The 55,759-nt window shown below is 63.1% G+C and carries 55 protein-coding genes and 1 pseudogene (1 of these 56 cut by a window edge); 16 read left to right on the top strand and 40 right to left on the bottom strand.

The window, feature by feature from the left end; genetic code table 11:
- Both ACR2J1_RS05480 and cckA read right to left on the bottom strand, forming a co-directional pair.
- Nucleotides 1-390: the start of a sulfotransferase family protein gene (locus ACR2J1_RS05480; RefSeq protein WP_434018327.1), read on the bottom strand. 879 nt of this gene lie to the left of the window's left edge; 390 of the gene's 1,269 nt are visible here — the first part of the coding sequence; it begins with the start codon at nucleotides 388-390; its stop codon lies off the left edge, out of view.
- A gap of 97 nt (nucleotides 391-487) precedes the next feature.
- Nucleotides 488-3,028, bottom strand: coding sequence for a cell cycle histidine kinase CckA (gene cckA, locus ACR2J1_RS05475; RefSeq protein ID WP_434018326.1), 2,541 nt, complete (start codon nucleotides 3,026-3,028; stop codon nucleotides 488-490).
- A gap of 185 nt (nucleotides 3,029-3,213) precedes the next feature.
- Between cckA and ACR2J1_RS05470 the strand changes: the two genes are divergently transcribed.
- The 3 genes and pseudogenes from ACR2J1_RS05470 to ACR2J1_RS05460 all read left to right on the top strand — a co-directional run bounded on the left by ACR2J1_RS05470 (nucleotide 3,214) and on the right by ACR2J1_RS05460 (nucleotide 4,681).
- A complete protein-coding gene (locus ACR2J1_RS05470) occupies nucleotides 3,214-3,567 on the top strand; it encodes a flagellar biosynthetic protein FliO (protein WP_434018325.1) in 354 nt (117 codons plus the stop codon).
- Nucleotides 3,568-3,846: 279 nt separating this feature from the next.
- Nucleotides 3,847-4,314: pseudogene (locus ACR2J1_RS05465) on the top strand (M15 family metallopeptidase); the annotation flags it as partial.
- A 151-nt stretch (nucleotides 4,315-4,465) separates the two neighbouring features.
- Complete coding sequence (locus tag ACR2J1_RS05460; RefSeq protein WP_434018324.1) at nucleotides 4,466-4,681, top strand: M15 family metallopeptidase; 216 nt, start codon at nucleotides 4,466-4,468, stop codon at nucleotides 4,679-4,681.
- Here the strand turns inward: ACR2J1_RS05460 and dksA are convergent, their stop codons facing one another.
- The gene (gene dksA / locus ACR2J1_RS05455; protein ID WP_434018323.1) at nucleotides 4,682-5,104 is read right to left on the bottom strand and encodes an RNA polymerase-binding protein DksA; all 423 of its coding nucleotides are present in this window, start codon (nucleotides 5,102-5,104) and stop codon (nucleotides 4,682-4,684) included.
- Nucleotides 5,105-5,397: 293 nt separating this feature from the next.
- On the opposite strand from dksA, the gene ACR2J1_RS05450 reads away from it, so the two are divergent.
- On the top strand, nucleotides 5,398-6,888 hold the full coding sequence (locus ACR2J1_RS05450) for a YcjX family protein (RefSeq protein WP_434018322.1): 1,491 nt from the start codon (nucleotides 5,398-5,400) through the stop codon (nucleotides 6,886-6,888).
- Nucleotides 6,885-7,865 (top strand): YcjF family protein, encoded by a 981-nt coding sequence (locus ACR2J1_RS05445; RefSeq protein WP_434018321.1) that lies wholly within the window; start codon nucleotides 6,885-6,887, stop codon nucleotides 7,863-7,865. The genes ACR2J1_RS05450 and ACR2J1_RS05445 overlap by 4 nt, the downstream gene beginning before the upstream one ends.
- Before the next feature lie 12 nt (nucleotides 7,866-7,877).
- Here ACR2J1_RS05445 and ACR2J1_RS05440 read toward each other — a convergent pair whose 3' ends face one another.
- The gene (locus ACR2J1_RS05440) at nucleotides 7,878-8,720 is read right to left on the bottom strand and encodes a hypothetical protein (RefSeq protein WP_434018320.1); all 843 of its coding nucleotides are present in this window, start codon (nucleotides 8,718-8,720) and stop codon (nucleotides 7,878-7,880) included.
- Between the two features lie 95 nt (nucleotides 8,721-8,815).
- Nucleotides 8,816-9,328, bottom strand: a complete 513-nt coding sequence (locus tag ACR2J1_RS05435; RefSeq protein ID WP_434018319.1) for a cupin domain-containing protein — start codon at nucleotides 9,326-9,328, stop codon at nucleotides 8,816-8,818.
- Between the two features lie 651 nt (nucleotides 9,329-9,979).
- Here ACR2J1_RS05435 and ACR2J1_RS05430 point away from each other — a divergent pair.
- Complete coding sequence (locus ACR2J1_RS05430) at nucleotides 9,980-10,453, top strand: hypothetical protein (RefSeq protein ID WP_434018318.1); 474 nt, start codon at nucleotides 9,980-9,982, stop codon at nucleotides 10,451-10,453.
- On the opposite strand, the gene ACR2J1_RS05425 is transcribed toward ACR2J1_RS05430, so the two are convergent.
- Nucleotides 10,454-11,386: an anti-sigma factor family protein gene (locus tag ACR2J1_RS05425; RefSeq protein WP_434018317.1), complete on the bottom strand. Its 933-nt coding sequence runs from the start codon at nucleotides 11,384-11,386 to the stop codon at nucleotides 10,454-10,456.
- Nucleotides 11,370-11,942, bottom strand: coding sequence for a sigma factor-like helix-turn-helix DNA-binding protein (locus ACR2J1_RS05420; protein WP_434018316.1), 573 nt, complete (start codon nucleotides 11,940-11,942; stop codon nucleotides 11,370-11,372). The genes ACR2J1_RS05425 and ACR2J1_RS05420 overlap by 17 nt, the downstream gene beginning before the upstream one ends.
- A 200-nt stretch (nucleotides 11,943-12,142) precedes the next feature.
- Between ACR2J1_RS05420 and ACR2J1_RS05415 the strand changes: the two genes are divergently transcribed.
- Nucleotides 12,143-13,192: a hypothetical protein gene (locus tag ACR2J1_RS05415; protein WP_434018315.1), complete on the top strand. Its 1,050-nt coding sequence runs from the start codon at nucleotides 12,143-12,145 to the stop codon at nucleotides 13,190-13,192.
- Nucleotides 13,193-13,201: 9 nt separating this feature from the next.
- Here ACR2J1_RS05415 and ACR2J1_RS05410 read toward each other — a convergent pair whose 3' ends face one another.
- The 3 genes from ACR2J1_RS05410 to ACR2J1_RS05400 form a co-directional block, all read right to left on the bottom strand.
- The gene (locus ACR2J1_RS05410; protein WP_434018314.1) at nucleotides 13,202-14,230 is read right to left on the bottom strand and encodes an NAD(P)/FAD-dependent oxidoreductase; all 1,029 of its coding nucleotides are present in this window, start codon (nucleotides 14,228-14,230) and stop codon (nucleotides 13,202-13,204) included.
- Nucleotides 14,231-14,238: 8 nt separating this feature from the next.
- Nucleotides 14,239-14,559, bottom strand: a complete 321-nt coding sequence (locus ACR2J1_RS05405) for a 2Fe-2S iron-sulfur cluster-binding protein (protein WP_434018313.1) — start codon at nucleotides 14,557-14,559, stop codon at nucleotides 14,239-14,241.
- Nucleotides 14,560-14,722: 163 nt separating this feature from the next.
- Entirely contained in the window at nucleotides 14,723-15,082 is a 360-nt protein-coding gene (locus ACR2J1_RS05400) for an Hpt domain-containing protein (RefSeq protein WP_434018312.1), read from the bottom strand.
- Nucleotides 15,083-15,507: 425 nt separating this feature from the next.
- Between ACR2J1_RS05400 and ACR2J1_RS05395 the strand changes: the two genes are divergently transcribed.
- The gene (locus ACR2J1_RS05395) at nucleotides 15,508-19,077 is read left to right on the top strand and encodes a hypothetical protein (protein ID WP_434018311.1); all 3,570 of its coding nucleotides are present in this window, start codon (nucleotides 15,508-15,510) and stop codon (nucleotides 19,075-19,077) included.
- 110 nt (nucleotides 19,078-19,187) lie between these two features.
- On the opposite strand, the gene ACR2J1_RS05390 is transcribed toward ACR2J1_RS05395, so the two are convergent.
- Genes ACR2J1_RS05390 through ACR2J1_RS05375 form a run of 4 tightly spaced genes read right to left on the bottom strand, consistent with a single transcriptional unit; the run spans nucleotide 19,188 to nucleotide 22,671 of the window.
- Nucleotides 19,188-19,775 (bottom strand): ABC-type transport auxiliary lipoprotein family protein, encoded by a 588-nt coding sequence (locus ACR2J1_RS05390; RefSeq protein WP_434018310.1) that lies wholly within the window; start codon nucleotides 19,773-19,775, stop codon nucleotides 19,188-19,190.
- A 53-nt stretch (nucleotides 19,776-19,828) separates the two neighbouring features.
- Nucleotides 19,829-20,665: an MlaD family protein gene (locus ACR2J1_RS05385; protein WP_434018309.1), complete on the bottom strand. Its 837-nt coding sequence runs from the start codon at nucleotides 20,663-20,665 to the stop codon at nucleotides 19,829-19,831.
- A gap of 12 nt (nucleotides 20,666-20,677) precedes the next feature.
- Entirely contained in the window at nucleotides 20,678-21,496 is an 819-nt protein-coding gene (locus ACR2J1_RS05380) for an ABC transporter ATP-binding protein (RefSeq protein WP_434018308.1), read from the bottom strand.
- Entirely contained in the window at nucleotides 21,493-22,671 is a 1,179-nt protein-coding gene (locus ACR2J1_RS05375; protein ID WP_434018307.1) for an ABC transporter permease, read from the bottom strand. The genes ACR2J1_RS05380 and ACR2J1_RS05375 overlap by 4 nt, the downstream gene beginning before the upstream one ends.
- Before the next feature lie 117 nt (nucleotides 22,672-22,788).
- On the opposite strand from ACR2J1_RS05375, the gene dgcA reads away from it, so the two are divergent.
- A complete protein-coding gene (dgcA, locus tag ACR2J1_RS05370) occupies nucleotides 22,789-23,784 on the top strand; it encodes an N-acetyl-D-Glu racemase DgcA (RefSeq protein ID WP_434018306.1) in 996 nt (331 codons plus the stop codon).
- 9 nt (nucleotides 23,785-23,793) lie between these two features.
- On the opposite strand, the gene ACR2J1_RS05365 is transcribed toward dgcA, so the two are convergent.
- The 4 genes from ACR2J1_RS05365 to ACR2J1_RS05350 form a co-directional block, all read right to left on the bottom strand.
- Entirely contained in the window at nucleotides 23,794-24,132 is a 339-nt protein-coding gene (locus tag ACR2J1_RS05365; protein ID WP_434018305.1) for a DUF302 domain-containing protein, read from the bottom strand.
- 16 nt (nucleotides 24,133-24,148) lie between these two features.
- Nucleotides 24,149-24,304 carry a Spy/CpxP family protein refolding chaperone gene (locus ACR2J1_RS05360; RefSeq protein ID WP_434018304.1) on the bottom strand — a complete coding sequence of 52 codons (156 nt, stop codon included), beginning with the start codon at nucleotides 24,302-24,304 and terminating at the stop codon, nucleotides 24,149-24,151.
- Nucleotides 24,305-24,327: 23 nt separating this feature from the next.
- A complete protein-coding gene (locus tag ACR2J1_RS05355; RefSeq protein WP_434018303.1) occupies nucleotides 24,328-24,657 on the bottom strand; it encodes a Spy/CpxP family protein refolding chaperone in 330 nt (109 codons plus the stop codon).
- A gap of 315 nt (nucleotides 24,658-24,972) precedes the next feature.
- Nucleotides 24,973-26,202, bottom strand: coding sequence for an MFS transporter (locus ACR2J1_RS05350; RefSeq protein ID WP_434018302.1), 1,230 nt, complete (start codon nucleotides 26,200-26,202; stop codon nucleotides 24,973-24,975).
- Between the two features lie 71 nt (nucleotides 26,203-26,273).
- On the opposite strand from ACR2J1_RS05350, the gene ACR2J1_RS05345 reads away from it, so the two are divergent.
- Entirely contained in the window at nucleotides 26,274-27,227 is a 954-nt protein-coding gene (locus ACR2J1_RS05345; RefSeq protein ID WP_434018301.1) for a hypothetical protein, read from the top strand.
- 136 nt (nucleotides 27,228-27,363) lie between these two features.
- On the opposite strand, the gene ACR2J1_RS05340 is transcribed toward ACR2J1_RS05345, so the two are convergent.
- A complete protein-coding gene (locus ACR2J1_RS05340) occupies nucleotides 27,364-28,446 on the bottom strand; it encodes a glycosyltransferase family 4 protein (RefSeq protein ID WP_434018300.1) in 1,083 nt (360 codons plus the stop codon).
- Nucleotides 28,446-29,252 (bottom strand): UDP-2,3-diacylglucosamine diphosphatase, encoded by an 807-nt coding sequence (locus ACR2J1_RS05335; RefSeq protein WP_434018299.1) that lies wholly within the window; start codon nucleotides 29,250-29,252, stop codon nucleotides 28,446-28,448. The genes ACR2J1_RS05340 and ACR2J1_RS05335 overlap by 1 nt, the downstream gene beginning before the upstream one ends.
- Before the next feature lie 99 nt (nucleotides 29,253-29,351).
- Here ACR2J1_RS05335 and ACR2J1_RS05330 point away from each other — a divergent pair, with 99 nt between their 5' ends.
- Nucleotides 29,352-30,218 (top strand): fructosamine kinase family protein, encoded by an 867-nt coding sequence (locus ACR2J1_RS05330; RefSeq protein WP_434018298.1) that lies wholly within the window; start codon nucleotides 29,352-29,354, stop codon nucleotides 30,216-30,218.
- A gap of 592 nt (nucleotides 30,219-30,810) precedes the next feature.
- On the opposite strand, the gene ACR2J1_RS05325 is transcribed toward ACR2J1_RS05330, so the two are convergent.
- On the bottom strand, nucleotides 30,811-31,323 hold the full coding sequence (locus tag ACR2J1_RS05325; protein ID WP_434018297.1) for a hypothetical protein: 513 nt from the start codon (nucleotides 31,321-31,323) through the stop codon (nucleotides 30,811-30,813).
- A gap of 127 nt (nucleotides 31,324-31,450) precedes the next feature.
- Here ACR2J1_RS05325 and ACR2J1_RS05320 point away from each other — a divergent pair, with 127 nt between their 5' ends.
- Nucleotides 31,451-32,338, top strand: coding sequence for a fumarylacetoacetate hydrolase family protein (locus ACR2J1_RS05320; RefSeq protein ID WP_434018296.1), 888 nt, complete (start codon nucleotides 31,451-31,453; stop codon nucleotides 32,336-32,338).
- On the opposite strand, the gene thiD is transcribed toward ACR2J1_RS05320, so the two are convergent.
- The 16 genes from thiD to ACR2J1_RS05240 all read right to left on the bottom strand — a co-directional run bounded on the left by thiD (nucleotide 32,311) and on the right by ACR2J1_RS05240 (nucleotide 49,148).
- On the bottom strand, nucleotides 32,311-33,120 hold the full coding sequence (thiD, locus tag ACR2J1_RS05315; RefSeq protein WP_434018295.1) for a bifunctional hydroxymethylpyrimidine kinase/phosphomethylpyrimidine kinase: 810 nt from the start codon (nucleotides 33,118-33,120) through the stop codon (nucleotides 32,311-32,313). The genes ACR2J1_RS05320 and thiD overlap by 28 nt on opposite strands.
- A 44-nt stretch (nucleotides 33,121-33,164) precedes the next feature.
- Complete coding sequence (locus ACR2J1_RS05310) at nucleotides 33,165-33,899, bottom strand: cytochrome c biogenesis CcdA family protein (RefSeq protein ID WP_434018294.1); 735 nt, start codon at nucleotides 33,897-33,899, stop codon at nucleotides 33,165-33,167.
- Between the two features lie 84 nt (nucleotides 33,900-33,983).
- On the bottom strand, nucleotides 33,984-34,682 hold the full coding sequence (locus ACR2J1_RS05305) for an HAD-IA family hydrolase (RefSeq protein WP_434018293.1): 699 nt from the start codon (nucleotides 34,680-34,682) through the stop codon (nucleotides 33,984-33,986).
- 2 nt (nucleotides 34,683-34,684) lie between these two features.
- Nucleotides 34,685-35,362, bottom strand: a complete 678-nt coding sequence (gene rpe, locus ACR2J1_RS05300) for a ribulose-phosphate 3-epimerase (protein ID WP_434018292.1) — start codon at nucleotides 35,360-35,362, stop codon at nucleotides 34,685-34,687.
- Nucleotides 35,359-36,297, bottom strand: a complete 939-nt coding sequence (gene cbbX, locus ACR2J1_RS05295) for a CbbX protein (protein WP_434018291.1) — start codon at nucleotides 36,295-36,297, stop codon at nucleotides 35,359-35,361. The genes rpe and cbbX overlap by 4 nt, the downstream gene beginning before the upstream one ends.
- Nucleotides 36,298-36,465: 168 nt before the next feature.
- Complete coding sequence (locus ACR2J1_RS05290) at nucleotides 36,466-36,900, bottom strand: ribulose bisphosphate carboxylase small subunit (protein ID WP_434018290.1); 435 nt, start codon at nucleotides 36,898-36,900, stop codon at nucleotides 36,466-36,468.
- Nucleotides 36,901-36,912: 12 nt separating this feature from the next.
- On the bottom strand, nucleotides 36,913-38,406 hold the full coding sequence (locus ACR2J1_RS05285; protein ID WP_434018289.1) for a form I ribulose bisphosphate carboxylase large subunit: 1,494 nt from the start codon (nucleotides 38,404-38,406) through the stop codon (nucleotides 36,913-36,915).
- 46 nt (nucleotides 38,407-38,452) lie between these two features.
- Complete coding sequence (locus ACR2J1_RS05280; RefSeq protein ID WP_434018363.1) at nucleotides 38,453-39,709, bottom strand: phosphoglycerate kinase; 1,257 nt, start codon at nucleotides 39,707-39,709, stop codon at nucleotides 38,453-38,455.
- Between the two features lie 38 nt (nucleotides 39,710-39,747).
- Entirely contained in the window at nucleotides 39,748-40,758 is a 1,011-nt protein-coding gene (gene gap, locus ACR2J1_RS05275; RefSeq protein ID WP_434018288.1) for a type I glyceraldehyde-3-phosphate dehydrogenase, read from the bottom strand.
- Between the two features lie 6 nt (nucleotides 40,759-40,764).
- Nucleotides 40,765-42,789, bottom strand: a complete 2,025-nt coding sequence (gene tkt, locus ACR2J1_RS05270) for a transketolase (protein ID WP_434018287.1) — start codon at nucleotides 42,787-42,789, stop codon at nucleotides 40,765-40,767.
- Nucleotides 42,790-42,814: 25 nt separating this feature from the next.
- Nucleotides 42,815-43,744: a phosphoribulokinase gene (locus tag ACR2J1_RS05265; protein WP_434018286.1), complete on the bottom strand. Its 930-nt coding sequence runs from the start codon at nucleotides 43,742-43,744 to the stop codon at nucleotides 42,815-42,817.
- A gap of 28 nt (nucleotides 43,745-43,772) precedes the next feature.
- Entirely contained in the window at nucleotides 43,773-44,768 is a 996-nt protein-coding gene (glpX, locus tag ACR2J1_RS05260) for a class II fructose-bisphosphatase (RefSeq protein ID WP_434018285.1), read from the bottom strand.
- A gap of 134 nt (nucleotides 44,769-44,902) precedes the next feature.
- Nucleotides 44,903-45,817, bottom strand: a complete 915-nt coding sequence (locus ACR2J1_RS05255) for an ABC transporter permease (protein WP_434018284.1) — start codon at nucleotides 45,815-45,817, stop codon at nucleotides 44,903-44,905.
- On the bottom strand, nucleotides 45,814-46,806 hold the full coding sequence (locus ACR2J1_RS05250; protein ID WP_434018283.1) for an ABC transporter permease: 993 nt from the start codon (nucleotides 46,804-46,806) through the stop codon (nucleotides 45,814-45,816). Before ACR2J1_RS05250 ends, ACR2J1_RS05255 begins: the two co-directional genes overlap by 4 nt.
- Before the next feature lie 41 nt (nucleotides 46,807-46,847).
- Nucleotides 46,848-47,414, bottom strand: a complete 567-nt coding sequence (locus ACR2J1_RS05245) for a hypothetical protein (RefSeq protein ID WP_434018282.1) — start codon at nucleotides 47,412-47,414, stop codon at nucleotides 46,848-46,850.
- A 162-nt stretch (nucleotides 47,415-47,576) separates the two neighbouring features.
- Nucleotides 47,577-49,148: an ABC transporter substrate-binding protein gene (locus ACR2J1_RS05240; RefSeq protein ID WP_434018281.1), complete on the bottom strand. Its 1,572-nt coding sequence runs from the start codon at nucleotides 49,146-49,148 to the stop codon at nucleotides 47,577-47,579.
- A gap of 184 nt (nucleotides 49,149-49,332) precedes the next feature.
- On the opposite strand from ACR2J1_RS05240, the gene bioD reads away from it, so the two are divergent.
- Together bioD and bioA are read left to right on the top strand one after the other, a co-directional pair.
- Nucleotides 49,333-49,989, top strand: coding sequence for a dethiobiotin synthase (gene bioD, locus ACR2J1_RS05235; RefSeq protein WP_434018280.1), 657 nt, complete (start codon nucleotides 49,333-49,335; stop codon nucleotides 49,987-49,989).
- Nucleotides 49,986-51,323, top strand: a complete 1,338-nt coding sequence (gene bioA / locus ACR2J1_RS05230) for an adenosylmethionine--8-amino-7-oxononanoate transaminase (protein ID WP_434018279.1) — start codon at nucleotides 49,986-49,988, stop codon at nucleotides 51,321-51,323. The genes bioD and bioA overlap by 4 nt, the downstream gene beginning before the upstream one ends.
- Here bioA and ACR2J1_RS05225 read toward each other — a convergent pair.
- The 3 genes from ACR2J1_RS05225 to ACR2J1_RS05215 are packed head-to-tail and all read right to left on the bottom strand — an operon-like array spanning nucleotide 51,281 to nucleotide 53,843.
- Entirely contained in the window at nucleotides 51,281-52,039 is a 759-nt protein-coding gene (locus ACR2J1_RS05225; protein WP_434018278.1) for a methyltransferase domain-containing protein, read from the bottom strand. The genes bioA and ACR2J1_RS05225 overlap by 43 nt on opposite strands.
- Entirely contained in the window at nucleotides 52,026-52,649 is a 624-nt protein-coding gene (locus ACR2J1_RS05220; RefSeq protein WP_434018277.1) for an alpha/beta fold hydrolase, read from the bottom strand. The genes ACR2J1_RS05225 and ACR2J1_RS05220 overlap by 14 nt, the downstream gene beginning before the upstream one ends.
- Nucleotides 52,650-52,652: 3 nt before the next feature.
- Complete coding sequence (locus ACR2J1_RS05215; protein ID WP_434018276.1) at nucleotides 52,653-53,843, bottom strand: aminotransferase class I/II-fold pyridoxal phosphate-dependent enzyme; 1,191 nt, start codon at nucleotides 53,841-53,843, stop codon at nucleotides 52,653-52,655.
- Between the two features lie 100 nt (nucleotides 53,844-53,943).
- Here ACR2J1_RS05215 and bioB point away from each other — a divergent pair, with 100 nt between their 5' ends.
- A complete protein-coding gene (bioB, locus tag ACR2J1_RS05210) occupies nucleotides 53,944-54,945 on the top strand; it encodes a biotin synthase BioB (RefSeq protein ID WP_434018362.1) in 1,002 nt (333 codons plus the stop codon).
- A 45-nt stretch (nucleotides 54,946-54,990) separates the two neighbouring features.
- Nucleotides 54,991-55,759: D-amino-acid transaminase (locus tag ACR2J1_RS05205; RefSeq protein ID WP_434018275.1), on the top strand; the 769-nt coding region annotated here is incomplete at its 3' end.

The raw sequence follows: 55,759 nt of genomic DNA, 5'->3' as shown, positions 1-55,759 counted from the left end.
CGTGGGAAAGGCGAGGTTCGGGTCCTCCGAGAAAAGGTCGTGCAGCAGCGTGGTACCGGTGCGCCAATGCCCGATGACGAAGACCGGCGGCGTGTCGAGCGGAAGCGCCTCGGCCCGCCTCCGATACTTCAGCTCGGAGATCCAGTAGAGCGGCGTATTCCACGGCACCCACAGGAACAGCGCCAAGGTGTCGGGAATGCAGTTCAGCGTGAAGCTGAAGCGCCCTCGCCAGAAGAGTCGCATTAGTGCGCCGAAGCGCATCCCGAACCAGACATAAAGCAGCCGCCCGCCATAGCGCTCGATCGTCAGCGCCGGCATCTTGGGCTTTTTGCGCTTTCTGCGAGGGGGCTGGCCCTCCTCGTCGAGGGGCAGGACTTCGTAATCCGGCACGCGCGCGCTCCGTTAGCGAGGATCGGACAAGACCACGCCTCTAGACGCGATCAAATGGAAAGGGAAGCCCTCCGAACCTGCGACACGTGTTGCCGCGTCAGCCCTCCAGGGCCGCCTTCACCGCGGCGGCCAGCTGCTTGAGATCGAAGGGCTTCTGCAAAAACATGAAGTCCTCTTTCTCGGTCAGATTGCGGCGAAAGGCATCTTCGGCGTAACCCGAGATGAAGATGATCTTGAGATCCGGGCGTTGCTGCCGAAGCTCCTTCAACAGTGTCGGCCCATCCATCTCCGGCATCACCACGTCGCTCACGACGAGATCAACCTCGCCCTTGTGGCTGTTAAAGACCTCGAGCGCCTCAGCGCCGGTGGTTGCTTCAAGCACGTGGTAGCCGCGCTGACCCAGCGCGCGCGCCGCGAAACTCCGCACCGCGTCCTCGTCCTCGACGAGGAGAACCGTGCCATGCCCAGTTAGGTCTCGCGGCTTCTCGCGCCGTTCGGGCTTCGGCGCTTCAACCTCAGCCTCGGTTTCGATGTGGCGCGGCAGGTAAACCCGCAAGGTGGTGCCCTTGCCAATCTCGCTATCGGCAAAGATGAAGCCGCCGGTCTGCTTGACGATGCCGTAAACGGTGGAGAGACCGAGTCCGGTGCCGCGTCCGATCTCCTTGGTAGAGAAGAACGGCTCGAACATTTTCTGCATGACTTCCTGGTCCATGCCGGTGCCAGTATCCGCTACCTCGATCAGCACATAGTCGGCCGCCACAAGGTGCTGCACGCCAAGCTCGCGCGAGTCCGCCTCGGTGATATTGGCCGTGCGGATGCGAAGCTTGCCACCGCCCGGCATGGCGTCGCGCGCATTGACCGCGAGGTTCACGATAACCTGCTCGAACTGATGCAGATCGGCCCTGACAGGCCAGAGCTCGCGACCTTGATCGAGACTGAGCTCGACATTCTCGCCGAGCAGACGGCCGAGCAGGATGGAAAGCTCCGAGATCACATCGTCGAGATGCAGGACCTGCGGCCGCAAAGTCTGCTGCCGCGAGAAGGCAAGCAGCTGGCGAACGAGCCCCGCGGCGCGGTTCGCGTTTTGCTTGATATTCATAATGTCCTGGAACGCGGGGTCGGTCGGTCGATGATTTTGCAGCAGGAAGTCGGAGAAGCCGATGATCGCGGTCAGCATGTTGTTGAAATCGTGGGCGATTCCACCTGCCAGCTGGCCGACGGCCTGCATTTTCTGGCTCTGCGCAATCTGCATCTCGAGCGCGCGCTGCTCGGTGGTCTCGATCACATAGGCGATCACCGTTTCACGTTCGCCTTCGGCCTGCTCGATGGGGCTCAGATAGACGGTGCCGCTCCGCTCCTTATCGCGCGCGAAAGAAATTTCGACAGGATCGATGAGCCCCTGTCCCGCGAGCGCGGCGCCGAGCGCCTTGCGCAGCGCCGGATGATCCTCGTCGTTGAACAAGCTTTCAAGCTTGACGCCCCGCGATTCATCGCCGGCGCTTCCGAAGAGCCGTGCAAACGCCGCGTTGCTCGCACTGACAAGGCCCTCGCGATCGACGGCGGCGATGGCGATCGGCGCGGAGTGAAACAGGCGTGCAAAGCGAAGCTCGGCAGAGCCGGCTTCATCGGCCTCTCCCGGGGAGCGGTTGAGAACGAGCGCATGCGCGAGACCCGCCTCGCCCGTGCCGGGCGGTAGACGATGCAGGATGCGCACCGGAAGGCTCATACCGTCAGCCTTGAAGAGATCGATGTCGAAGCGACGCGTAGCCCCCTGCACGGAACCACGGCCGGCGCGGGCGACGAGCGCCGCGCCGTCTTCGGACATGATCTGGCTGAGCTTCAACGGCGTGTTGGCGAGCTCGGAAAGATCGCGCCCGAGCCATTCCGCGAGTGTTGCATTCAGATATTCGACATTGCCTTCGCTATCGGTGGTGAAGAAGCCTGCGGGCGCGTTGTCGAGATAGGCGATGGCAGCCTGGACCTTGGCGAAGCTTGCTTCCTGCCGGGCTTGATCCTGCGTCACCTCGTCGACCTGCCAAACCACAAGAGCGCCCTTGCGACCGGCGCGTGGGTCCGAGGGCATCGGCTGCACCGAAATGCGAAACCAACGCGGAATCACCTCTTTGTCGAGGGTGTCGCCTTCGGGAGGCAGCCGAAATTCTTCCTTCAGCGAACGGCCCTGTTGCGCCGCGCGCGAGAGGCGGAAGATCACCTCAGCAAGATGCGGATTGCCGGCAAAGGCGCGATCCGGCGGCGGAACCGTCGCAGAGTCATCGAGGCCCAGAAGGCTGCGATAGGCTTCGTTGGCGTAGAGCACCCGCCCCGCGCCGTCGGCGATGAGGGCGCCTTGGGGCAGATTGTCGATGAACGCCTTAGCGACGTCATTGCGCGCCTGGCGCTGACCGAAATGAAGAATGCCTACGGCTCCCGCAAAGAGGCAGAACACGCCTATCACCGCGAGGCCGGCAAGAATCGCGAGGACGAAAGGCTCGGCGATCTCCCGTGATACCATGGCAAGCCCAACTGCTGCCGCGGCCAGCGCGAGAGCAAGCAGCACCACGAGGCTGACGCTCCCGTCACGCTCGGTATGGTCCGCGGCGGGTTGCGCATAGCGCATTGGAGCGTCGATATCGGTCATGCGATCAAATTATCCGATTCGGATTTCTTAAGCCGGACATTGTCAGGTCCAAGGCGTCAAGCCAGGATTTCCAAAGGTTCCGTCAGCATTTGGCGGACGTGGCGCGCTACTCTCAAGCCGCGCAGCCTTGTCCTGTATGGGCACGCGTGGTTAATGAGCCTTTAGGGCAGTTGCGGAAAGCGGCCATGAACTTCGACACGATCGTTCTTGCCATTGCGGCCGTGCTCTTCGTGAGCGCGCTGATTGCCCTCACCGTCTGGGCGTTCAAGGCGTTTTTCGGTGGGAGCGGGACCGGCTCGGGATTCTTGCGAGCGCGGGAGCGCCGCCTTGCTCTGGTCGAGACCGCCACGGTCGACAGCCGGCGAAAACTCATGCTGATCCGCCGCGACGACGTCGAGCACCTCATCATGACCGGGGGCCCGGTCGACGTTCTGATCGAGACGGGAATCAAGGCGCACGCCCATCTCGAGCCGCCGCTCGAGGACGTCATTATTGCGCGCAACGATACGCGGCCCGCGCCAGATTTCGGAAAAAGCTGAATATTTTTCGTTCTCTGCCCTGCTTTGCGATTGACAGTGACGAAAATGACACGTCGGTTTTGCTTGTGATGGGCGCCGAGTTGAGGTAAACAGAGTCTGTACTTACGGTGGCCACGCGTTGTAGTGGCAGGCGGATGAAGTGACGCCGGTAATTTTCAACCGCTCGTGTCGTAAGGTTTCCGGCAGTTCCCTGCTAATGGTCCGACACCGACTGGTCCTGCCAGTCATGTCAGTCCCCCAAACCTCTCCACTCCCCGCCCTCCAGCGGGGAGTTTTTTTATGGAATGGGTGACGGCTCGCGCACGCCCCCCGGACGTCCTCCATGTTGCGTCTTCTACCTTCCATCATGCGCGTTGCCGTCGTCGCGCTCTGCATCTTGTCGTCGCGCTCTGCATCTTAATGGCGGCGGCCTCCGCGCAGGCCGAGGGGATGCCGGCGGACTTCGTTTATCTCCGTGATGTCGATCCCACGATCCAGCAGGACATGCGCTATGCGGGCGCGAATAATTTCACCGGCCAGAGGGTGCCGGGCTATGTCGCGCCGGAATGCGTGCTGGTGCGGCGAGCCGCCGAGGCGCTGAAGGCGGTTCAGGCGGATCTCCACCCCAAGGGTCTCTCCCTGAGGGTTTACGACTGCTATCGACCGGCGCGATCCGTGGCGGCATTCTTGGCGTGGGCGAAGCGGCAGGATGACGCACAGGCAAAGGCGTACTATTATCCGCGGCTCGACAAGACGGCGCTATTTCCCAACTACATTGCCACGCGGTCCGGACATTCGCGCGGCGCCACGGTCGATGTGACCCTCGTCCCCCTCAACACACCGATGCAGACGCCCGCGAGCGAAACACAGGCGCCCTGCACCGCCCCGCAATCGACGCTCGCCCGACGGCAGCCTTGCCATGGGCACAAGCTTCGACTGCTTCGACGTGAAGGCCAATACCGCCGCGTCAGGCCTAAGCGACGAAGAGGATGGCAACCGCGTGACCTTGAGCGCTTCTATGCGATCTCAGGGCTTCCAAAACTATCCGTTGGAACGGTGGCACTACACGCTTGTGCCGGAGCCCTATCCCGACTCGATCTTCGACTTTCCGATCGAGAAGCGGACGCCGCGATGACTATTCGTCGCGGTAGACGCGCTCGCGGCGCTCATGCCGCTCCTGCGCTTCGACGCTCAATGTTGCGATCGGCCGCGCGTCGAGGCGCTTCAAGCTGATGGGTTCGCCTGTTTCCTCGCAATAGCCGTAGGTGCCATCATCGATGCGCTCGAGCGCAGCATCGATCTTGGCGATCAGCTTGCGCTGACGGTCTCGCGCACGAAGCTCCAGCGCGCGCTCGCTCTCGGAGCTCGCCCTGTCTGCGATATCGGCATGTTGCACCGACTCGTCCTGAAGATGCTGGAGCGTCTCTTTCGTCGAGCGCAAAATCTCGTCGCGCCACGCCAGAAGCTTACGCCGGAAATAGGCGCGCTGCAGATCGCTCATGAAGGGTTCGTCCTCGGTCGGACGATAATCCTCGGGGAGCTTTTTCTTGGTTCGCATGAAAGCCACTTCCATACGCAATCCATCTTGTTGGGCCGGATCGCCCGCCACCCGGTTCGCGCACGGTTAGCGACGACCCCCAGCCGGGCTGCCCCGTATTTACGAAAGCGAGTCGACAAGTCAAGACAACAGACTCCCTTGACAACGGTGCGAAGCACGGACAGCCCGGCCGTTGCAGATCCGTCATATTTATTTGTGAGCGCGGCAATCCATGCGATGGGAGGATCTGCTTGAAAAAGAGGCAGCGGATACCCTCTCTTTTGCCAATTTGGGCGGGGGCGCTATGAGCCCTTTTGAGCCGGATCGAGGAAGGACGCGTCGAAAGCTTGCCTAATTCCAGCATCACCCGCGCCGTCGCGGCCGCCGCGGCGAACCTCCGACATTACGCCGCGGATCTCGGCACGCCAACGATCCGGCTCGGCGTTACCGGACTCGCCCGTTCGGGCAAGACGGTATTCATCACGGCGCTGGTGCATAATCTCATCTCAGGAGGGCGCCTTCCGTTCTTTGATGCCGCGGCCGAGGGCCGCCTCCTGCGCGCTTATCTCGAGCCGCAGCCCGACGAGGCGATTCCCCGTTTCGAATATGAGCGCCACCTTGCCGATCTCACCGGCGACCCGCCCCGCTGGCCGGAGAGCACGCGCCGCATCAGTCAGCTGAGGCTCGCTCTTGAATATCAGACCACCAAGTTCTGGAAGCGACAGCTTGGTCGCACTCGATTGCATATCGATATCGTGGACTATCCCGGGGAATGGCTGCTCGATCTGCCGCTGCTCAATCTCGACTACGCGCAATGGTCGCGCGCCGCGCTCGACGAGAGCCGCAAGAGCGGGCGGAAAGACATCGCGAAGACATGGCATCAAGCCTTGGCCGGCGTGGATCCCGCGGCGCCGGCTGACGAGGTGCAGGCAGAAACGCTATCGCATTTGTTCAAAGCCTATCTGCGCGAGACGCGCGCCGACCAATACGCGCTTTCAACTCTTCCGCCGGGCCGTTTTCTGATGCCCGGCGACCTCGAAGGCTCGCCCGCCCTTACCTTCGCGCCGCTCGACGCCAAAGGGGCGGATAGCTTTCCCCGTGGCTCGATGTGGGCACTGATGGCGCGGCGCTACGAGGCCTATAAGACCCACGTGGTGCGTCCGTTCTTTCACGATCATTTTGCGAGGCTTGACCGGCAAATCGTGCTCATCGACGTCCTTGCCGCGCTCAACGGCGGGTCGGCTGCGGTTGCCGATCTCGAGCGCGCCATGACCGAGATTCTCGAATGCTTCCGCACCGGTGCCAACACGTTGTGGTCCAGTCTGCTGTGGCCGCGCATCGACCGCATTGTTCTTGCCGCGACGAAGGCCGACCATCTGCATCAGCAAAGCCATGACCGGCTCGAGGCCATTCTCGCGCGCCTCACCGGCAGGGCGATGGCGCGGGCCGAATATGCGGGCGCGGAGGTGAAGGTGCTCGCGCTTGCCACTATCCGCGCGACGCGCGAAGGCGTGGCAAAGCGGAATGGAGACGTCCTCCCGTGCATTGTCGGCTACCCCCTGCCCGGCGAGACGATCGGCAGGCGCCACTTCAATGGCGACGAAGCCTTCGCCATCTTTCCCGGCGACCTTCCGAAAGACCCCGACCTTGCGCTCAAGGGGCTTGCCGCGCAGCAAGACGACGTGCGGTTCGTGCGGTTCCGTCCCCCCGACCCCGTCAAGCTGCCCTCGGGTGGCTTCGCGCCCTTCCCAAACATACGGCTTGATCGCGCTATTCAGGCGCTGATCGGAGATCGCCTCACATGACCAAAGGCCAACCCCGCAAACCGACCGCGTTTCGCGTCGAAGAGGTTGAGATCTTTACGCCTCCGGCGCCGCAGCCGCCGTTGGAGGGGCTCCCCATGCCCGCGCCGCGCGTGCGCGGGGTTCCCGATCTTCGCCGGGGGCTTCGCTGGGGCAGTATTCTCCTCACGGCTCTTGGCGGGCTCGTCAGCCTTATCGCCTCGCTCTGGCTCTACGACTGGGTGCTGGCGCTGCTGGCGCGGGACGACTGGATCGGCTTTGTCGCCGTCACCCTGCTCGGCATCGTCATCCTCGCGCTTATCATGCTCATCCTGCGCGAGGCCGCCGGGCTTGCTCGCCTCGGGCGGCTCGGCCGCATTCGCCATGAGGCCGACAGCGCCGCGCGTCAGAACGACAAGGCTCTCGCCATTGATGTCGCCGATCGGCTCAAGCGGCTTTATGCCGGGCGCAAGGATCTCGCCTGGGGCCTCTTACGGTTGTCGGAGCACGAACACGACATCATGGATTCCGCGGAGCTGCTGCGGCTCTGCGAACGGACCCTAATCGCACCGCTCGATCCTCTCGCGCGCGGCATCGTCGCGGCGTCAGCCAAGCGCGTCTCGGTCGTGACCGCGGTGAGCCCCGACGCGATCATCGACATGCTGTTCGTGGCAACGGAGAATTTGCGGATGCTGCGCAGGCTCGCCACGCTCTACGGCGCGCGGGCTGGGACCCTGTCGCTCCTCAAACTCGCACGCATGGTGCTGACGCATATCGTGCTGACAGGCGGCATCGCGCTCGGCGACGACGTCATCCAACAGGTGATCGGGCATGGGCTCACGGCGCGATTATCAGCGCGTCTCGGCGAAGGCATCTTCAATGGCGCCCTGACCGCGCGGATCGGTATCGCCGCCATCGATGTCTGCCGTCCGCTGCCTTATGTGGAGCAGCCCCGGCCGCGCTTTCGGGAGCTCGTGGCAGAAGTCGCAGGCATGCGCTGAGCCGAGTTCCGGTCAGCCCGGTAGCTTGCAGCCGTCAATATCGACCTCTTGCGAACGGCCATCGTCGAACATCAGCGTCAGCGTGATTTTGTCCGCGCAGCTCAGGCCTCCAAAACCGACCCGGAACCCGGTCTGGCGCTCTCTTGATTGCTGTACGCGCGGTTGCACGGCGCCAGCTTCGACATCGTAAGCGACAGCGATGAGCCGCTGCTTGATGGCGTCGGGAGGCTCGACCCAAAGCTCGAAGTGGAACATCGGCCTCGCGCGGTTTGCGCCTTTGAATTGAGTGGATTTGGCCTTCACCCATCCTCCGGCGGCCGACGCTGAAAGGTCGAAGGCGGGTTCGCTCGCGGCACCGGGTGCGGGCACGGACGGACCGAAACGCGACGGCGGCGGCGCTCCGGGCACGAGCGACGCTTCACGCGGGTACGGCACAGGCTCGATCGCATCCCAAGGCAGCGTCTCGGGCGACGCGGTGCCGCCGATGAAGGCTGTGGTTGGAGCCGGGCGCCGATTGCTACCCTCAGATGTCTTTGCGGCTTGCGACGCGACGAGCGCGGTCGGATCGAGTGTGTCGACGTCGAGCTTCGCTGACGGGAGTGCAGCTTCGATGGGAATGGGCTTTGTTGCCGGCACGACCTCAGCGGGTGCCGCATCTTCACCCGGTCCCTTGGCCATGACGGTCTCGCCGCCGCTGCTACGCGCTACGATGCGCGGACCTGTCGTCTCGCCGAGCTGCAGAAGGAAAAGGCCGGGAATGCCGAGAGCGTTCACGCTCAGCACAAGCGTCGCTTCGAATGCCAAGAAGTATGCGAGCAAGACCATGCCGATCGTGCGGCTATTCAAGGCATGCATGACATTTGCCGGTAACAGGAGTGGACCGCGGAATCACGCGCAACCCTCTGCACGGCCGCCGTAAGCATAACAAGCCGCAGCGGCCAGGGAAACGCCTAGTCGTCGCGCCAGCATACAACAAGAGGCCCGCGCGAGCCGAGGACGGGATCAGACTGCGGCAATGGAACCCAGGGGATACTGTCGAGAGCCTTGGCGCGATCGGACTCTGTGTCGCGGCAAAGATCCCAGTACTGACCGAAGGGATAGGCACCGACCACGACGAGGTTCCTACTGATCAAGCAGCAATGGCCAACGCCTGCGGGAATCATCACAACGTCACCGGCGCGAAGCTCACAAACGAGGCCGTGAGGACCTCCAAATTGCACATTGGCGCGGCCTGCCGCGATGCCAATCACCTCATGGGCGGTCGAATGGTAGTGCTGGAAGTCGTAGATGCCGTTCACCCAGTTGCCTACCCATCCATGCGCCTTGAACAGGTCGTCGAACGCGCGTTCCGGCGCAGCGGCAAGCCCGTTGCGGCCGAACACCTGACGGTAGACGACAAGCGGCAGTTTCGGATTGTTCGGGATGAGACCATCGTCGGCGAGAAGATGCGTTTCGACACTCACCGGCGCGCCCTTCTCGGGAGGGACGTCTCCTCCCGCTTTACGTTCCGCTGAGTCGACCATGACCGAAGAACGTCGTTCGCACGGCTCCGTTCCGATGACCGGTGGATAATGGGGATAACCTCTCCACCCTGCATGCGCCGTTCTGCGCGTCATGTATGGTTGAAGCGTGAGGGGACTGGTTGCAGAGTGTGCCTGCGGAGAGATCCAAAAGCACATGAAGCAGACAGAAAGCTCATAGGGCTAGGCAAGCCCGAGGTCATTCACTGCCATGGGTGGCTCAAGGTGGAGGAGTAGGCGGGCGCTAAGTGTCACGGTCTGTCGGCTTTGCCGCAATACCGTGGGGCGAGGTTGACAGGATACCTGGCACCGCAAATTCCTCTGCTGTCCCGCGGTTCCGGCCCGGCCAAGGTTGGGGACCACGCCGCAGCAACGCGACGCTAAACAAGGGCTAGGGCCGGATCACGCCGTCGCTTCGTGAGCAATCATGGGGCTGACCACGTGATTAGAGACCGAAAGGTCTCGCGGCGCCGACCGATCGCTCCGAACGGGCGTGAGGCTCGACATCGCACAGGGAGGCGGGGCCCCAAAGCTCCGCCTTTCTTGCGTTTTGCGCTTATCTCCCCTGCTCTCCCCTTTAGTCGTTGGCGGTCGATGGATAAGATCCCCGCCATCATGCTCGAAACAACAACAAGAATGGCAGTCGCGGCGAGCGTCATCACGGCAGGGTTCGCGCTTACGCTTGTCGGAGGCTGCGGCACGATCGGGTCGTCCAGAAATAAAGAGGGCGCCGCGACCGATATCGAGGCGCGGACGGTCAAGCCGGACGATCCACTTGCGCGTCCAATTCAAGTGGCATGGACGTCGGCGCGGGCGAGCTATTGCGGCTTTATCTTCGATCCCGGGCAACTCCGAGCAAACTACCTCGCGTCAGAGTCGCGAGCCGGAACGCCGCCGGCCCAGATGCAGAAGATCGAGCGTGCTTACGATTATACGCGCCAGTCGGTCATCGACACGATCAAAGACAATCTCAGTTATTGCAACAAAGAGCGCACGGCGGCGATCAGAGCAGACCTGACCCGTTACCTCGCCGGCGACTATGCCCCCCATGCGAAGGTCGCGCGTTAATTACCGTATCGGTGAAGGCACATTCGGGTTCCACCGCGACAGTGCTTTCGTCGGGCGTGGCGAGTGCGGGAGAGGACCAATGCGCGCCTTGTCCGTTGCGACAGGGACAAACGGCGGCAGCGATGGCGCCGGCGGCAACGGTTCGTGCCTGATCTTCTCGGTCAGGCGCAGGAGCATGTCGTCGTCTTGTTCGCCGGCGAGGAGATAGCTGACTCCCGCCTCCGACCACCCGACAGCGCCAATATTTCCTTCGCGCTGGAAGACAGGGAGGCCCTCGACCTGCCCACGCCTTGCATAGAGCGCGAGCGGAGCGCCTTCCTTCGGAAGATAGAGCATAAGCCCAAGCGGCTCGTTGCCATCCCGCAAGAGCTGGGCGCGCACGAAGCGGAAACCTTGCGGCTGTAGATCCGGAAATTTCAATGTCGGCGCTATGGCGCTTGCGAACTGCAACGTGACGAGGTCGCGATTGGCTTGGCTCTCCGGACTCACTTCCAGGCTTGCCCGGCTCGCAAACGCTTGGGCTCTCGCCGCTTCGCGACGCCACGGCGCCGCAAGAGCCGTCTGTTGCGTGGGGCTACCGGATTTGAACATGGGGAATTCCGGCATGGCCAGCGGCCAGCCATAGCCGGCAACGATAAGGCCGAGCGCTATGGCGATCCCCGTCCCGGCCAGCGCAAATTTTAGGAAGCCGCGCTGGCGCGGTGCCGGCTCTCGGGCCATAGGCGGGCCCGCATAGATGGAAATCTCGGCTTCATCCCCCGCGAGGATCGCATCGAAAGCCGCTTCCAAACGCGCATGTGCATCGCGCAAGGCATGGGCACGGCGCGCGATCACATCGTCCTGGTCGAGCACCTTCTCGACGGCGCGGGTCTGCTTGCGCGCAAGCTGGCCGTCCACATAGGCCACCAGCAATTCGTCACTGAGTTCGGTCATGATCGTCCCTCTGCCCTTTGGGATAGAGCGTTTCGATGGTCGCGCTCGCCGGCTCCTGCACGTCCGAGCCCAAGCGATCGGCAAGGCTCGCGCTGGCGCGGACAAGCCGCGCGGAGATGGTATCTGCAGAACAGTCGAGGACACGGCCGGCGTCCTCGTGATCGAACCCCTCGGCGTACACAAGAAGCAACGTGCTTCGTTGCTGCGGCGGCAGATGTCCGAGGAAGCTCGCTGTGACAGGGTCGAAGTCTTCGTCATCCTCGTGGAGGAAGAGGCGCTCGAAATCCGCCTCCGCCGCCTTGGCCTGACCCATCGGGTCGGCGTGATCGCGCAGTTCCTGCAGCCAAGACCGGTAGATCTCGGCAAAGGCCCAGCGGTCGAGCATGGTGCCGCGTTGATAGCGATGCTGCTCGTTCAGCATGCGCGTCAGGGCGCGGCGAAGAAATGCCGTGCCTTCCCGCCGTTCGCCGACAAGCACGTCGGCAAAGCGCTTCAGCCGAGGCAACATGACGATGAGGCCGTGCCGGACGGAATCGTAACGCTCTTCTGCCTGCAACGCTTGTTCCCCCGCCGCTGGGTGGTGCCGGACAGACGCCGTGGAGTAATCTTCCACGCGAATCAAAAGGATATCACAATCCGCCACGCGTTGATCGAAGCCTAATTCAGGAACGTTATGGTTAACGTTGCGTTAAAAAAGCCCTTGCGTCGGTCCGCGATGCTGCCGACTCTTCACGCATGTGCCCGGGGAAATGAGCGATGACCGCTGTGCCTCACGATTCCGAGGAGGACACGAAGCCAGAGGAGACGCCTGTCGCTTCGCGGCGGAAACGCGCGGCGGCGATGGCTGCCGCTGCGCTTCAGCGAACGAAAGCCGCAACGGCGCGTGCGATTGCTGCGAGCAAATCCGGGTGGGCGCGCGCGGGTACGATGCGGCGCGATGCGGCGCAGAGTAAAGTCGCGCAACGGATCGCGATCCTCGCCGACAAGACCGCGGATCACACCAAGCGCGCCACGACGACAGCGGTTGTCGCAAGCAATACCGGCCTCACGCGCGCCGCCGAGATAGGCCGCGACACCGTGCTGCCAGAACTCAAACGGACCGGGGCCAGACTGAAAGAGCGGACGCGGCCCGAACGGCTGAAGAGCGATTATCATGACAGGCTGCTCGCGCTGCATGTGGGCGTGCTCGACCGCTCCATCGAGCGCCTCTTCTTCGTGCCAACGGCAGAGACCGTCGCGCTCGAGGGACTGACCGTCGTGGGCAGCCATCGAGACCAGGGCCACGACTACCGGCCCACCCCCTATTGCGTGTTCGAGTGGGCGCTCGCGGCGATCGACTTCGACTTCAGCCGCTTGAGTTTCGTGGATTATGGCGCAGGGAAAGGTCGCGTCCTCCTGCTCGCGGCGCAGTACCCCTTCAAGGCGGTCGGGGGGATCGAGTTCGCCCCGGAGCTGCACGACGCCGCGACCATGAATATTGCGCAGTTCCCGCGCTCGCGCATGAAGTGCCGCGACGTCGAGTGCATCTTGGAGGACGCCGCCGGCTTAGGCACGCTCGACGGCGAAGCCGTGCATTTTTTCTTCAACCCTTTTTCACGCGAGGTGTTCGCGGAGGTGCTGAACAGCATTGTGGCGTCCTACCGCGAATCGCCGCGACGGCTTTATCTCGTCCTCGTTGATCCGATCGCGACGGATCTTGTCGAACAGAGTGTTGTGTTCATGCGGGTCGATCTGCCGCCGGCACAGCGGATCCGAGCGAAGCTCTTCAGCCCCTACGAGATCGCCGTCTATCGTTCGCTGGCGTAGCGGCGAATCTTACTTGACGCCGAGCTTCTTCTGCAAATTCGTCGACGACGTCGTGTATTGGAAGACGAGCTTCTTGTCCGGGTAGATATAGCGATAGGCGGCTTGCGCCATCAAAGCCGCCTCATGGAAGCCGGAGAGAATGAGCTTCAGCTTGCCCGGATAGGTGTTGATGTCGCCGATGGCGAAGATGCGCTTCTCGCTCGTCTCGAACTTCTCGGTGTCGACCGGGATCAGGTTCTCATGCAGGTTCAAGCCCCAATCACCGATGGGCCCAAGCTTCATGGTGAGGCCGAAGAACGGCAGCATGACCTCGGACGGCTGCTCGTAGGTCGCCCCGTCCGGCCCCTTCACCGTGACCTTTGTAAGCTGCCCATTGTCGCCATGTAGCTCCGTCACCTGGCCGAGCTTGAAGGCGATATCGCCCTGCTCCACCAGCGCGAGCATCTTGTTCACGGAGTCCGGTGCCGCGCGGAACTCGGCGCGCCGATGCAGCAGCGTCAGCGACTTGGCGACGGGCTGTAGGTTCAAGGTCCAATCGAGCGCGGAATCGCCGCCGCCCACGATCAGCACATCGCGGTCGTGGAAATTGTCCATCTTCCGCACCGAATAGAAGACCGACGTGCCTTCATACTGCTCGATGCCAGGCAGAGGCGGCCGCTTCGGCGTGAAGGATCCGCCGCCGGCGGCGATGATCAGAAGCTTGCATTCGAATACCGTGCCGAGATCGGTGGTGAGGCGGAAGCCCTCGTCGAGACGCTCGAGCGTGTCGACGCGTTGATTGAGATGAAACGTGGCGTCGAAGGGCTTGATCTGCTCCATCAGCCGATCGGTCAGCTCCTGACCGCTCACAATCGGCAGCGCGGGAATGTCGTAGATCGGCTTCTCCGGATAGAGCTCGGTGCACTGGCCGCCGGGGCGATCGAGAATGTCAAGGACGTGGGCTTTGATGTCGACGAGGCCGAGCTCGAAGACTGCGAAGAGGCCCACAGGGCCGGCGCCTACAATGACAGCGTCAGTCTGGATCACATTTTCGGACATGGCTGGTGCTAGAACTGCTTTTCAGGGATGCGAACCACAAGGCCGTCGAGCGCCGCGCTGACCTTGATCTGACAGCTGAGCCGGCTCGACGGGCGCACGTCGAATGCAAAATCCAGCATGTCTTCTTCCATTTGCTCAGGGTTTCCCGTCGGATCGCGCCAGGCATCGTCAACGTAGACATGGCAGGTCGCGCAGGCGCAGGCGCCGCCGCATTCCGCCGCGATCCCCGGGATCGAATTCTTCACCGCGGCTTCCATCACTGTCATGCCAAGTTCAGCTTCGACCACGTGCTCGGTCCCGTTGTGCTCGATAAAAGTAATCCTGGCCATGACATTGGCGACTTAATTGTCTTCCGATCGCGGGAGCCGGGCCGCCTTGGATATGCGTGCCCGAGGATGAAGGCGCAAGCGGACGAGCCACTCGCGACGCGCTGCTATAGTGCAATTAACCCGGAGACTCTAGTGCTTTGGGGCGGATTTTCGCCGCCGCATTTCAGCGGTCCTGCACAAACGACGCGATAAAATCGTTCGCTTCCGCCACCGACGCTTCGATCTCGGACAGGCATGCATCGCGTGATGCGATCAGCGCATCGGCAGGAAGCGCTTCGGCACCTTGCGCCGCTTCGGCAGCGCGCCATGCCCCCACGGCCAACGCCGAACCTTTGAGGGAGTGGGCGGCCTCCCTCCACTCCCGGTCCGACCAGGACGCACGGAGGCGATTGACATAGACAATAGACTGCGTGGAAAAGAGCCCCAGCACCTCGCATTCGAGAGCGCGCTCGCCAAGAGTGTAAGGCGCCAGGTGCACGAGGTCCACGGGCCGGGACCGCGCCATATCCATATCGATCCGCACCGAGTCCTGCTCGCCGCCATGTCGTCCCCTTGCTTCCGCGGCAGCGCGGCCGCGCATTGGAGGTCGATTGAGACAGGATTTGTTGCGGCGCGGTATCCGATCTGGCGACTTCAAGACCGGCAAGGCTGGCGGCAGGTTCGACGCCACTCGGCCACTTGTGTTACCGGAATATCACATGTTTTTTGGGAGAAATTCGGGTCTACGCGGATGCTTTTCCTCGCGTAAACCATAATGCCCGATTCAGCTTTTGTTATCCCTAAAAATTCGTTAACGATATCGGCAGACGGGGGAATGCGTCGGCGGGCCGGTCCGGATAGTGTGTTCATCCGGGAGCAAGCCTTTCCCTTTTAAAGACGCTCAGCGCCGCTTCGCGGGTTAGCAAGGCGCAAAGTTTCTCTCGCGTTTAGTCGTACGAGGACCGTGTGATGGCGCAGGAACAGGCGAAGTCGCCGCACGTCGCGGCGTCGGAAGAGACGAAGGATCAAACTCAGGGCTCTCTTGATAAAAAGCTCTTTCTAGGAGGAGCGGCGGAGGACACTTCGCCTCCCGCAGAGGCCACCGAGGGCCTGAAACGACCCTCCCTTGCAGACCGCCTCAGCGCGGACCAGCGCCGTCGTGAAGAGCCACGCGTCGAGGACAGCAAGGCCGCCGACAGCGCCGAACCCATGGGCCCGCCGGCCCCAAAGGCGATCACGCGTTCGCGCCGTCCCGCAGGCCCCGCCCAACGCCGCTTCACCCCACCCGCCGCCAATGACGACTTGCCCTCCATCGGCGGACTGATTTTCGCCTTGCAGCAGAGGCCGTCGCGCTCGCCGTTCCTCGTCGCGCTGTTTGCCTCGCTCGCATGGTTCATCATCGGCGGCGCCTTCGCGTTCGGTCTTATTTCGACGCAGCTGGCGGCACCTGAAGGCGCAACAGGAATGTTCGCCAACCCAGCGCTGCTCACGGCCGCAGGCGCAATCGTCATTCCTATCGCCATCTTCTGGTTCCTTGCGCTACTCGTGTGGCGTGCGCAGGAGCTGAGGCTGATGGCCTCGGCCATGACCGAAGTTGCGGTGCGCCTGGCCGAGCCGGACAAGCTCGCAGAGCAATCCGTCGCCTCCTTGGGCCAGACCATCCGGCGCCAGGTCGCCGCGATGAATGACGCCATTTCCCGGGCCATCGGTCGCGCAAGCGAGCTCGAGGCGCTGGTGCATAACGAGGTCGCGGCGCTTGAGCGCTCCTACAGTGAAAACGAGCTGCGCGTCAGGGGCTTAATCAGCGAGCTTGCGACAGAACGCGAAGCACTTGCGAATAACAGTGAGCGCGTCAGCGAGGCCCTCAAAGGGGTCGGCGCGCAGATCGCGCGCGATATCACCAATGCGAGCGGCGGCATCGACAAGAAGCTTGCCGAGCGCGGTCTTCAGCTCACCGAGCTTCTCGTCGCACGCAGCAACGAAGCGGCCGAGCAAGTGCATAAGGCGCAAGGCAAGGTCGCCGAGCACGTGCCGATGCTTCTTGAGCGCCTTGGGAAAGAGCAGACACGTCTCGCCCTCGTCATCGAGGGTGCGGCCAAGAACCTGACCGCCCTCGACAGCGCCGTGGCGGAGAAGACCACCGCCCTCGACAACACCATGAAAGAGCGAACCGATGCGCTGAACACGACGCTGATATCGCGCATCGCGGCGCTGGAGAATTCGGTCGGCCAGGGTGCGATCATCCTCGACAAGACCCTGAAGGACCGCACGGACGCATTCACCGCAGCCGTCGGCGAAAATGCCTTTGCTCTCGACAAGACCTTGAAGGACCGGACCGAGGCCTTTACTGCGGCGGTCGGGCAGAACGCGTTCGCCCTCGATAAGGCTCTCTCCGAGCGCACCGTCGCCTTCACGCAGTCGGTGGACGAGAGCACCACCAATCTCGATAAGGCCCTCGCGGATCGCACGACCGCTCTAATCAGCTCGATCGGCGAAGGCGCCGCGGTGCTAAACCAAACTCTGAAACTTGGCGCAGACGGCTTTGCCGCGGCCATCGACCAGCACGGATCGGCGTTGGACAAGGTTCTTTCCGACCGAGCCGACGCACTTGCCGAGAGCATCGATCAGCGCGCCGGCACGCTCGATAAGGCGCTGGCCGAACGCACGGAGGCTTTTGCCACAAATATCGAGGAGCGCGCCGATGCGCTCGACAAATCACTAAAAGACCGCACGACCCAATTCACCTCGGCTGTGAACCAAGGCGCGATTGCGCTTGATAAGACGCTCGCCGAGCGGGGCGAGAGCTTCGCGAACTCGCTGGCCCAGCGCATTAAGTCGCTTGAGACGACGATTACGGACCAAGTTGCGTCCGTTGACAAATCTCTGGCGGAGCGGACAGAGACCGTCACGACCGCCCTCACCGAGAGGCTGAAGCTCATCGATGTGACGTTCGGTCAGCGCACCGCGGAAGTCGATCGCGCCCTCACCCATCACACGCAGGCAACGGAATCGACGTTCGCGAAGCAGACGTCCCAGCTCAATCAGGTGCTCAGCACCAATTCGGAGATGATGAGGCAGACCGCGGACCAGGTCGGCACGCAGTCGAAAGAAGCCGTCTCCATCCTGACCAATCAGACCCAATCCTTGCGCCAAGTGTCGCGCGGCCTGCTGGAGCAGATCCACGGCCTCACCCAACGCTTCGAAAACCAGGGTCAGGCCATCCTCACCGCCGCCAAGGCGTTGGATTCGTCCAACAGCAAGATCGACTCGATCTTGGAAAGCCGGCATCAGTCGATCCTCTCGCTGCTGCATGTCGTGAACACCAAAGCCCAGGACCTCGACAACACGATGCGCTCCTATGCCGGCATCGTGGAAAATTCTCTCACGCACGCCGAGACGAGAGCGAAGCAGGTGACGTCGACTCTGGCGCGCGACACCGCCGGTCAAGCGCAACAGGCGCTTGCCCAGATCGAACGGCTGCGCGAGGAAGCGCAGGCCCATACCGGACGCGCGGTCGCGGATCTCAAAGGCAGCTTCGAGACGGTCATTACCCAAATCGGGCGCCAGCTCGAGCAGATGCGCGGCCAATTCGACAATACGTCGCGCGGCATGCGCGAGGCGGCGCGGCAGACGGCGAGCGATCTGGATACGCTTCGCCAGGAAATGCAGAAGCGGATGGAGTCGCTGCCGCAGCAGACCGCACAAGCAACCGCCGCCATCCGCAAGGCGCTCACCGACCAGCTGAAAGAGATCGAGGCACTTACACCGGTGCTTACGAAGGCCGCATCGCAGGTTAACGGCGCCGATCCTTACCGGCAGCCCGCGCCGCGCAGTCAGCCCTTGCCGCCGCGCGAGGAGTTCCGGCCGGTGAGCCAGCCGTCGGGCCAGTTTACCCGTCCGGGCGGTCAGTTCGAGAGGCCATCCGGTCAGTTCGACTTGCCGCCAATGCCGCGCTTCGATCTGAAGGGCCGCCAGGTCGCCTCTTCCATGCACGAGCAAACCGATATCGGCCAAGTGGCAAGCAACCTCGCGCAGCAGCTCTCCGGCGCGTCGCAGCCGCGAGGCGCGCGCTCCGAGCCGCGTCGCAGCAGCCAATGGTCCGTGGGTGACCTCCTCGCCCGCGCTTCGGAGCCCACTGAAGAAGCGTCCTACGGCAACCCCGTTTTCAGCTCGCGCGAGGTGCCACCGCCGGCAGCCAACGGTCATGCCCAGAGCTTGCGCCTCGACGAGCTGGCGCGGGCCATCGATCATCGTACCGCCGCCGAGGTCTGGCAGCGCTTCCGGACCGGCGAGCGTGGGGTGCTCGGCCGCCATATCTATAGCCTCGACGGCCAGGTGACATTCGACGAGATCAACGGCCGCTACCAGCGCGACGGAGAGTTCCGCGGCACGGTCGACCGCTATATCGGCGACTTCGAGCGGCTGCTCGCCGAGGCCGAGCAGACCGACCCGGAGGGCGGGATGTTACAGAACTACCTGACCTCGGAGACCGGGCGCGTTTATCTGCTCCTGGCGCATGCGAGCGGACGGCTGCGCTGACCTCTCTATCCACGCGACGCGGCATGCCCGGCCTTTGCGCCGGGCATTTTCGCATGCAGAGGCCAGGATCGTCCGGCCGTCATGATCGCGTGAGAAATGGAGCCCGGCGCCTAGCGGCGTGCGGAGACCCAGCCGTTCACGTCTTGCACGACCTCGGTGAAGGCCTGATTCAAGGCCGCCACTGCGTCCCCGGGCGCGTCCGTCTTGGCCGCCACGCGGGCGCTGAAGCCCTTTGAGGCGACCACGCGGCTTGAGGTCATGCTGACCAGCTTGGCGAAGATGTCGATCTCGGCGTAAGTCCTGCCGCTGGAAACATCGATCTGGAAACTGCGCAACTCGGTGGCGAGGCTATATTCGCCGTAGGTCGAGCTTACCGCCTTGACCGCGCCGGAGTTCTGGAAGCTTTCGATCATCCGCGCCTGCACGAGGCGGGGGAGACGATCGCTCCAGGCGACGCCCTTGTAATAGGAGACTTTGTCCGAACTCGGCCGAACCATGATGCGTTCGGTTTCCAGAGCGTGCACGGCCGTCGGCTCGGCGACAACGAGCTGCCACTTGGCGGCCCGGGGCAAGGCTGCGAAGGAGCGCGGTGCAATGAGATCGTAGGTGGTTGGAGCGCGCGAGCCGCCTGCAAGGGCGCAACCCACGAGCCCCAGGCAAATCAAGCCTGCAGCCAGAGCTGGCGCGTTCCGAGCCATGTCTGGTCGCCCCCTATTAAACGAACGTGCGCCCCTATGGCCCCACGGGGTCGCTATTGTCCACGCGGAGTGTATTCCGGGACCTGGCTACCACCAAGCAAAAATCCCTTTGGATTCTCCTCGAATTTCTCGAGGATGCGGTTGGCGGTTGCCGCCGTCCGCCGCCCTTCGCGCATGGCATTTCCAAATTCCTGGAGGCTTTCCTTGGCGGACCGCGTCAAGCCGTCAACATTGTCTCCAAGCGAGACTTGAAGCTTGTCGGATAACTCCTTGAAGGACTTGGCTGCGCCCCGCAAGTCTTGGATGGCGGCGGAGATGTCTTCCTTGCGCTCATTCATCATCGTCGTGAACGCTTCGACATTGGTCACCGTGGTGTGGATAGAGCTCTGATTCTCGTCGACAACATCATTCAGCTTGGACAGCAGGGTGTTGGCATTATTCATGACTGCGGGAGCTGCATCGAACAGGCCCTGCCCGAGCGCACGGTCGGCCTTGATCACGGGAATCGGATTGTCGTCGGTGGCAACCAAGAAAGGCGATTCGGGGCTTCCCGCGCTGATCTGGACACCGCTGCCGCCGGTCAGGCCCATCGACTGGATGTTCGCGCGGGAATTCTCCCGCACCGGCGTCGCGTCGTCGACCCCGATCAGCACCTGCACCTTGCGGGCATCTTCTAGATCGAGCGCCAGCGATTGCACCTCGCCCACCTTGATCCCGTTGAAGCCGACGCTAGACCCCGTCGTGAGGCCGGCCACCGAGCCCTCGAAGGTGATGAAATAGCGTTTGCCGCCGCCGGCGAAATTGCTCATCCAAAATACAAACATGAAGGCGAGCGTGAGAACGCCCAGCACGAAGCCGCCGATCATCAGGTAGTTGGCTTTGGTTTCCATCGGGTCGGTTCCTTAAACCAGTAACGGCCGCATGGCTGCTTGCGCCCGCGCGGCGCTCGGCATCGCCGCCCGCGCCCGCGCCCCGCAGAAATATTCCTGAATCCAGGGGTGATTGGGATGATACTGCAATTCCGACGGCGACCCCGTACGCACGATCCTCTTGTCGGCAAGCACGGCAACGCGGTCGCACACGGTAAAAATCGTGTCGAGGTCGTGGGTGACCATGTAGACGGTGAGTCCGAGTGTTTGCTGCAACTTCCTGATGAGCTGGTCGAAGTCCGAGGCGCCGATCGGGTCCAGGCCGGCGGTCGGCTCGTCGAGAAAGACGATCTCCGGGTCGAGGGCCAGCGCGCGCGCGAGGCCGGCGCGCTTGCGCATGCCGCCGGACAGCTCGGACGGATATTTGTGCGCGGCGACCGGCGGAAGGCCAACCATGGCAAGCTTCAGAAAAGCGAGATCGTCCATCATCGCTTGCGGCAGATCGAGATGCTCGCGCATCGGAACCTGGATGTTTTGCAGCACGGTGAGCGAGGAAAACAGCGCGCCGTCTTGAAAGAGAATGCCCCAGCGCGTCTCGATATCGAGGCGGTCCTTGGCGGATAGGGTCTTTGTGTCGTGGCCGAAGAGCTCGACATCTCCCACGTCAGGTTTGATCAGGCCCGTGATGACGCGCATCAGCACGGACTTGCCCTGCCCTGAGCCGCCGACAATGGCGAGGATCTCGCCGCGATAGACGTCGAGGGCGAGCCCGTCCCAAATCTGATGGCTGCCGAAGCTCTTGGCGAGCCCGCGCACCCTGATCACCACCTCTCGCCCGTTCTCGAAGGTCACACGCCGATCCCCGAAAGAAACATCGCAAAAACCGCGTCCAAAACTATCACCAGGAAGATCGATTTGACCACGGCGCTTGTCACGTGGGTGCCGAGCGATTCAGCGCTGCCTTCGACCTTCATGCCCTCCATGCAGCCAACGAGCGCGATGATCACGGCCGCGAACGGCGCCTTGATCATGCCAGCCATGAAATGCTGAAAGTCCACCGCCTCATGCAGCTTGTCGATATAGGTGCTCATGTCGAGGCCGAGCACGCCGAAGGCCATGATGCCGCCGCCGAGCAATCCCATCACGTCACCGATAAAGGTCAAAAGCGGCAGCGCCACGACCAGCGCGAGCACGCGTGGCAGTACGAGCGTATCCATAGGATCGATGCCGAGCGTGCGCATGGCGTCGATCTCTTCGCGCATCTTCATGGAGCCGATCTCGGCGGTGAAGGCGGAGCCCGAGCGGCCCGCGACCATGATGGCCGTGAGCAGGATGCCAACTTCCCGCAGCGCGAGGATGGCGACCATGTTGACGGCGAACGGCTCGGCGCCGAACGGCTTCAACTGTACGACGCCCTGCTGCATCACGACCGCGCCGATCAAAAGGCAGATCAACGCGATGATGGGCACCGCGCGCAAGCCGGCATGATCGAGGTGATGCACGAAGGACGTGGTGCGAAAACGCCAGGGCTGGCGAAACAAGCGCAAGACGCCCGCCGTCACCTCGCCGAGAAAGCTCGTCAGTTGCACGGCATCGCGCCCGGCGCTGGTCAGCGCCTTGGCGGTGTCTTCCACGATCTGCAGGACTGGTCCGCGCTTGACGATCTCCGGCCGTTCGGTACTGCCGCGCTTCTGGACTTCTTCGATGAGAATGCGGAAGGCTTCCGTGGCGCCGGCGTAACGGGTGCGCAGGCCGCTTGCTTCCCAGGCCGCAGCGGTGCGCTGCAACAGCCATGCACCAGAGGTGTCGATTTCGGCGATGCCGGCGATATCCATCTCGCCCGTGAAGTCCGGCGTCGGCGGGATCGGAACGCGCAGGCGCTTCAGCGCGACGTCGAGGGCCGCCGCCTCGGCCACGGTCCAGGCCCCCGTCGCGATGAGGCGAAAGGTCGTGCCCCTGAGCTCAACACGAAAGCCAGGCGCGCGCGCCTGGGTCGGCAGAACAAGCTGATGGTCGCGCTTTAGCATGGAAGGGCTTAGTTTTGCCGGGGTTATGGGCGCATGCGCAGGCTTGGTAGCAACGCTCTGTTTTTGAACGAAAATGCAGGAGAAAGAAAGGCAAATGGCGACGCTTGGGGAGAGCCCGTGATCGACTGTTCCAAGCGCGCCCTCACGGTCGGGGTGGAAAGCTGGCCGATCGCCGGGAGTTTCACCATCTCCCGAGGCACAAAGCGCGACGCCGTCGTTGTGGTCGCCTCAATTAGCGAACGTCACCATGTCGGCCGTGGCGAATGTGTGCCCTACGTCCGTTACGGGGAGAGCGTGGAGGGCGTCGCCGCAGCGATCGGAGCGTGTTCAGCCAAAATTGCCGCAGGGCTCGACCGCGCCGCACTGCAAAGTCTCCTGCCTCCGGGCGCCGCGCGCAATGCTCTGGACTGCGCCCTTTGGGATCTGGAGGCGAAGTTTTCAGGGCGGAGTGTCGCTTTCCTGGCGGGTCTGCCAGCCATGCGGCCTCTCCTGACGGCCTACACAATCTCGCTCGCGGATCCCCAGACGATGGCCGCGCGGGCGCGAGCCGCAAGCGCCTATAGACTGTTGAAACTGAAGCTCGGCGGCGACGGCGATCGCGAGCGGCTGGCCGCAATACGGGAGGCTGTGCCGCACGCGCGGCTGATCGTCGATGCGAACGAGGCGTGGCCGCCGGAGCAGGCGGAAGACCTCATGCGCGCCGCCGCGGAGGCGGGGGTCGAGTTGGTCGAACAACCCCTCCCTGCCAGCAATGATGAGATCCTGGCCGTGATCCCTCGCCCCGTCCCGGTCTGCGCGGACGAGTCAGTGCATGATCGCGCCTCGCTTGCATTACTTGTCGGCCGCTACGACGCCGTGAACATCAAGCTCGACAAGACCGGTGGCCTCACGGAGGGCTTGGCAACCGCGGCGGAGGCGCGGGCGCTCGGTCTCAAGGTGATGGTGGGCTGTATGGTGGCGACCTCGCTCGCCATGGCCCCTGCCCTGCTTCTCGCCCAGAGGGCTGACTGGGTCGATCTCGACGGGCCGCTTCTGCTCGCGCGCGACCGTGAGCCGGGACTCACTTATGACGGCAGCGCGGTCTCGCCACCGCCGCCGGAACTCTGGGGCTAGGTTGGCGGACTAGAGGCCATCGACCATCTTCTGCAAACGCCCGCGCACCTCCTCCGCCACTTCGGCCAGAGCCGGATTGGAGATGGACTGCATCGATGCGGCAGGATCGACGGCAGAAACCTCCACGTTGCCAGCGCCATGCTCCTGCACGATGACGTTGCAAGGCAGCATGGTGCCGATCTTTTCCTCGAGTTCGAGCGCGAGATGGGCGAGCGGTTTGGATTTCAGCGTGGCACTCACATCGATGTCGGTGAGAGCCCCGAAGCCTTCGCGTTTCAAGGCCTCAGCGACCCGCGCGACCGCCTGGTCGAAGGGAAGATCGATCGTCTTGGAGAAATGATAGCTCATGCTTTCGGACCGCGGCTCACATCAATGGGCAGGCGCCACCGAGGACTTGGTCTGCCTTTTCCTTCTGCGCGTCAGTGAGCACGGCGTAGAGGGCTTCCGTCGCGGGCTTCAAGGCCTTCAGGCTCTCAACCTTGCTCTCCATTGCCTTGATACGAGCGTCCATGCGCTCCAATGCGACGCTCTTCTTGGCCTAGATCATGTCCTATGCACGCCCTCCATGGTCGCGCGGCCTGCCCTGACGGCATTCGCATAACCATCCCAGGCCGACGCCTGAGCATCGGTGAGCTCAAGGTCAGCCTTGAGGTAAGCAAGCCGGCCTTCCATCATCGGCACCGATTGCATGGCCATGCCTTGCCCCATTTGGTGGCCCTTGCCTCGCCTGCCGGAGCCCATCATGTCTTCCATCGGGCAGCCGCCCATCATCATGCCGGCCTTACCTTTGCCCATCATGCCTTGGCCCATAATGCCGCCCTTGCCTGGGGCGCCCTCGCCCATCATGCCCTCGCCCATCGTTCCCTGGTCCATCATGCCACCGCCGGTCGCCGGTCGGCCGGCCGGCTGATCCGTTGCGCCATGGTGCTCGCCGTGACCATGGGGGCCGGTGGTTATTCTTGCTGGGCCATCGCTGGATATGCGGCGCTGGCAATCGCTACGCCGCTCATGACCATCAGACGGATGAACATTCTCATTGCATCCTCATAAGGGTTGGGCGCCAAAAGCTGGGACGTCGTTCAAGTTGCGAGGACCGTAGGCCTTTGGCCAGAGCGGTCCTTGACAAGGATCAAGACCCAAAAACCGGCCTTTTGTCCTCAGGCGAAAGATCGCCCGTCGGGCACGATGCTAAACGGGGCGATTCGCCGCTACTTCCTTGGCGATGAGCCCGCCCCGCCACCGCCGCATAAGCAGAAAAGCGCCGGCTGTGCCGAGGAGCGCGAGCGCAACCATCACTTCGTACGCCCCGCCGGCAAGGTTGCGGTAGAGCGGTCCCGAGGCGATGGTGAGAACGCCAAGGACGAGTCCCGCGACGATCGCGGCATAGAACCCTTGCGCGGTGGCGGCGCGATCTTCCGGCACAGCATGCGCCAGAAAGTGGATCGCGGCGATATGGGCCGCGCCAAAGCTCAGGGCATGCAGGACTTGGACGAGCGCCGTTGCGATGAGGGGCAGATCCAATCCCATGAACGCCCAGCGCAGCACCGCGCCGAGACCTGCAAACATGAGAAGCTTGGCGGCTCCGGTCGTCGCAATGATCCGTCCCGAATATACAAACAGCACGATCTCGGCGACCACCCCGATCGACCAGAGCACCCCGATCGCACCGGCGGAAAAGCCTTGCGCGCGCCAATGGATGGTCCCGAAGGCGTAGTAGACGGCGTGGCTGGCGGCGATCAGGCTCGCGGCGAAAACGAACAGCATGAAAGTGGGTGAGCGGGCGAGGTCAACGGCGTCGGCGAGCCGCAGGCGGCGCTTGGTCTGCGGGACCGCCGCGCCGGCGGTCAGAGTCTTCGGCACGAGATGGGTGCCGACCACCAGGAATGTCACCGCGACGAGCAAGAGCGGCAGCACCGATACTGCTCCGACACGATCGATCACCAAGCCCGTGGCGAGGCTCGCCACGATAAAGCTTACCGAACCCCAGAGCCTGACCTTGCCGTAGTCGAGTCCCCCCTTGCGCATGCCGATCACCGCCACGGTCTCGATCAGCGGCATGATGGTGGTCCAGTTGATGGCCAGCAGCACCATCGCAGCGAACATCGCCCAGAAGCTGGAACTCGCCCAGAGCAGCAGGAACGAGATCAGGGAACCGTAGGCGAGGCCGATGAGGATCGTGCGGCGATCGCCGACATGGTCCGCCGCGATGCTGATCAGAGGCGTGAAGATGATGCGCACGAAGAGCGGCGTTGCCAGGAGGAGCGCGATGGCGTCGGCGTCGAGTTGGCGCCAGCGCAGCCAGACCGGCAGATAGGGCAGATAACAGCCCACGACCAAAAATAGAGCGGCGTAGAGGAAGCCAAGCCGCCAGCTCAGGGACGCAAGTCGTGCGGGTACAACTGTCGGCGGAGGTCTCAACAGTTAACGAATCCCTAGTCGTTTCGCCACTACGCTGGGTCCCTATCCCCGAATCAGGCTAGCGTCGTACTATGCCGGAACGAGCACCAAACGGCCCAGCACCATCGCCGCAAGCAGCCCCGCGCAAAGAAGGGCTGGCCGCCAACTTCGCCGCGATAGAGGCGGCGCTCCTCGATTCTCCGCGCGGCCGCTGGTTCCTCGCCGAATATCTGCGCCGCAACAGATCGGCCGAGACCGATTTGCTGCTGAACGCCATCGCCAGGCTTGAGGTCGCGGTGACCAAGCCGCAACAGCAGGTTCACGCCATCCATGCGAGCCAAGTCTTCGACGAGCTCGTGCAAATGAGCGAGGCGATCTCGCGCACGCGGCGTGAGATTGCGCAAATCAGACCGCCGCATCAGTTTGACAAACAGCTCGTCACCGCATCGGAAGAATTGGATCACATCGTCGAGGCGACGGAAAAGGCAACGTCTGAGATTCTCGGTGCCGCGGAAGATATCCAGGAAGTCGCCTGGACCTTGCGCGAGAAAGGCATCGAGATCGCGCTTTGCGACAGGGTCGATCAGCGCGCCACCGAGATCTACACCGCCTGCTCGCTCCAAGACATCACCGGGCAGCGGACGGCGAAAATCGTGAAGACGCTTCGCTTCATCGAGCAGCGTATCAACGCGATGATCCAGATCTGGGGCGTCGACGATATCGCCTTCAAGGTCGGTGAGCTCTCGTCGAAGCTGTCGGAGTTCGAGCAGACGGCCACAGGCGAAATCGATCCGCTCCTGCGAGGTCCGCAGCTCCGCGGCGATGGCCTCAATCAGAACGATGTCGATGCCATGCTGGTGGCTGAGGAAATTTGGCCGGCGCATAAGCCAGCGGTTGAGCCGGTTGCCCCGGGTGAGACAGCCGCGTTCGCGGAACGCGAGCCGGCGGCTTCGCGACCGGCGAACGAGGAGGTCAATCGGTTCGAGCCGGAGCCCCTGACCCTCGCCAAGCTGCATGCGGTGAAGCGGGCGGCACTATTCGGATAAAAATTTTTTTCGCGGTATTTCAATGGACTTACTGCGGCCTTGCGCAGATTTTGAATCATGCTCTTGAAACTGGCGCGGATGCTAACCATCTCTGGGTGGACGCGAATCCCCCAAAAGCGTCCCCCAAACTGACGCATTAGAATTGAAGCGGCCCGATTCCCCCCAATCGGGCCGCTTTCTTTTTGCGTTGCCAACGGCGCCCTTCCCGCTCCCACTCACCTGAGTCCTGGGCCGCAAGCATATTGTCGACGAATTGCCGCGCGGACTGTTCCCAGCCGTAGGTAAGGGCGTGGGCTCGTGCCGCGTCGCTGTCGAGCGACAGCGCCCGGAGCGCCGCGGCCCCGAGATCGGGGTCGAGCGCGCCCGCACGAAAATCCGTCACGACGTCTTTCGGGCCGCTCACAGGGTAGGCGGCGACGGGGATGCCGGACGCCAGCGCCTCCAGAAGAACCAATCCAAACGTGTCAGTGAGACTTGGGAAGACGAACACGTCGGCAGACGCATAGGCGAGCGCCAGATCTTCCCCCTCCCGATGTCCCGTGAAGAGCGCATCGGGAAAGCGGTGGCGGAGCTCCGACAATTGCGGTCCGCTGCCCACCAGGACTTTGCGTCCTGGCAGACTGAGATTGAGAAACGCTTCGATGTTCTTCTCGACCGCGATCCGGCCGACATAGAGAAAGACCGGCCCTGCTCCAAACTGACGGACTTCGCGCGGCCGGTACAGTTCGGTATCGACGCCCCGCGACCAGGGCATCAACTTCCGAAAGCCGCGCGCTTCAAGCTCACTGGCGACCGAGCGCGTCGCGACAAAGGTTGCGGCAGCGCCGTTATGAAACCACCGCTGCACCCCGTAGCACCAGGATTTAGGCACCGGCAGCCGGGCGGCGAAATATTCCGGGAAGCGGGTGTGATAGCTCGTCGTGAACGGCCTTCCCCTCTTACGGCAATAAGCCCTGGCCATCAGCCCGATCGGCCCCTCCGTGGCGATGTGGATGAAATCGGGGAGCGCTGCTTCGATATGGCGCGCGATGGCCCGCGGACTTGCGAGCGCAAGAGGGATCTCCGGATAGGTGGGACAGGACAGCGTACGGAACGCGGTCGGCGCGAGGCAGCTGAAGTGGATGCCAAACTTTGCGGCCTCTTGGGCCAGACGCTCATAGGTGCGCACGACCCCATTGACCTGGGGACGCCAGGCATCGGTGGCGACAAGGACCCGCATCAGGCAGCCGCCTCAAGCTCCTCGACAAGGGAAGCCCCCACATCCTGGCCAAATGAGATCTCGGTCCAGCGGATGATCTCGAAGGTTCCATCCTCCGTCTCCCCCACCGCAGTGCAGCTCTCGACCCAGTCGCCGGTGTTGATGTAGAGGACGTCGCCAACCATGCGGATGGCGGCATGATGGATGTGGCCGCAGATCACCCCTTGCGCGTCATGGCGTCGTGCCTCCTGCGCCAGCGCGGTCTCGAATTCGCCGATATAGTTCACCGCACGTTTGACCTTGTGCTTGAGATAGGCCGATAGCGACCAATACGGCATGCCGAGCCAGCGCCGGACGCCATTGAAATGGGTGTTGGCCCAAAGCGCGAGCGCGTAACTCCAATCTCCGAACAGAGCGAGCCATTTGGCATAGCGCACCACCACGTCGAACTCGTCGCCGTGCATGATGAGATAGCGGCGTCCGTCGGCACCGACGTGAATGGTGTTGCGCTCGATCGCGATCGCGCCAAAGACAACGCCGCAATAGTCACGCATGACCTCGTCGTGATTGCCGGGAATCAGGATGAGATCGGTGCCTTTGCGCGCCTTGCGCAAAAGCTTCTGCAACACATCGTTGTGGGATTGCGGCCAGTAGACGCCGCGGCGGATGCGCCAGAAATCGACGATGTCGCCGATAAGATAGATCCGCGGGGTATCGCAGTGGCGGAGAAATTCAAGGAAGGCTTCGGCTTGGCAGGCTTTGGTGCCTAGGTGAAGATCCGAGACGAAGATCGCGCGGTATTGCCTCGTCAGAGCGTTATGCTGCACGTCCCCAGCATCCTTTGTTTATCAACATCCTAGAGCCGGGACTTAGACTGCGTTTGTATCAGCCTTGTGACATCGCGCGCTTGAGACTGGCGGCAACGCATGGCTGACGCCGGACTGAGGCGACGGCTCGAAGAGGTCGTTGGCGCACGCATCTTCCAAGAGGGGCGCCTCCCCGTCGGCTTCGGTCTGATCGGCTTGTCTGCGCAACTTGCCGATGGCCGGAAGGTGGCGGTGAAGGCAAGAGCGCGAGGCGTTGATGCCGACCTTACGCTGGAAGCTTACATGCTCGAAGAGCTCAGCCGGCAGTCCGCGCTGCCGGTGCCTCGCGTTCTGTTTGCTGCACCCGATCTCCTCGTGATGGATTTCATTGAGACTGACGGTGGAGGCATCACGCCCGGCGTCGAGCGCCATGCCGCGGAGCTCATCGCTGGCCTGCACGCCACGCCACGGGCCTCCTTCGGCTATGAGCGCGACACGCTTATCGGACCGCTGCCACAGGAGAACCCGCTATCGGATCGCTGGATTCCGTTCTTCCGCGACCATCGGCTTATGGCAATGGCGCGAAAGGCGCATGCGGAGGGCAGTCTGCCGGCGCCGCTCTTGGCGCGAATCGACCACCTGGCCGAGCGGCTGGAGGCATTCCTGCTCGAGCCGCTTCACCCCAGTCTGCTCCACGGCGATCTTTGGACCGGGAATGTGCTGGTCCGCGGCGGGCGCGTCGCAGGCTTCGTCGATCCCGCCATCTATTGCGGTCATCCGGAAATCGAACTCGCGTTCGGCACGATGTTCGGCACGTTCGGGCGCGCCTTCTTCGAGCATTACGAGAGTGTGCTGCCGTTAGAGCCGGGGTTTCACGAGGTGCGCTGCGGGATTTACAATCTGTATCCCGGGCTCGTGCATGTGCGCCTGTTCGGCGCGGGCTATCTCGACGGTGTCGACAGCACGCTCGGCCGGCTTGGGTTCTAGTGGGGACAAAAAAAACCGGCCCGGTAAACCGGGCCGGTTTTCCCTGCGAAACGAGCCGAACTCAGAAGGAATTCCTTCAAGTCGGGCTCGGCTCGCCCCCCCAATAATTCCTGAGCCGTGCTCTTCAGAGTGTCCCAGGTCCCCCTAAGCTCTCTGCCCCCGAGAAAAGAAGCCCCCCAGCCCCCTCCCTCTTTGTGATGCAAGATAACCCAGCCGACCTTCGACCTTCAAGTTTGCGGACGCCGATCGCGTAAAACCGTCCGAGACTGTTGCGGAAATGCAAAAGAGGCTAATGCGTGGCGCTCGTACTGCAGTTTATTTAATAAAATCAATGAATTAGTGATACGCGGTCCAGGGGCACCCAGCAGGGTCTGCATTTGAGGCTGCCACGTGACGAGGCCCGTGCGGCCCAGAATGCACCGAACTTTTCAGAACGCTGTTGCAGTTCCGCAACGGGCAGGAATCACCGTTGAGGCTTTCCGAGAGCCGATTGGCAGAAGCAGGCTGGGCCTTGATAAAATGAGAGCCGCCGTTGAACTCACTTCTGGCGACTCAAGGGCGGCTCTCAAACGCGTCAGTTCCCTTGCGTGCGTCAGCGGCGCACAGAGACGTTCGCCACCGGCCGATAGGCGCCGGACTTGCGGTCGAGTTGGACGATATTGATGGAATGGGCTTTACCACCCTTGATGCTGATGCTCATGCGGCCGGAAAATTTGTCGCCGCTGATACGCGCATGCACCGTCTCGCCGCTCGCGGTTCCGGTGACGGCGCCCGCGGCGTCGTAGGTGTTCTCCTTCCACGAACCGCTAATCTTGCCGGCGTTATAGGTGAGCTTGGAGGCGGTGTTGAACTTGTAGTCGGTGCCGGCGCAGCGGATGTTCTGCGAAACGTCGGCGCCGGTGACGCTATAGGTCACCTTGCAACTGACCTTCTCGGCCTTCCCATTGATCGGAGTCACGGTGCCGGCGCCCGACCAATAGCCTTTGAGCTGATCGAACGGGTTTTTGGATGCCGCTCCAACCGGCAACGCGCAGACCGCGACAAGCAGGATCGCTGCGAGCGGCATGGCGTTGCTGATGAAGGGCGAAAACAAGCGAGGTCCCATAAGCCTATCCCTCTGGTTTGATTCGTGGAGATGGTTAGCCTGACCGATGGTCAGATTCAATCGCGGACTGTTGCCGCCCAGGCACCGGTGTGCATCATGCAGAAAAATTGCGTCAAGGAAAAGATCGATGAAACTGCTGAGATATGGCGAAATTGGTGCGGAAAAGCCGGGAATTATAGATCAAAGCGGGGGAATTCGGGACCTTTCCGGTGTTATCGGTGACCTCGCGGGAGACGCGCTCGGATCCGACAGTCTGAAGCGTCTCGCGGCATTGGATCCGGCAACACTCCCTCTCGTGAGCGCCGATTCCAGAATCGGAGCGCCGGTCGGAGTCGTGCCGAAATTCTTCGGCATCGGTCTCAACTATCGCGATCATGCCGAGGAGACCGGCATGCCGATCCCCGAAGTCCCGATCGTGTTTGCCAAGGCGAGTTCCTGCGTGTCGGGGCCCTACGATCCGGTGCTTGCGCCCAAGGGTTGGGAGCGCATGGATTTCGAGGTCGAGCTTGCGGTCGTGATCGGCAGCCGCGCGAAGAACATTGCGGAAGGTGACGCGCTCAATCACGTCGCCGGCTACGCCATCTGCAACGACGTCTCCGAGCGTAGTCTCCAAGTCGGCGGACCGGGCGAATGGATAAAGGCCAAGAGCCATGACAGCTTCGGTCCGCTGGGTCCATGGCTCGTCACCAAGGACGAGATCCCGTATCCCCAGGCGCTCGATCTGAGCCTCGACCTCAATGGCGAGCCCATGCAGACAGGCTCCACCTCCACCATGATCTTCAGCGTCGCGCAGCTCGTGAGTTATATCAGCAAATACATGACGCTGGTTCCGGGCGACGTCATCACCACCGGGACGCCGCCCGGTGTCGGCATGGCGCGCAAGCCCCGCGTGTTCCTGAAGCCTGGCGACCAGCTCCGCCTCTCGATCTCGGGTCTCGGCGAGCAGCGCCTGACGGTGCAGGCCGAGGAATGGAACTCCGGTCCTGCCTATGATTGCTTGGGCCAGAAACCGTGAAAATGGTGAACCGGGCCCCTGCCCTTGCCGATATGGAGCGAGTCCGCGCCCTTTAGAGCGGCGGTGATGTAGGTCTTGGCCGTCGTCACGGCCTCCCGCAGCGGCGCGCCCTTGGCGAGCTCGGCGGCAATCGCGGCCGATAGCGTGCAGCCGGTGCCGTGCGTGTTGGTGGTGGCAATGCGCGGCGCCTCAAGCTGCAACTCTCCTTCGGCATCGAGATAGATGTCCACGGCGACGGTACTTTCAGCGTGGCCCCCCTTCACGAGGACCGCAGGCGCGCCGACGGCACGAAGCTTCAGGGCTTGGGCCTTCATCTCCTCTACGCGCTCGGCCACCCTTCCCCCCGTCAACACTGCGGCCTCAGCCAAATTCGGCGTGACCAGGGTCGCGAGCCGGAGCAGGCGCAGGCGAAGCGTTTCGATGGCGCTCGCCTCGAGCAAGAGATCGCCGCTCGCGGCAACCATGACCGGATCGAGCACGACCGGCACATCGGGGAAATTCTCCAATCCCTCCGCGACGGCGGCGATGACCGCACTCGTTGCCAGCATGCCGATCTCGATGGCCAGGACATCGAAGTCCGTCGCAACAGACCTCATCTGCTCGCGCACGAAGTCGGGAGGCACTTCGAAGACGCCTTGAACGCCGAGCGTATTCTGCGCCGTGAGCGCGGTAATGGCGCTCGCGCCATAGACGCCGAGGGCCGCGAAGGTCTTGAGATCGGCCTGTATACCGGCGCCGCCAGAGGAATCCGAGCCGGCAATGGTGAGTGCGATTGCGGTCATTGGCGGCACTATCGGCGGCTTTGGGAGCAAGCGAAAGGCCTGCGTCAGCCGATCGTCGCCAGAGCGGGAAACCACTCGATGAGCCAGCCCGCAATCAACGTCATGGAATTGGTGAGGAAGAGGATACCGGTGAGCACGAGGAAGGCGCCGAGCACTTTCTCCATGATGGAGAGGTGACGGCGGTAGCGCTGCAACGTGCTCATGAACGGCTTGATCGCCACCGCGGCGGCGATGAAAGGAAGGCCGAGGCCTAAGGAGTAGACGAGCAAGAGACTCACGCCCTGGCTGATCGAGTCCTGGCCCGCTGCGAGCGCGAGGATGGCGGCGAGCACCGGCCCGATACAGGGCGTCCAGCCAAAGGCGAAGGCAATGCCGATGAGATAGGCGCCGACGAGGCCGGCGGGCCGCGCCTCGGCGTGATAGCGCGCCTCGCGGTGCAGGAGCGGAATGTGAACGACACCGAGAAAATGCAGGCCCGCGATGATGATAATAACGCCGGCGATCTTGCTCAGGATCAGAAGGTTCTCGGCGAGCAGCTGGCCGGCAGCCGTGGCGGTGGCGCCGAGGGCCACGAACACCGTGGTGAAGCCAAGCACGAACGCCACAGCCGACAGAACGACGGTGGAATAGACGTGGTTGGGCGTTTCGTCCTCGCCCGTAAGCTGGTCGAAGGTCGTGCCGCCGAGGAAGCACAAATAAGGCGGCACCAATGGCAGGACGCAGGGCGACAGGAAGCTCAAGAGCCCCGCGATCAGCGCGCCGACATAAGAAACGTCCATACACCACCTTAGGCCTGCTGGGCGGCCGATCCTCACCTTGAGGATTTAACCCGTGCCCGCAAGCGTTTAGGGATCACGTTAGCGTCAAGTAAAGCTCGCTTTGCGAGGCATGAGGCCGGCAAAAGCCTGCGGCAGCTCGTCGAGGCGATCGATGACCAAGTCGGCGCCGAGTTCGGCCGCAGGCTCGGCGGTATAACCATAAGAGACCAGCACCACCGCGCCGAGATTGGCGGCGCGCGCGGTCTTTACGTCCGTGATGCTATCGCCCACCATGAAAGTGGAGGACGGCTCCGCTCCCAGGGCGTCAACGAGCCTGAGGAGGCCGCGTGCATCCGGCTTCTTGGGCAGATCGCTGTCGCCGCATTGCAGACACGCAAAGACATCGAGGACGCCGACCGCGCGCAACACGTCGCGGCTCATGGCGTGCGGCTTATTGGTGCAGATACCGCAGGCGATGCCAAGAGCTTGCAAATCACGCAGCGTCTCCGCCGCATGAGGATAAAGACGCGACAGGGAAGCTGGATTTGCGGCGTAATGTTCGAAGAGGCGCGCTTCCATTGCGACCTTCGCTTCTTCTCCGAGCGAGACATCGTGGGCCGCGAGCGCCCGGTCGAGCAGCAGCGAGAGCCCTCCTCCGACCATCTTGCGCACGGCGTGCTCCGGGTGTTCGGGAAGACCGAGCTCCGCCAAAGTCACATTGAGTGCAACGGTGAGATCGGCGTTGGTGTCGACGAGGGTGCCGTCGAGATCGAAGACGACCGCCTTTGGCCACGCTCTATCCAAGGTCACGCCGCGGTGGCGCGGGCGCGCTCGGCATTGCCGCGAATGGCGGCGATATTTTCGGCATAGGCACCGCCCTTGAAGACGCCGGAACCGGCGACGATGGCATTGGCGCCGGCCTCGACGACGAGGGGCACGGTCTCGGCATTGATGCCGCCATCGACCTCAAGATGGATGGGGCGCGCGCCGATCATGCTGCGTAGCGCCCTGATCTTCGGCAGTTGCGACGGCAGGAACGCCTGGCCGCCGAAGCCTGGATTGACCGTCATGACGAGAATGAGGTCGAGCTTGTCGAGCACATACTCAATCACGGTTTCCGGCGTCGACGGCGTGATGCTGACGCCGGCTTTCTTGCCGAGGCCGCGGATGAGCTGCAGCGAGCGATCGAGATGCGGCCCAGCTTCGGCATGAACCGTAATGATGTCGGAGCCGGCCTTAGCGAAGGCTTCGATGAACGGGTCGCAGGGCGCGATCATGAGATGCACATCGAAGATTTTCTTCGAGTGCGGGCGGAGCGCCTTCACCACATCGGGCCCGATGGTGATGTTGGGGACGAAGTGGCCGTCCATGACATCGACATGGATCCAGTCGCAACCGGCCTGATCGATGGCGCGCACCTCTTCCCCAAGCCGCGCGAAATCGGCGGAGAGAATGGAGGGAGCAATGATGATGTCCCTGCTCATGAGGCAGCCTTGCCCTTGCGATCGATCTCGAAGACCGTGCTTGTGAGAATGTCGACAGGCTCAAGGGTCATCAAGGCCTCGGCGGTGAGGCTTGGATCGGGATTGGCGACCAGGCGATTGGCCTGGCGCAGCCTCGCGCGGTCGAGGGCATTGCGGATCGAGCGGCCATTGGCGAAATGCGGCTGGCGCTTGCGCGCCACGATGTAGCGCTTGAAGGCCTCGCTGCCCTCGGCGCTGAAGCGATAATTCATCTTGGCGAGCAGAAGTCCCGCAATGTCGAACAGCTCAGCATCGTTATAGTCCGGAAAATTGATGTGATGGGCGATGCGCGAACGGAAGCCCGGATTGGAGGCAAAAAACTTCTCCATGCGGTCGGCGTAGCCGGCAAGGATCACGACGAGATCCTCGCGCTGGTTCTCCATGACCTGGAGCAGAATCTCGATGGCCTCCTGGCCATAGTCGCGTTCGTTCTCGGGGCGATGCAGGTAATAGGCCTCGTCGATGAAGAGCACGCCGCCCATTGCCCGCTTCAGAACCTCTTTCGTCTTCGGCGCTGTATGACCGATATATTGGCCGACGAGATCGTCGCGAGTGACAGAGACGAGATGACCGCGGCGGACAAAGCCGAGCCGGTGCAAAATTTCCGCCATGCGCTGCGCCACGGTGGTCTTGCCGGTGCCGGGATTGCCGGTGAAGGACATATGCAGGGTCGGCGGCTCGGCGGTGAGCCCCAGGCGCCGGCGCACGCGCTCGACCAGCAGCAGCGCCGCAATCTCGCGGATGCGCTTCTTGACCGGGGCGAGCCCGACAAGGTCGGCGTCCAGCTCCTCCAGAATTTTCTCGATGCCGACCTCCGCGATCTCCTTGTGGAGGTCGACGGTGGCCGAAAGCTCCAGTTCGGTGAGCTTTCTCTCGGCGTCTTTGAATTCGGTCATGGTCTCAACAGCACTCGTTCAACCGCCTTTCTAAACCACGGTCCCCTTAATTCGAACTTGTCAGACCGGACTTTTGTGCCGGGCGAGCCCAACCTTAGATGGCCGGGACGCCCGGCATCGGGGTCTTGAGGGGTCTTAGACTTCGGAAAAGCCCGGCACGCAGGGGCGTTAGCGCTTGGGACCGTCATTATAGCGCCGGCCCTCGGGCAGCGCGGTGGCATAGGCTTGCGTCGTATAGCGCAGATTGCGCCCCGCCAATTCCTGGCGTTCGAGGCGGAAGCCCGGCTCCTGCACCGGCCGATTGACGATGAAGGACAGCCGGATCGACTCCCATCCCGGCGAGGCATCGAAGGCGGAAACGCGGATATAGCGGTCGCCGTAGATCTGCCGGCACTTCTTCAGCTCGAGCATGAGCCCGGCGGCATCGCGGAGATCGAACATGGGATGTTCCCACATCTCCCAATAGACGTTGCGGGGATGCGGATCGTCGGTGAACTCGATGTTCACCGCCCAGCCATTGCCGATGCAGTACTGCACCTGCCGCCTGATCTGCTCGTCGGTGAGATCGGGCAGGAAGGAAAACGTGCCTTGGGTCAAGCGCATGGGGATCTCTCGTTAGAACGACGTGGTTTCGAGCGGCACGAAATCCGGCGTGTCCGTCGAGGCATAGTCGAAGGTCACGTCCTTCCAGGTGTCGAGCGCCTGCTGCAACGGCGTGCAGGTCCTTGCGGCGGCTTCTAGAATTTCGGTGCCTTCGGCGAAATAGTCGCGTCCCTCGTTGCGGGCGAGAATCATGGCCTCGAGCGCAACACGGTTGGCGGTGGCCCCCGCCTGAATACCGCCGGGATGGCCGATGGTGCCGCCGCCGAATTGAAGCACGACGTCCTCGCCGAGATAATGCAGCAGCTGATGCATCTGGCCGGCATGAATGCCACCGGAGGCGACCGGCATCACTTTGCGCATGCTGGCCCAATCCTGATCGAAATAGATGCCGTTCTCCAGCCGCATCGGGACGTGATCCTCGCGCAAGATGTCGTAGAAGCCGCGCACGGTCGCCGGATCGCCCTCGAGCTTGCCCACCACCGTGCCAGCATGAATGTGGTCGACGCCGGCAAGGCGCGCCCATTTGCAGATGACACGGAAGGACACGCCGTGGGTTTTCTGCCGTGTGTAAGTCGCGTGGCCGGCGCGATGCAGATGCAGGATCATGTCGTTGCGGCGCGCCCATTTCGACATCGACTGAATCGCCGTCCAGCCGATCACGAGGTCGATCATGACAACGACGGAGCCGAGATCCTTGGCGAACTCCGCGCGCTCATACATGTCTTCCATGGTCGCGGCGGTGACATTGAGATAGGTGCCCTTGATCTCGCCGGTCGCGGCTTGCGCGCGGTTCACGGCCTCCATGCAATAGAGGAATCGATCACGCCAATGCATGAAAGGCTGCGAGTTGATGTTTTCGTCATCCTTGGTGAAGTCGAGACCGCCCTTCAGCGCCTCATAGACGACGCGGCCATAGTTGCGCCCGGACAGACCGAGCTTCGGCTTGACAGTCGCGCCGAGCAGCGGGCGGCCGAATTTGTCAAGGCGCTCGCGCTCGACAACGATGCCGGTCGGCGGCCCGTCATAGGTCTTCACATAAGCGACGGGGAGCCGCATGTCCTCTAGCCGCAAGGCCTTCAGCGGCTTGAAGCCGAAGACGTTGCCGATGATCGAGGCGGCGAGATTCACCACCGAGCCGGGCTCGAACAGATCGAGGTCGTACGCGATATAGGCGAAATATTGCCCCGGCGCGTTCGGCACCGGATCGACGCGGTAGCACTTGCCGCGATATTTGTCGCAAGCCGTCAGGCGATCGGTCCAGACCACGGTCCATGTGGCGGTTGAGGATTCCCCCGCCACGGCGGAAGCGGCTTCGACCGGATCGACGCCCTCTTGCGGCGTCACCCTGAACAAAGCGATGAGATCCGTGTCCTTGGGCTGATAGTCGGGCTCCCAATAGCCCATGCGCTTATATTCGAGCACGCCCGCGTGATAGCGTTCTTCGCCCCGCAGCGCCTTGGCCGGTTCGCTAGGCTCAGCGCCAGCGACCTTTGCCTGCTCGTTCATTGATCTCCTCCTTTCGACCGCATCCGCCATATCCGGGACAGCCCCATCAGATTTGGCCGGTCGCGACCGCTTCGCGCGTCGAAAGCACTTCACTCGTTGCAAGCGCGGTGACAGCAGGCAATTCCCTGCCCGCCAGCCACTCCAGAAACGCGCCGCCCGCGGTGGAAACGTAGGTGAAATCCTGCGCCACGCGCGCAGTGTTCAAAGCGCGCACGGTGTCGCCGCCGCCGGCGACGCTGACGAGTTTGCCCTCCTTGGTAAGGCGCGCCGCCTCGCGGGCGAGCGAAGCGGTACCCTCTCCGAAGGGAGCGATCTCGAAGGCACCGAGGGGTCCGTTCCATAGGAGCGTGCGCATTTCGCCAAGGCGCGCTTTCAGCCGCGCGATGCTTTTCGGCCCCTGGTCGAGCACCATGGCATCGGAGGGAATCGCATTGACGTCGACGACCCACGATTCGGTGCCGGGCGCCAATTCTCTCGCCACCACCTCATCGACGGGCAGAAAAATCTCGCAGCCGGAGAGCTTGGCCTGCGCGATGATGTCCTTCACGGTCGCGGCGAAATCGGGCTCGTAGAGCGAGTTGCCGACATTCACGCCCTGCGCATAAAGGAAGGTGTTGGCCATGCCGCCGCCAACGACGAGGACGTCCATCCGGGAGACGAGATTGGTGAGAACGTCGATCTTGGTGGAGACCTTGGCGCCACCGACAATGGCCATCACCGGGCGTTCGGGCCTCTCAAGCGCAAGGCCGAGCGCTTTGATCTCCGCCATCATCAGGGAGCCGGCATAAGCGGGAAGCTCGTGCGCGATGGCCTCGATGGAGGCATGGGCGCGATGGGCGGAGGAGAAGGCGTCATTGACATAGATGTCGCCGAGAGCGGCAAGCTTCTTGGCGAAGGCGGTATCGTTCTTCTCTTCCCCGCTGTGGTAGCGAAGGTTTTCCAGCATCGCGACCTCACCTGGCGCCAGCGCATCGATGCCGCGTTCGACGTCGTCGCCGACACAGTCGCCAATGAAGCGAACGGGTGTGCCGTCCATCAGTTCCTGCATTTTGGATGCGACCGGCCGCAAGGAGAACTCCGCGCTCTGCTGCCCCTTAGGACGCCCCAAATGGGACATCACAATGACCTTGGCACCGCCATGGGTGAGCTTGGAGATCGTCGGCATGATGCGCTTGATGCGCGTGGCGTCGGCTACGCCGCCCGCCTCGACGGGCACGTTCAAGTCCGCGCGCACCAGCACGCGTTTGCCCCTCACGTCGAGCGCGTCGATGGTTTTGATACGGGACAGATCGATGTCTTGCATCGGGGCCCTGCCGTTGCCGTTGGCGTGGTGGGATATACTCATATCAGCCGCCCCATGGCGCCGGCGGTGTCACACATGCGATTTGAGAAGCCCCATTCATTGTCGTACCAGGCCAGGACGCGGCAGAATGTGCCGTCGACGACCTGCGTTGCGTGAAGATCGAATACCGAGCTCAACGGATCGTGGTTGAAATCCGACGACACGAGCGGCTTGGCATTGACGCCGAGCACGCCCTTCAAGGGGCCGTCGGCAGCCTTGGTCATGGCCGCGTTGATCTCCTCGACGGAGGTCGGGCGCGACGCCTCGAAGGTCAGATCGATCAAACTGACATTCGGGACCGGCACGCGGATGGCGGCGCCGTCGAGCTTGCCCTTCAATTCAGGGAGCACGAGGCCGACAGCCTTGGCCGCGCCGGTCGATGTCGGGATTAAGTTCAGGCCGCTGGCGCGAGCCCGGTAGGGATCCTTGTGCAGCGTATCCACCGTGCGCTGATCGCCGGTATAGGCGTGCACGGTGGTCATATAACCGTGCTTGATGCCGATCAGATCGTTCAGCACTTGTGCCACTGGGGCGAGACAATTGGTGGTGCAGGAAGCATTGGAGACGACGTGGTGCTCCTGGGTGAGCTTGTCGTTGTTGACGCCGTAGACAACGGTGAGATCTGCGCCGCTGCACGGCGCGGATACAAGCACGCGCTTAGCCCCCGCGGTCAGATGCTTGGCGGCACCCTCGCGATCGGTAAAGCGGCCAGTGCATTCCATCACGATGTCGACGCCGAGATCGCGCCAGGGAAGGTTCTCGGGCGTCGCCTCGGAAAGCACAGCAACATCCTGACCATCGGCCTTTAGGCGACCGTCAGAGACGCTGATCCCGCCGGTATAATGTCCATGCACGCTGTCATATTCGAGCAGATGGGCATTCATCTCGGCTGAGCCGAGATCGTTGATCGCCACGAAATCGAGATCCTTCCGCCCGGACTCCAGAAAAGCCCGGAAGGTCAGCCTTCCGATGCGTCCGAAACCGTTGATGGCGACACGCTTATTAGCCATTTCTCCTCACTTGGTCCCCTTGCGACAAAGCATACGCGCGGCCGCTGCCACAGCGTCCGCGGTAATGCCGAAATGCTTATAAAGCTCTTGCGCCGGGGCAGAAGCACCAAATCCATGCATTCCAACAAAAATGCCGTCCCGGCCAAGCCATTTCGACCAGCCGAACTCCACAGCCGCCTCAATGGCGACCCGCGGCGCTGAGCCTAGGACAGCGTCTTGGTATTCGTCATTTTGGGTCTCGAACAGCTCCCAACAAGGCATTGATACGACTGCGGCTTTGATCCCCTCACCTGCCAGCGCTTTGGCCGCTTCTTGGGCAAACATCAGCTCGGACCCCGTGCCGATCAAAGTGACGTCGCGGCCGCTCTCCGGCTCGAAGAGGACATAACCGCCCTTGGCCGAGAGATTGTCCGCGCTATGGGCGGTGCGCAGCAGCGGCAGCCCCTGACGGGATAAAGCGAGTACCGACGGCGTGGACGGGGTAAAAAGTGCGACTTCCCAACATTCCGCGCATTCCACCGAATCGGCGGGCCTGAAGACATTGAGATTGGGCATGGCCCGCAGAGCAGCGAGATGCTCGACCGGCTGGTGCGTCGGGCCGTCTTCGCCAAGACCGATGGAATCATGGGTCATCACGTAGATCACGCGCTCGCCCATGAGGGCCGAAAGACGGATCGAGGGGCGGCAATAATCCGAAAAGACCAGGAAGGTACCGCCATAGGGCACGAAGCCGCCATGCAGCGCGAGCCCATTCATGGCGGCGGCCATGCCGTGCTCGCGCACGCCATAATAGATGTAGTTGCCCGCAAACTCGGGCGGCTTGACCATGATGTGGAGCTTCGTGAGCGTACCGTTGGACCCGGTAAGATCGGCCGAGCCGCCGATAAGGCCCGGGACCACGGGGACCAATTTCTCCAGCACCTTCTGCGAGGACTGGCGCGTGGCGATCTTAGCGGCCTCGGCCGTGAAGTCGGATTTGATCGCCTCGATGGCAGTTTTGATCTTAGCCGCGACATCCGCATCGATGGGGTCGGTCAGGCCGGCGCGCGCGGATGCATCGAGACGCTTCGCGGCTGAATTCCAGGTCTCGTAGTCGCCCCGATGCGCGGCACCGGCAGAACGCCACCGCGCCAGCACGGTTTGCGGCACATAAAAGGCCTCATGGGCCCAGCGCAAGCGCTCGCGCGCGCCACTAATCTCCTCCGCCCCCAGCGGGGAGCCGTGGGTCGCGGCGGTTCCGGCCTTGCTCGGTGCGCCGTAACCAATGATCGTGCGGCACGCGATCAGGGATGGCCGGTCCGTCACGCCTCGCGCATTTTCAATGGCAAGGGCGATCGCCTCGGGAACGTGGCCATCCGCGCGCGCGGTATGCCAACCCGACGCTTGGAAGCGTTCGAGCTGATCGTCGGAGACGGACAGGCTGGTCGGACCGTCGATGGAAATCTGATTGTCGTCGAACAAGACGATCAGCCGGCCAAGCTTCAGATGGCCCGCAAGCGAGATCGCCTCGTGGCTGATGCCCTCCATAAGGCAGCCATCGCCAGCAATGGCATAGGTATAGTGGCTGACGATTTCGTCGCCATAACGGTGATGCAGCAGCCGCTCGGCGAGCGCCATTCCTACGGCGTTGCCAAGACCTTGGCCGAGGGGACCGGTGGTGGTCTCAATTCCCTCGGTGACGAAATTCTCCGGATGCCCCGGCGTGCGCGAGCCGAGCTGGCGGAAATTCTTCAGCTGCTCGATGTCCATCACCTTAAAGCCGGTGAGGTACATCAGCGCATAAAGCAGCATGGAGCCGTGACCGGCGGACAGAACGAAGCGGTCGCGGTCCGGCCAGTCGGGACGCTCGGCGTCGAACTTCAGGAAGCGGGTGAAGAGGACGGTGGCGACATCGGCCATGCCCATAGGCATCCCGGGATGGCCAGAATCGGCCTTTTGCACCGCATCCATGGCGAGCGCGCGTATGGCGTTCGCCATGTCCTCATGGGTCACCTCGGGCAATACCTGCTCCTGCATCAGGACGTCGGCCATCAATCCTCCAGGCTCCGATCGAGCGCTAATAGGCGCGGACCCCCATCGCCGCCTTCACGGCGTGATAACCGACAAGGAGCTGGGTCAGCGCCAAAGGGTGGCTCTTGCGGGCGCCGTTGCCCCCGTCGATGCGGCCCACCTGGTCGCGGAGATGCCCAGCTTCCGGGATGAGGTTCCACAGAAGGTCTTCGATTCTTTCCGCCCGGTTGTCGGAGATATTGCCGTTGATCTCAAGTACGTCGACTGGCTTGCCGTCGCGGTCGCGGGCGAGTTCCAGGTGGAGCCCGGCATTGCTTGAGCCGTCGAACAGCGGGCTGAAGTCGGGGTGCGGCAGGGTCGGGCGCAGGAGATGGCGGACATCGAGCTCCGTATCTGGCCCGTTGGCGCCCTTCGGCGACTGAAAGCGGATGACGATATCGGAAAACGTGCGCTGAGGATGGATGAAGCTCGCGCTGTCATCGGTGCGCCTTTCGAGCGACGCCAGCACCTCTTCCCTTGTGTAGCCGCGCTTCGTCGTATCGCGATGGATTTTCCACTTCACGCGGAGCTCTTCTTCGGGATCGAGGTAGATCTTGACGTCATAGCAATCGCGCATGGCGCGCGTCGTATAGCCGAGCAGGCCTTCTGCGATGACAAACTCCTTTGGCTTTACGTAAGCGGGCCGTTTCAGCGTGCCGTCACGATGATCGTAGATGGGCTTGAGGATCGGCTCGCCGGCGCGCAACAAGCGCAGATGTTGCTCCAGAATATCGACATAGTTCGCCCGCGGATCGAGCGCTGAGAGACCGGCCTCGGTGCGTTCCGCGCGGGTGTATTTGTGATAGTCATCGGTGCAGAGCACGGTGCAGTGCTCCTCGCCCAGAATCTGGGCGACGCCAGCCGACAGCGTCGTCTTGCCTGACGCGGAGTCCCCGACGATCCCGAGGATGATCGGATGCTCAACTCGCAACGGCATCGCTCACTCCCTAAGCTTCATCTTCGACCTAGGCCACGTCGCGGGCCGCAACGCCGGCCAAGCGCTCGGTCGGAATGAAGCTCGTCAAAATCTGGCGTTCGCGTGTCGCTCCGGTAATCATCATGGTCTGCACCTTGTAATGCGATTTGGTGCGATCCACGCCTTCGAGCATCAAGCCCGTGGTGATACCGGTCGCGCAGAAAAACACGTTATCGGACGCGATGATCTCGTCGCGCCCATACCATTTCGTCGTATCGACTCCCGCTTCCTTGACGGCTCTCGCTTCGGTTTGAAGCTGCGGATCGATACGGGCCAAGAATTCGCCGCCGATCGCGCGAATGGCGCATGCAGACATAACGCCTTCAGGCGTACCGCCTGTTCCCATCAAAGCGTCGATGCCTGAACCGGGAATGGCCGCCATTAGCGCCCCTGCCACGTCGCCGGCGGGATAAAGCGCGACGCGCGCCCCTGTGGCGAGGATCGCGTTGATGAGGTCGCGGTGACGCGGCTTCTCCAGCACGAAGATCGTGAGATCGGAGACATCCTTGCCGAGGGCTGCCGCAAGGGTCTCGAGCTTTTTGCCGGTCGGCCAATGCGGATCGATCTTGCCGCGGGCCGGCGCGCTCGTGCCGAACTTCTCCATGTAGAAGGCTGGCGCCGGGTTCATCATGGCGCCGCGCGGCGCAACAGCCATGACCGCGAGCGCATTGGTGAGACCACGCACCATATAGGAGGTGCCTTCCACCGGATCGACGGCGATGTCGGCCTTGAAGGCGGCACCCGGGCGACCCAGGCGCTCGCCGCGCGTCGGCTGCGGGGCTTCGCCCTTCCCTGCTTCGCCGATGACGACAATGGCATCGATATCGACGTCGGCGAGTGCAGAGCGCATGGCATCGAGCGCCGCGCGGCCGCCATCCTGACCGTCGCCGCGCCCAATCCAGTTGAACGCGGCACAGGCGGCGCGTTCGGTGACGCGACGGAGCGAGAAGATGAGATCCGGGTTTGCGGAGCCCGAGTTCTCCATGTCGTCCTCCAAATCTTGCTGCAGCGATAGGCTAAGCGCATAGCCTGCCGAGCAAAATCCTAGCCCGCGGGCCTGCCAGCACTACCGTATAGGCCCTCAGTGGCGGGAGGTCACCTATTGCGGGGCATTAACCCCTAGCGGAGACGCGGGTCCAATGCATCGCGAAGCGCGTCGCCAATAAGGTTGACGGCGATCAGCACCACGACGAGCACAAGCCCGGGAATGACGGTGCCCCACCAGGCGCCGGAGAAGAGAAGGTCATAGCCTGAGCGGATCAGGGTGCCGAGGGAGGGCTTCGTGACCGACATGCCAAGGCCGAGAAAGGAGAGCGCAGCCTCCGCCATGATAGCGCCCGCCACCTGCGTCGTCGCCACCACGATCAGCGGCGAGGTGATGTTGGGGAGGAGGTGGCGGCGGAGCACGGTCCGGTCGCTTGCACCCAGCGCCCGCGCGGCGCGAATATAGTCCTTGGCACTTTCAACTTGGGTGGCGGCGCGCGCGGTGCGTGCGAAATACGGCCATTCCGCCAAGCCGATCACGACGACGAGAAGCGGCACCGCGAATTGGCTCAAGCTTTCGCCGCCCAGCCCCGCACGGAAGAGCGCCAGCACGATGATGGCCATCATCAGCGTGGAGAGCGAGAGCTGAATGTCGGCGAGCCTGGTGACGATGGTATCGATCCGCCCGCCGAGATAACCTGCGAACAGCCCCAACGGAATGCCAATCGCCGCCTGGATCGCAACGGCGAGTAGGCCGACCAGGAGAGAGATGCGGGTGCCGTAGAGGATGGCGCTGAAGAGATCGCGCCCTTGCGCATCCGTACCGAGAACGAAACGCGGGTCGCTGCCGGGCAGCCAGGCGGGCGGCAAATTAGCGTCGAGCACATCGAAACTTGTGAGGTCGAACGGGTTTTGCGGCGCAATGAGCGGGGCGAATGAAGCGGCAATCGCTATCAGGGCCAGCACTAGGCCTGCGAGCATGGCCCCAGGACGCGCCATGCCGGCGGCGAGGAACGACGAGGATGCGGTGGCGGCGCCGCGCGCTTTCATCGCGTGGCCTCGATGCTGATGCGCGGATCGAGCCAAAGGCTCACGATGTCCGCGATGGTGTTGGTGACAACGAAGAGAAATCCGACCGCGACCAAATAGGTCGTGATGAGCGGCACGTCGGCGCGCGTGACGGCCTCGAGAAAGAGAAAACCCATGCCGGGCCACTGAAACACGGTCTCGGTCAGCAGGGTGTAAGCGAGGAACGTTCCGATCTGCAATCCGCCGACGGCGACGAGCGGCAGCAGCGCGTTGCGCAGCGCATGCCGAAGCCAGACGCGCAAATGTCCCGCACCCTTGGCGCGGGCGGTGCGCACATAGTCGCGGCCAAGCTCATCGAGCATGGCGCCGCGCACGAGCCTGATGAAGAGCGGCAGCATGATGGAGGAGAGCGTAAGTGCCGGGAGGATCAGATGCCAAAGCCCGTCCAAGGTCAGAAGTCCGGTTTCCCAGGCGCCAAGCCGCAACGTCTCGCCACGGCCAAACGCGGGCAGCCAGCCAAGCCATACCGAGAAGATGGAGATCAGGAAGATGCCCGTGAGGAACACGGGGATGGAGATGCCGAGGATGCTTAGCCCCAGCACAAGTTTTGCGCCCCAGTCGCGGGGCCGCACGGCGCAATAGATGCCGGCCGGCAGCGACAGCGCGAGCACGAGAAGGCTCGCGGCGAAGACAAGCTCGAAGCTCGGCGGGAATTTGGCGAGGATCACATCCAGCGTGGGACGCTTATAAATATAGGAGGTGCCGAAATCGCCTCTGGCCGCGTCACCGAGATAGCGCGCGAGCTGAACCGGCCAAGGGGCATCGAGGCCGAGCTGCTCCTTCAGCGCCGCACGCTCGCTCGCCGGCACCGCCTCCCCCATAATCTCGCGCAAGGGATCGCCAAGGGCGGACCGCACCGCGAAAGCAATGCCGAGGATCGCGAGCATCACAAGGAGTGCTTGCGCGAGGCGCTTGGCAAAGAAAGTGAGGCCAGCAGCCAGGGCTTTCATGATTCGATTCAACTGGATGCATGTGGGGTTGAGATTTCGATTCAGGTCCGGCTCAGACCATAAGCGATACTCGCCGCGACCGCAGCCTGCCAGGGCACGAATAACAGGACGCCCGCATCGAATCTCGCCGCCGGGTAGAGCAGCAGGCCCAACAAGGTGCCCAACCCCAGAATGAGCGCCCAGGCCGACGCGCGCCGGGTGGATGGCGCGGCGATGCTGACGCCGCAGGCGGTGAAGCCCGCGCCGATGAGGCCGCCGGCCAATCCGGCGACGAGCCAGCCGAGCACCTCCCTGCTGCCTTTGGCGCCTTGCGTGGTGCCGAGCAGATCGGAGGCGACGATCCCCGACATCACGTCATTGGCCGTGTTCACCGCGGTCAGCCAGCCAATGAGCGTGAGGCCCGCTGCGAGCACACATTTGCCAAAATCGCGCTCGCTCCAGAACCACAGCAGGCCGGCGAGCATCGCGCCGAATACGATGCCGGCATGGAGCGGGATACCCTCGGCATTAATGATGATCTCCGGATCGCTTAAGCGCACATCCGGCAAGGGCGACGGCAGGGTAGAAAACAAGCCCGTCGCGATGCCGAGGGCGGCCGCGAGCAGCATGCCGCGCTGCCTCGGCGGCGGGTGCGGTACGGCATCGCTCTTTATCGCCCCCTTCATGTCGGCCGTACGCCCAAGCGGTTGCAAGACGGGCGCTGCTCCCGCATCGGACCATACCGGACGGCGTGAGGCTGACCAACGCTGCGGAAGGGCCCGAACTCGGGTCTAATCGATCACCAGATCGCCGAGATAGGGCATGTCGAGGACGTTGAGCACGGGCTCAATCTGCACCTTGCGGCTGGCGCCCCAGGTGAGATGCGGCCAGTGCAGGGGCACGAGCGCCGCATCATCATAAAGGATGCGCTCGATCTTCTTCAGCACGGCGGCGCGCGCGGCGGCATCGGTCGTGGTCTGAGTCTGCACCGTGAGCGCGTCCACCTCGGGGTTGGAATAGTTGCCGGCATTATATTGGCCGTAGCCGGTGCGGGGGTCGGGAGTCATGGTCAGGAACTCATAGAAATTGGCGGAGTCCTGTGTATCGGACTGCCATCCGATCATCATGATGTCGCCGGCGCGCTCGTCGAAGCGCTGCCAATATTGCGCCTTCGGCATGGTCTGGAGATCGACCTTGATGCCAATCTTGGCAAGCATGGCGGCAACCGCTTCGGCGATGCGGGCATCCTCGATATAGCGATTGTTCGGCGCGAGCATGGTCACGGACAGGCCGCCGCCATAGCCCGCCTCTTCCATCAGCGCCTTTGCCTTGGCGACATCGAAGCGGGGAACGAGCGCCGGATCAAACCCCGCATAGCCTTCCGGGCTGAGTTGGCCTGCCGGCGTTGCGAAGCCGCGCAGGATCTTCTCCGCAATGCCCTCGCGGTTGATGGCGTAGTTGATGGCGAGCCGGACTCGCGGATCCTTGAAGGCCGGCAGGCGCTGCTGATTGAGCTCGAAGGTCATGATGCGGGTGCTCGGCATCGTCACGAGCGAGCAGCAGGGATCGGCTTTGACGCGAGCGACATCGGTCGGCGGCACCGGTGAGATAAAGTCGACATCGCCCGCCAGAAGTGCCGCCATGCGGGTCGCCGGCTCCTTGATGGGGGTGAAGAGAATGCGATCGACGTTGCCGGGCGACTTCTTGTTCCAGTAGTCGGCGAAGCGCTTGAATTCGGTGCGGACCCCCTGCTCTCGCGCCGTGATGACAAACGGCCCGGTGCCTGAGGCGTGGGTGGAGGCAAAGGACGCGCCGTGCTTGACGATTTCCTCCTTGGGCCGGCCGCGCGGGTCCTTGTCGGTGTAGAACTGGCGATCGAGCGGAAAGATGTAGCTCGCAAGATTGAGGACGAGGGGGTACGGCGCCTTGGTGATGAGATCGACGGTGAGATCGTCGATGGCGCGCGCGCCTTCGAACGGCTCGAACAGGGCTTTGAAATCCGGGCTCTGCTTCAGGCGATTGAATGTCCACACCACATCCTGCGCGCCGAGCGTGCGACCGCTGTGAAATTTCACGCCCTCGCGCAGACGGAAGCGCGTGGTGCGGTTGTCGACCTGCTCCCAGCTCTTCGCCAGGCGCGGCTGCAATTTCAGGTCCTTGTCGAAGCGAACCAGCGGATCGAAGAGCAGGTGCGAGAGCTGGAGCGTCGCACTCGAAAGCTGCTCATGCGGATCGAGCGAGGTCGGATCAGAGTCGTAGGCCATGCGCAACGTCTTGCCCTCGGCGCCTGCGGTCGAGGCGATGCAAAACAGCGCGAGCAGCAAAATCGCGAGGCGGGCAACAAGAGAACTTCGGCGCGGCATCGGTGTCTTACGCCCGCTGCCGGTCGCGGAGGCGCAGTAACGGGGCGCGGCAGAAGCTTCTTAGGATCATTGGCTTAACCATGACATGTTCTCTCTTCTCGGCAGGCGCCGTTGTCGCCTGAAAGACCTCCCGGCGTCCACCCCTTGCCTCACGATGCTGGCCCGATAAAGTCGCCTCTCGCGCTTGTGCGTTAACGCTGGGGACCTCGTGCAGGGTTTTTTCATCACTGGCACCGACACCAATGTTGGCAAGACCCTCGTCTCGGCGTGGCTGCTTGCGCATCTCGATGCCTATTACTGGAAGCCGGTGCAGGCAGGGACCGAGCCAGAGACTGACGCCGCCACAGTTCGCCGGCTTGCGGAGCTGACCGCCGACCGGATCCTACCGGAGGCTTATCTCTTGTCGGAGGCCATGGCGCCGCACGAGGCAGCGCGCCGTGAAGGCGTCAGCATCGAGATGGCCAAATTGACGCAACCGCCGACGGACCGCTTGCTCGTGGTCGAGGGTGCGGGCGGCCTGATGGTCCCGCTCACAGAAGATACCTACGTCATCGACCTTGCCGACGAACTGGAGCTGCCGGTTATCCTCGTCGCGCGATCGACCCTCGGAACCATCAATCACACGCTGCTTTCCTTGGAGGCGCTGCGGCGGCGGAGCATTACGGTCGCGGGCGTCGTCATCAACGGGCCCGACGCGCCGCATAACCGCGCCGCCGTCGAACGCTACGGCCAAGTCGAGGTGATCGCCGAAATCCCCTGGCTGGAGACGATCAACAAGGCTGCGTTATGCGCCATCGAGCCTGAGCTCGATCTCGCCAAGCTGGCGCGGGGCAATCTGTGACGCCTCCCGACGACCCGACTGCGTGGACGCGCGATATCATCGCGCGTGATCGCCGGCATGTGTGGCATCCCTTCACGCAGCATCAGACCGAGGTCGAGCCGATCGTGCTCACGCGCGCGAAGGATGCGTCGCTGTTCGACGCGGACAGCAAGGAGATTCTCGATCTCATTTCCTCGTGGTGGACCTGCACGCACGGTCATTCACATCCAAAACTCAACGAGGCCTTGGCGCGGCAAGCTGAAAATTTCGAGCATGTGATGTTCGCCGGCTTCACCCACCAGCCGGCCGTCGACCTTGCCACGGCACTGGCGCGGCTGCTGCCCGGCGATCTCAATCGCGTGTTTTATTCCGACGATGGTTCGACCGCGGTCGAAGTGGCTCTCAAGATCGCTTATCAGCATTGGGTGAATTGCGGCGACAGCCGCCGCCGCGTGCTGCTCGCTTTCGACGGCGGTTATCATGGCGACACGCTGGGCGCCATGTCGCTCGGGCGCGGTTCCGGCTTCTTCTCGGTGTTCCGGGATCTCATGGCCAATGTCTGCGTCCTGCCGTTCCCCTGCACGTTCGAGGACGACGATGCCGTCGAGGGACGCGAGGCCGGCGCGCTTTCCGGCTGCGAAGCCCTGCTGACGGAGCGGGGCCAAGAAATTGCAGCGCTCATCATCGAACCGCTGCTGCAAGGCGCCGGCGGCATGCGCATCTGCCGCCCGTCCTTTCTCAAGCGGCTCGTGGAATTGGCGCAAGGTGCTGGCATTGTCGTGATCTTCGATGAGGTGGCGACAGGGTTCGGGCGCACCGGAACGCTGTTTGCAATGGAGCAGGCGGATGTCGTGCCCGACCTCGTCTGCCTCTCCAAAGGCCTGACGGCAGGCTACATGCCCATGGCCGTCACCGTGGCGCGCGATGCCTTGTTCGAGTCCTTCCTCGACGACAGCTTCGATCGCGCCCTCCCCCACGGCCATTCCTTTACCGCCAATCCGCTGGCCTGCGCTGTTGGGCTCCGCTCGCTTGCGCTGTTCGAGGAGGAAAACACACTGGCGCGGATCGCAGGGATCAATGCGCGTCATCGGGAGATGCTGACGGTGCTTTCGTCTCGTGACGATCTCGTGCGCGCGCGGGTGCTGGGCTCGATCCTCGCGGTCGACGTCAAAGACGCAGGAGCGTACCAGTCCGCCAAGAGCCTTACGCTGAAGGCGTGGTATCTGAGCCAGGGACTGAACATCCGTCCCCTCGGCCAGACGCTTTATCTCATGCCGCCTTATTGCATCACAGACGAGGAGCTGACTCGCGCCTATGCCGGGCTCATGGAGGGCGTGGACAGGTTCTCCAGATGAGGCCCGAGCGAGCCATACACGATGTCCCAGGTGATGCGGCCGCCGTATTTGGCGTCGGCAACCCGGATCGCGCGGCGTAGCGCGCCGGGCTGTAGCGGCGCATAGCCCTGACGCGGCGTGATGCCACCGACCATTTTCATGCGACGCAGGAAGTCAAGCGTTGTCGTGTCGGGGACGAGACGATCCTGCTCGATGACACCCGGCAGCTCTGGGACAGTGACCAGTCCCCTTGGCAAGCCCGTAGCCGCAAGGGCCGCCCGCCATTCGGCAAAGCTGTCAGGACCGAGCGTCGCAAAGACGAGCCTTCCACCGGGCGCGAGACGCCGCCGCAGCTCGGCGAGCGTGGCACGAGGGTCGGGGAACCAGTGCAGTGCCATGCTCATGGCGATGAGGTCGAACGGTGCACTTGCCCGGGCACCCTCATCGGCAACCTCGAAGACTACAGATTGCGCGGTCTCGCCGAGATTGCGCCGGCACACATGCAGCATCCTTGGCGATAAATCGCTGAGGACAAATTCGCCGTCCAGGTATCGCGCCAGGAGCTCGCGGCTGAAAAGCCCGGTGCCGCAGCCGAGCTCCAGTACGCGCGGTCGCATCAACGCGGGGAGGAACTCCGCAAGACGCGCGGCGACGCCCCGCTGCAGTTGCGCGTATTTCTCGTAGTCTGACGCGTGGGCGTCGAAACGTGCCGCGATTTCGGCCCTACGGGAGAGCATGGGCAAACTCGAGAATGTGACGCGCACACCACTCCGGATGCTTCAGCGGCAGCACATGGCCGCCATCCGGAGACCAGATCGTGTCGGCTTCGGGCCAGATCGCGCTCGTCATGTCAGGCGGCACAATGACATCGTCTCGCGCGGCCAGTGCAAGCACCGGGCAATCAATCTTTGCCCTGATCCCGCGCGCGTCCCACCGCAGCAGCCAGTCGAGACCCTCATCGAGCCTGTCCATCTTCAACGCCGTCGGCGGCGCAAAATGCGGTGCGCCGGAGGCTTGCCAGAAGCTTTCCAGTGTCGCGGGCGCGTCGCGTCTGAGGCCGCGCTGCAGGGACGCGATGCGGGATGCGGGAATGTGACAGCAAAAGCAGTCGAAGCCTTGAACGCTGACAAGCGCGCGAAAGCGCCCTCGTCCTTGCTGAAGCAGCCAAAGCAGCCCGAGCGAATGCCCGACGGCAATGCTGTCGGGCGGCCAATCCGCCGCGCCGCGCGGACCTCCCTCGACGAAGCCGAGATCGATCAAGGTCACTTCGGCGCCTGGAAGATGCGCAACCATGTCCGCCCAGATCCCGGCATGAAAGCCCCAGCCGTGAACGAGCACCAGATGCATCGGCTAGAGCGCGCTCGCCGTCGCCGCAGGCACGGGAACGGATTGTCCGAGCGCGCCCAGCAAGAGATCGATGTCGGACGCTTGATGCGCGCGCGTGAAAGCAAGGCGCACGCGTGCCGTCCCGGCCGGGACCGTTGGGGGCCTGATCGCGGTCGCCCAAAGGCCAGCGTCCCGCAGCTTCCCACTCAAGGTCAGCGCCGCATCATTATCGCCGACGATCACGGGAACGATCTGTGTGCACGAAGCGCCCGTGTTGAACCCGCGCGCATTCGCTTCCGCGCGAAAATGCTGGGCAAGTTGCGAGACGTAAGCGCGGTCGCCTTCCATGTGAGGGACGAGGTCGAGAGCGGCGTCGATGGCGCCGAGCACGGGTGGCGGCAGCGCGGTGGAATAGATCAGGCCGCTGCACCGATTGACGAGGTAGTCACGCATCTCCGTCAAGCAGGCGACATAGGCGCCGAAACCGCCAAGGGCTTTGGAGAAGGTGCCAATGACAATGTCGGCGCCAGCCGACAGCCCGACTCCCCCCGGCCCTAAGATGCCGGTGGCATGGGCGTCGTCGACGACGAGGCACGCCTCATGCTCCCCCGCGAGCGCGGCAAGCTCGGCAATTGGCGCGACATCGCCGTCCATGGAGAAGACGCTCTCGGTCAGAATGAATTTGGGCCGCGCATCGTCCTCATGTTTTAGGAGGAGTTCGCCGAGATGGCTTGCGTCTGCATGCCGATAGCGAATTTGATCGATTCCGGCGGCGCGACAGCCGAAATGCATGCTCGCATGGTTGAGGCGGTCGGCGAATACGAGCGGCTCCGCGTCAAGCACCCGGCGGTCGAGCAGCGCCTGCAACACGGCGGCATTGGCTTGAAAGCCGGAAGCCATGAGCAACGCTGCTGGCTTTCCCTTCAGCTTGGCGATCTTGGCCTCGATGGGCGCGAATAGGTCGAGATTGCCGGCGACAAGGCGGGAGGCTCCAGAGCCCGCGCCATGGCTTTTGGCCCACGCGCAGGCCTGCTCGACCAAGGCCGGGTGAAAGCGGAGAGCGAGATAGTCGTTGCTGGCGAAATTGATAAAGCTGCGGGGGCCGACCTGAATCGTGCGCGCATCCGGCGCCGAAATCGCCGTCAGGCCACGGCGCAAGCCGGCGCGGCCGCGGGCCTCCAACCAGGCTTGGTATCGGCTTTCGCTTCCCACCATGATCCTGTATTAGCGAAGGGTCACATCAGCAGCAATCGCAGCAAAATCCGTGTCCGAAACCCTTGAAACTCTGAGTCCCGCCAAGAGCAAAGCAAGGCCGGTGGAGGGCTCGTGCGAGCCGCTCCGCGAGGCTTCGGCGCTGCGCCATGATTACCGCAGCGACGAGGTTGTCGCCCTGCTCGGCCTCCCTCTTCTCGACTTGGTGGACCGGGCGCGCGCGGTGCATCGGCGGCATCACGCCGACGGCGAGGTTCAGCTCGCAAGCCTGCTGTCAATCAAGACCGGAAGCTGCCCCGAGGACTGCAAATACTGCCCCCAATCGGCCCATTATTCCAAGGAAACCGGCCTCGTTCGCGAGTCCCTGCTCGATGTCGAAACCGTGCTGGCCAAGGCGCGGATCGCCAAGGACGCCGGCGCGACGCGTTTCTGCATGGGGGCCGCCTGGCGCCAGGTGAAGGACGGCGAGCCGTTCGATAACGTGCTCGCCATGGTGCGCGGCGTCCGCGACCTCGACATGGAAGCCTGCGTGACGCTCGGCATGCTGACCGAGGCGCAAGCCGATCGCCTCGCCGAAGCGGGCCTCACGGCCTACAACCACAATCTCGATACCTCGCCGGAATTCTACGGGGAAATCATCACCACGCGGACCTATCAGGATCGGCTCGACACGCTCGACCACGTCCGTGGCGCCGGTATCCAGGTCTGTTGCGGCGGCATTATCGGCATGGGCGAGACCGTCGAGGATCGCGCGCGGCTGCTGCAAACGCTCGCCAATCTCAAGCCGCATCCGGAAAGCGTGCCCATCAACGCGCTGGTCGCGGTACGCGGCACGCCGCTTGAGGACCGGCCCCCGGTCAATCCTCTCGATCTCGTGCGCATGGTCGCCACAGCGCGCATCCTGATGCCGGTGTCGCGCGTGCGCCTGTCGGCGGGGCGCCATGCCCTGTCGCGCGAGGCGCAGATCCTCTGCTTCATGGCGGGCGCGAACTCGATCTTTTACGGCGACAAGCTGCTCACGACCGAGAACAACGACACGAGCGACGACCTCGCCCTCATTGAGGAAGCGGGCCTGCGCGTGCAATCTTCTTTAGCCTCAAGCTGAGAAGCGGCCCACGCCGCAGCGAACCTCCACTCGGCGCCAGCCCCCATGTCCCGCATTGTCTATGTCAATGGCGCCTATGTGCCGGAAGAGGAGGCCAAGGTCTCCATTTTCGACCGCGCCTTCTTGTTCGGCGATGCCATCTACGAAGTAAGCGCGGTGCTGGACGGCCGGCTTGTCGACTTTGAGGCCCATCTTGCCCGGCTCGATCGTTCCCTCGACGAGATCGCGCTCGCGGCTCCCATGCCGCATGGCGGCTTGCGCGAGCTGCACGAGGAGCTGATCGCCGCGAACGAAGTGATCGAAGGCATCGTCTATCTGCAAATCACGCGGGGGGCGGCCGATCGAGATTTCGCTTATCCGCCGAACGCGGAGCCGAGCGTCGTTGCCTTCACGCAGAGCCGGCCTTTGATCGAAAATCCCTATGCCGCGACGGGGGTCAAGATTGTCACCATCCCGGATATCCGCTGGAGGCGGCGCGATATCAAGTCGACGTCGATGATCGGGCAGTGCATGGGCAAGGAGCACGCCAAGCTTCACGGCGCCTATGAGGCGTGGATGGTCGAGGACGGCTATGTTACCGAGGGCACCTCGTCATCGGCCTTCATCGTCGATAGAGACGGGATCATTCGCACCCAGGGCCTCGGCAGCCATATCCTGCCCGGCGTCACGCGACGCGCAATCCTCAGGCTTGCGCAGACGGACGGCGTGGCGATCGAGGAGCGTCCGTTCAGCATTGCAGAGGCGCTTGTCGCGCGAGAGGCCTTCATGACGGCGGCATCGGCTTTCGTGTTGCCGGTCGTTGCGATCGACGGGA

Source organism: Methyloceanibacter sp., assembly GCF_050999895.1.
Lineage (GTDB): Bacteria > Pseudomonadota > Alphaproteobacteria > Rhizobiales > Methyloligellaceae > Methyloceanibacter.
Note: the sequence above shows the minus strand (reverse complement) of the source record. Positions and strands in the feature narration are given on the sequence as shown.

What these genes read in the sequence shown, in the direction of transcription:
- ACR2J1_RS05445 (WP_434018321.1), top strand. Translation starts at nt 6,885, where the DNA reads ATGACCAAAGGCCAACCCCGCAAACCGACCGCGTTTCGCGTCGAAGAG.
- ACR2J1_RS05375 (WP_434018307.1), bottom strand. Translation starts at nt 22,671, where the DNA reads ATGCTAAAGCGCGACCATCAGCTTGTTCTGCCGACCCAGGCGCGCGCG.
- rpe (WP_434018292.1), bottom strand. Translation starts at nt 35,362, where the DNA reads ATGAGCAGGGACATCATCATTGCTCCCTCCATTCTCTCCGCCGATTTC.
- gap (WP_434018288.1), bottom strand. Translation starts at nt 40,758, where the DNA reads ATGGCTAATAAGCGTGTCGCCATCAACGGTTTCGGACGCATCGGAAGG.
- ACR2J1_RS05225 (WP_434018278.1), bottom strand. Translation starts at nt 52,039, where the DNA reads ATGCTCTCCCGTAGGGCCGAAATCGCGGCACGTTTCGACGCCCACGCG.
- ACR2J1_RS05245 (WP_434018282.1), bottom strand. Translation starts at nt 47,414, where the DNA reads ATGCTGCTCGCGGCCGCCCTCGGCATCGCGACGGGCTTGTTTTCTACC.
- ACR2J1_RS05440 (WP_434018320.1), bottom strand. Translation starts at nt 8,720, where the DNA reads ATGCATGCCTTGAATAGCCGCACGATCGGCATGGTCTTGCTCGCATAC.
- dksA (WP_434018323.1), bottom strand. Translation starts at nt 5,104, where the DNA reads ATGCGAACCAAGAAAAAGCTCCCCGAGGATTATCGTCCGACCGAGGAC.
- glpX (WP_434018285.1), bottom strand. Translation starts at nt 44,768, where the DNA reads ATGGAGAACTCGGGCTCCGCAAACCCGGATCTCATCTTCTCGCTCCGT.
- ACR2J1_RS05285 (WP_434018289.1), bottom strand. Translation starts at nt 38,406, where the DNA reads ATGAACGAGCAGGCAAAGGTCGCTGGCGCTGAGCCTAGCGAACCGGCC.
- ACR2J1_RS05255 (WP_434018284.1), bottom strand. Translation starts at nt 45,817, where the DNA reads ATGAAAGCGCGCGGCGCCGCCACCGCATCCTCGTCGTTCCTCGCCGCC.
- thiD (WP_434018295.1), bottom strand. Translation starts at nt 33,120, where the DNA reads ATGACCGCAATCGCACTCACCATTGCCGGCTCGGATTCCTCTGGCGGC.
- ACR2J1_RS05395 (WP_434018311.1), top strand. Translation starts at nt 15,508, where the DNA reads ATGGCGCAGGAACAGGCGAAGTCGCCGCACGTCGCGGCGTCGGAAGAG.
- ACR2J1_RS05325 (WP_434018297.1), bottom strand. Translation starts at nt 31,323, where the DNA reads ATGGGACCTCGCTTGTTTTCGCCCTTCATCAGCAACGCCATGCCGCTC.
- ACR2J1_RS05430 (WP_434018318.1), top strand. Translation starts at nt 9,980, where the DNA reads ATGGATAAGATCCCCGCCATCATGCTCGAAACAACAACAAGAATGGCA.
- ACR2J1_RS05215 (WP_434018276.1), bottom strand. Translation starts at nt 53,843, where the DNA reads ATGGTGGGAAGCGAAAGCCGATACCAAGCCTGGTTGGAGGCCCGCGGC.
- ACR2J1_RS05345 (WP_434018301.1), top strand. Translation starts at nt 26,274, where the DNA reads ATGCCGGAACGAGCACCAAACGGCCCAGCACCATCGCCGCAAGCAGCC.
- cbbX (WP_434018291.1), bottom strand. Translation starts at nt 36,297, where the DNA reads ATGACCGAATTCAAAGACGCCGAGAGAAAGCTCACCGAACTGGAGCTT.
- tkt (WP_434018287.1), bottom strand. Translation starts at nt 42,789, where the DNA reads ATGGCCGACGTCCTGATGCAGGAGCAGGTATTGCCCGAGGTGACCCAT.
- ACR2J1_RS05220 (WP_434018277.1), bottom strand. Translation starts at nt 52,649, where the DNA reads ATGCATCTGGTGCTCGTTCACGGCTGGGGCTTTCATGCCGGGATCTGG.
- ACR2J1_RS05320 (WP_434018296.1), top strand. Translation starts at nt 31,451, where the DNA reads ATGAAACTGCTGAGATATGGCGAAATTGGTGCGGAAAAGCCGGGAATT.
- ACR2J1_RS05330 (WP_434018298.1), top strand. Translation starts at nt 29,352, where the DNA reads ATGGCTGACGCCGGACTGAGGCGACGGCTCGAAGAGGTCGTTGGCGCA.
- ACR2J1_RS05365 (WP_434018305.1), bottom strand. Translation starts at nt 24,132, where the DNA reads ATGAGCTATCATTTCTCCAAGACGATCGATCTTCCCTTCGACCAGGCG.
- ACR2J1_RS05280 (WP_434018363.1), bottom strand. Translation starts at nt 39,709, where the DNA reads ATGCAAGACATCGATCTGTCCCGTATCAAAACCATCGACGCGCTCGAC.
- ACR2J1_RS05385 (WP_434018309.1), bottom strand. Translation starts at nt 20,665, where the DNA reads ATGGAAACCAAAGCCAACTACCTGATGATCGGCGGCTTCGTGCTGGGC.
- ACR2J1_RS05410 (WP_434018314.1), bottom strand. Translation starts at nt 14,230, where the DNA reads ATGTCCGAAAATGTGATCCAGACTGACGCTGTCATTGTAGGCGCCGGC.
- ACR2J1_RS05470 (WP_434018325.1), top strand. Translation starts at nt 3,214, where the DNA reads ATGAACTTCGACACGATCGTTCTTGCCATTGCGGCCGTGCTCTTCGTG.
- ACR2J1_RS05240 (WP_434018281.1), bottom strand. Translation starts at nt 49,148, where the DNA reads ATGCCGCGCCGAAGTTCTCTTGTTGCCCGCCTCGCGATTTTGCTGCTC.
- ACR2J1_RS05265 (WP_434018286.1), bottom strand. Translation starts at nt 43,744, where the DNA reads ATGCCGTTGCGAGTTGAGCATCCGATCATCCTCGGGATCGTCGGGGAC.
- ACR2J1_RS05405 (WP_434018313.1), bottom strand. Translation starts at nt 14,559, where the DNA reads ATGGCCAGGATTACTTTTATCGAGCACAACGGGACCGAGCACGTGGTC.
- ACR2J1_RS05290 (WP_434018290.1), bottom strand. Translation starts at nt 36,900, where the DNA reads ATGCGCTTGACCCAAGGCACGTTTTCCTTCCTGCCCGATCTCACCGAC.
- ACR2J1_RS05310 (WP_434018294.1), bottom strand. Translation starts at nt 33,899, where the DNA reads ATGGACGTTTCTTATGTCGGCGCGCTGATCGCGGGGCTCTTGAGCTTC.
- ACR2J1_RS05425 (WP_434018317.1), bottom strand. Translation starts at nt 11,386, where the DNA reads ATGACCGAACTCAGTGACGAATTGCTGGTGGCCTATGTGGACGGCCAG.
- ACR2J1_RS05390 (WP_434018310.1), bottom strand. Translation starts at nt 19,775, where the DNA reads ATGGCTCGGAACGCGCCAGCTCTGGCTGCAGGCTTGATTTGCCTGGGG.
- ACR2J1_RS05355 (WP_434018303.1), bottom strand. Translation starts at nt 24,657, where the DNA reads ATGGACCAGGGAACGATGGGCGAGGGCATGATGGGCGAGGGCGCCCCA.
- ACR2J1_RS05415 (WP_434018315.1), top strand. Translation starts at nt 12,143, where the DNA reads ATGACCGCTGTGCCTCACGATTCCGAGGAGGACACGAAGCCAGAGGAG.
- ACR2J1_RS05340 (WP_434018300.1), bottom strand. Translation starts at nt 28,446, where the DNA reads ATGCGGGTCCTTGTCGCCACCGATGCCTGGCGTCCCCAGGTCAATGGG.
- ACR2J1_RS05250 (WP_434018283.1), bottom strand. Translation starts at nt 46,806, where the DNA reads ATGAAAGCCCTGGCTGCTGGCCTCACTTTCTTTGCCAAGCGCCTCGCG.
- cckA (WP_434018326.1), bottom strand. Translation starts at nt 3,028, where the DNA reads ATGACCGATATCGACGCTCCAATGCGCTATGCGCAACCCGCCGCGGAC.
- ACR2J1_RS05460 (WP_434018324.1), top strand. Translation starts at nt 4,466, where the DNA reads ATGGGCACAAGCTTCGACTGCTTCGACGTGAAGGCCAATACCGCCGCG.